This window comes from Pseudomonas acericola (SeqCode), from assembly GCF_053456465.1.
In genome coordinates this window covers 168391-224001 of record NZ_JBRFJB010000006.1, presented here as the reverse complement: position 1 = coordinate 224001, position 55611 = coordinate 168391, and the positions used below count along the sequence as shown (strand labels likewise).

General features: G+C 61.6%; 57 protein-coding genes (1 of these 57 only partly in view). 32 read left to right on the top strand and 25 right to left on the bottom strand.

Going from position 1 to position 55611, the window contains the following annotated elements:
- The 10 genes from ribD to ACU688_RS22265 form a co-directional block, all read left to right on the top strand.
- Positions 1-82: the 3' end of a bifunctional diaminohydroxyphosphoribosylaminopyrimidine deaminase/5-amino-6-(5-phosphoribosylamino)uracil reductase RibD gene (ribD, locus tag ACU688_RS22310; RefSeq protein ID WP_448186422.1), read on the top strand. The gene continues 1055 nt to the left of window position 1, outside the view; the window shows 82 of its 1137 coding nt (coding positions 1056-1137); its start codon lies off the left edge, out of view; its stop codon occupies positions 80-82.
- 48 nt (positions 83-130) lie between these two features.
- The gene (locus tag ACU688_RS22305) at positions 131-793 is read left to right on the top strand and encodes a riboflavin synthase (RefSeq protein WP_017736638.1); all 663 of its coding nucleotides are present in this window, start codon (positions 131-133) and stop codon (positions 791-793) included.
- Positions 794-808: 15 nt separating this feature from the next.
- A complete protein-coding gene (ribBA, locus tag ACU688_RS22300) occupies positions 809-1900 on the top strand; it encodes a bifunctional 3,4-dihydroxy-2-butanone-4-phosphate synthase/GTP cyclohydrolase II (protein ID WP_017736637.1) in 1092 nt (363 codons plus the stop codon).
- An 88-nt stretch (positions 1901-1988) separates the two neighbouring features.
- Complete coding sequence (gene ribH / locus ACU688_RS22295; RefSeq protein WP_003176356.1) at positions 1989-2465, top strand: 6,7-dimethyl-8-ribityllumazine synthase; 477 nt, start codon at positions 1989-1991, stop codon at positions 2463-2465.
- On the top strand, positions 2462-2962 hold the full coding sequence (gene nusB / locus ACU688_RS22290) for a transcription antitermination factor NusB (protein WP_017736636.1): 501 nt from the start codon (positions 2462-2464) through the stop codon (positions 2960-2962). The genes ribH and nusB overlap by 4 nt, the downstream gene beginning before the upstream one ends.
- Positions 2963-2980: 18 nt before the next feature.
- On the top strand, positions 2981-3946 hold the full coding sequence (gene thiL, locus ACU688_RS22285; protein WP_448186421.1) for a thiamine-phosphate kinase: 966 nt from the start codon (positions 2981-2983) through the stop codon (positions 3944-3946).
- Between the two features lie 55 nt (positions 3947-4001).
- Positions 4002-4721, top strand: coding sequence for a substrate-binding periplasmic protein (locus ACU688_RS22280; protein ID WP_448186420.1), 720 nt, complete (start codon positions 4002-4004; stop codon positions 4719-4721).
- 129 nt (positions 4722-4850) lie between these two features.
- Positions 4851-5468 (top strand): GTP cyclohydrolase II, encoded by a 618-nt coding sequence (gene ribA / locus ACU688_RS22275; protein WP_016978544.1) that lies wholly within the window; start codon positions 4851-4853, stop codon positions 5466-5468.
- Entirely contained in the window at positions 5465-5884 is a 420-nt protein-coding gene (locus tag ACU688_RS22270) for a nuclear FMR1 interacting 1 family protein (protein WP_017736633.1), read from the top strand. Before ribA ends, ACU688_RS22270 begins: the two co-directional genes overlap by 4 nt.
- Positions 5881-6669 (top strand): cobalamin-binding protein, encoded by a 789-nt coding sequence (locus ACU688_RS22265; RefSeq protein WP_448186419.1) that lies wholly within the window; start codon positions 5881-5883, stop codon positions 6667-6669. Before ACU688_RS22270 ends, ACU688_RS22265 begins: the two co-directional genes overlap by 4 nt.
- A 107-nt stretch (positions 6670-6776) precedes the next feature.
- On the opposite strand, the gene ACU688_RS22260 is transcribed toward ACU688_RS22265, so the two are convergent.
- The 7 genes from ACU688_RS22260 to ACU688_RS22230 form a co-directional block, all read right to left on the bottom strand.
- A complete protein-coding gene (locus ACU688_RS22260; protein WP_448186418.1) occupies positions 6777-8666 on the bottom strand; it encodes a TonB-dependent receptor domain-containing protein in 1890 nt (629 codons plus the stop codon).
- A 155-nt stretch (positions 8667-8821) separates the two neighbouring features.
- Complete coding sequence (gene dxs, locus ACU688_RS22255; protein WP_448186417.1) at positions 8822-10720, bottom strand: 1-deoxy-D-xylulose-5-phosphate synthase; 1899 nt, start codon at positions 10718-10720, stop codon at positions 8822-8824.
- A 111-nt stretch (positions 10721-10831) separates the two neighbouring features.
- Complete coding sequence (ispA, locus tag ACU688_RS22250; RefSeq protein ID WP_448186416.1) at positions 10832-11719, bottom strand: (2E,6E)-farnesyl diphosphate synthase; 888 nt, start codon at positions 11717-11719, stop codon at positions 10832-10834.
- Positions 11716-11958, bottom strand: a complete 243-nt coding sequence (locus tag ACU688_RS22245) for an exodeoxyribonuclease VII small subunit (protein WP_003176346.1) — start codon at positions 11956-11958, stop codon at positions 11716-11718. The genes ispA and ACU688_RS22245 overlap by 4 nt, the downstream gene beginning before the upstream one ends.
- A gap of 170 nt (positions 11959-12128) precedes the next feature.
- Positions 12129-14558 (bottom strand): TonB-dependent siderophore receptor, encoded by a 2430-nt coding sequence (locus ACU688_RS22240; RefSeq protein WP_448186415.1) that lies wholly within the window; start codon positions 14556-14558, stop codon positions 12129-12131.
- Between the two features lie 103 nt (positions 14559-14661).
- Positions 14662-15594: a FecR family protein gene (locus tag ACU688_RS22235; RefSeq protein ID WP_448186414.1), complete on the bottom strand. Its 933-nt coding sequence runs from the start codon at positions 15592-15594 to the stop codon at positions 14662-14664.
- Complete coding sequence (locus tag ACU688_RS22230; protein ID WP_448186413.1) at positions 15591-16100, bottom strand: RNA polymerase sigma factor; 510 nt, start codon at positions 16098-16100, stop codon at positions 15591-15593. The genes ACU688_RS22235 and ACU688_RS22230 overlap by 4 nt, the downstream gene beginning before the upstream one ends.
- Before the next feature lie 195 nt (positions 16101-16295).
- Between ACU688_RS22230 and ACU688_RS22225 the strand changes: the two genes are divergently transcribed.
- Positions 16296-18212 (top strand): hypothetical protein, encoded by a 1917-nt coding sequence (locus ACU688_RS22225; protein WP_448186412.1) that lies wholly within the window; start codon positions 16296-16298, stop codon positions 18210-18212.
- Here the strand turns inward: ACU688_RS22225 and ACU688_RS22220 are convergent.
- The 12 genes from ACU688_RS22220 to exaC form a co-directional block, all read right to left on the bottom strand.
- Complete coding sequence (locus tag ACU688_RS22220) at positions 18209-18607, bottom strand: MerR family transcriptional regulator (RefSeq protein WP_448186411.1); 399 nt, start codon at positions 18605-18607, stop codon at positions 18209-18211. The two genes, ACU688_RS22225 and ACU688_RS22220, sit on opposite strands and share 4 nt — an antisense overlap.
- The gene (locus ACU688_RS22215) at positions 18546-19190 is read right to left on the bottom strand and encodes an NAD(P)H-dependent oxidoreductase (RefSeq protein ID WP_448186410.1); all 645 of its coding nucleotides are present in this window, start codon (positions 19188-19190) and stop codon (positions 18546-18548) included. Before ACU688_RS22215 ends, ACU688_RS22220 begins: the two co-directional genes overlap by 62 nt.
- Before the next feature lie 297 nt (positions 19191-19487).
- Positions 19488-20120 (bottom strand): isochorismate family cysteine hydrolase YcaC, encoded by a 633-nt coding sequence (ycaC, locus tag ACU688_RS22210; protein WP_236410913.1) that lies wholly within the window; start codon positions 20118-20120, stop codon positions 19488-19490.
- 390 nt (positions 20121-20510) lie between these two features.
- Positions 20511-21284 carry a LexA family transcriptional regulator gene (locus ACU688_RS22205; RefSeq protein ID WP_448186409.1) on the bottom strand — a complete coding sequence of 258 codons (774 nt, stop codon included), beginning with the start codon at positions 21282-21284 and terminating at the stop codon, positions 20511-20513.
- 214 nt (positions 21285-21498) lie between these two features.
- Positions 21499-22026 carry an inorganic diphosphatase gene (gene ppa, locus ACU688_RS22200; protein WP_003176323.1) on the bottom strand — a complete coding sequence of 176 codons (528 nt, stop codon included), beginning with the start codon at positions 22024-22026 and terminating at the stop codon, positions 21499-21501.
- A gap of 109 nt (positions 22027-22135) precedes the next feature.
- A complete protein-coding gene (locus tag ACU688_RS22195; RefSeq protein WP_448186408.1) occupies positions 22136-22951 on the bottom strand; it encodes a M90 family metallopeptidase in 816 nt (271 codons plus the stop codon).
- A 6-nt stretch (positions 22952-22957) separates the two neighbouring features.
- Positions 22958-23614, bottom strand: coding sequence for a DedA family protein (locus tag ACU688_RS22190; protein ID WP_448186407.1), 657 nt, complete (start codon positions 23612-23614; stop codon positions 22958-22960).
- A gap of 307 nt (positions 23615-23921) precedes the next feature.
- Positions 23922-24380: a GNAT family N-acetyltransferase gene (locus ACU688_RS22185; protein WP_017735604.1), complete on the bottom strand. Its 459-nt coding sequence runs from the start codon at positions 24378-24380 to the stop codon at positions 23922-23924.
- A gap of 92 nt (positions 24381-24472) precedes the next feature.
- A complete protein-coding gene (gene eutC, locus ACU688_RS22180; protein WP_448186406.1) occupies positions 24473-25306 on the bottom strand; it encodes an ethanolamine ammonia-lyase subunit EutC in 834 nt (277 codons plus the stop codon).
- Positions 25303-26697, bottom strand: a complete 1395-nt coding sequence (locus ACU688_RS22175) for an ethanolamine ammonia-lyase subunit EutB (protein ID WP_124525118.1) — start codon at positions 26695-26697, stop codon at positions 25303-25305. Before ACU688_RS22175 ends, eutC begins: the two co-directional genes overlap by 4 nt.
- A 52-nt stretch (positions 26698-26749) precedes the next feature.
- The gene (gene eat / locus ACU688_RS22170) at positions 26750-28183 is read right to left on the bottom strand and encodes an ethanolamine permease (RefSeq protein ID WP_017735607.1); all 1434 of its coding nucleotides are present in this window, start codon (positions 28181-28183) and stop codon (positions 26750-26752) included.
- Positions 28184-28401: 218 nt separating this feature from the next.
- On the bottom strand, positions 28402-29922 hold the full coding sequence (exaC, locus tag ACU688_RS22165; protein ID WP_448186405.1) for an acetaldehyde dehydrogenase ExaC: 1521 nt from the start codon (positions 29920-29922) through the stop codon (positions 28402-28404).
- A gap of 270 nt (positions 29923-30192) precedes the next feature.
- Between exaC and ACU688_RS22160 the strand changes: the two genes are divergently transcribed.
- The 5 genes from ACU688_RS22160 (at position 30193) to ACU688_RS22140 (ending at position 35692) form a co-directional block, all read left to right on the top strand.
- The gene (locus ACU688_RS22160; protein WP_448186404.1) at positions 30193-32088 is read left to right on the top strand and encodes a sigma-54-dependent Fis family transcriptional regulator; all 1896 of its coding nucleotides are present in this window, start codon (positions 30193-30195) and stop codon (positions 32086-32088) included.
- Between the two features lie 185 nt (positions 32089-32273).
- Complete coding sequence (locus ACU688_RS22155) at positions 32274-33326, top strand: hypothetical protein (RefSeq protein ID WP_448186403.1); 1053 nt, start codon at positions 32274-32276, stop codon at positions 33324-33326.
- Between the two features lie 113 nt (positions 33327-33439).
- Positions 33440-34789 (top strand): UDP-N-acetylmuramate:L-alanyl-gamma-D-glutamyl-meso-diaminopimelate ligase, encoded by a 1350-nt coding sequence (gene mpl / locus ACU688_RS22150; RefSeq protein WP_448186402.1) that lies wholly within the window; start codon positions 33440-33442, stop codon positions 34787-34789.
- Positions 34786-35415: a flavin prenyltransferase UbiX gene (gene ubiX / locus ACU688_RS22145; RefSeq protein ID WP_017735613.1), complete on the top strand. Its 630-nt coding sequence runs from the start codon at positions 34786-34788 to the stop codon at positions 35413-35415. Before mpl ends, ubiX begins: the two co-directional genes overlap by 4 nt.
- Entirely contained in the window at positions 35408-35692 is a 285-nt protein-coding gene (locus ACU688_RS22140) for a YceK/YidQ family lipoprotein (RefSeq protein WP_017735614.1), read from the top strand. The genes ubiX and ACU688_RS22140 overlap by 8 nt, the downstream gene beginning before the upstream one ends.
- A 123-nt stretch (positions 35693-35815) precedes the next feature.
- On the opposite strand, the gene ACU688_RS22135 is transcribed toward ACU688_RS22140, so the two are convergent.
- The 3 genes from ACU688_RS22135 to ACU688_RS22125 form a co-directional block, all read right to left on the bottom strand.
- Positions 35816-36457, bottom strand: a complete 642-nt coding sequence (locus ACU688_RS22135) for an oxidoreductase (protein ID WP_257782165.1) — start codon at positions 36455-36457, stop codon at positions 35816-35818.
- A 29-nt stretch (positions 36458-36486) separates the two neighbouring features.
- Positions 36487-38205 (bottom strand): C13 family peptidase, encoded by a 1719-nt coding sequence (locus ACU688_RS22130; RefSeq protein WP_448186401.1) that lies wholly within the window; start codon positions 38203-38205, stop codon positions 36487-36489.
- A 105-nt stretch (positions 38206-38310) separates the two neighbouring features.
- Positions 38311-38766: a MaoC family dehydratase gene (locus tag ACU688_RS22125; protein ID WP_003194496.1), complete on the bottom strand. Its 456-nt coding sequence runs from the start codon at positions 38764-38766 to the stop codon at positions 38311-38313.
- 159 nt (positions 38767-38925) lie between these two features.
- Here ACU688_RS22125 and ACU688_RS22120 point away from each other — a divergent pair, with 159 nt between their 5' ends.
- The 3 genes from ACU688_RS22120 to ACU688_RS22110 are packed head-to-tail and all read left to right on the top strand — an operon-like array spanning position 38926 to position 40604.
- Positions 38926-39279: a CidA/LrgA family protein gene (locus ACU688_RS22120; protein WP_017735618.1), complete on the top strand. Its 354-nt coding sequence runs from the start codon at positions 38926-38928 to the stop codon at positions 39277-39279.
- Positions 39276-39992 carry an LrgB family protein gene (locus ACU688_RS22115; RefSeq protein WP_448186400.1) on the top strand — a complete coding sequence of 239 codons (717 nt, stop codon included), beginning with the start codon at positions 39276-39278 and terminating at the stop codon, positions 39990-39992. The genes ACU688_RS22120 and ACU688_RS22115 overlap by 4 nt, the downstream gene beginning before the upstream one ends.
- Positions 39993-40013: 21 nt before the next feature.
- A complete protein-coding gene (locus tag ACU688_RS22110) occupies positions 40014-40604 on the top strand; it encodes an LON peptidase substrate-binding domain-containing protein (protein ID WP_017735620.1) in 591 nt (196 codons plus the stop codon).
- Here the strand turns inward: ACU688_RS22110 and ACU688_RS22105 are convergent.
- On the bottom strand, positions 40601-41917 hold the full coding sequence (locus ACU688_RS22105; protein WP_448186399.1) for a bifunctional DedA family/phosphatase PAP2 family protein: 1317 nt from the start codon (positions 41915-41917) through the stop codon (positions 40601-40603). The two genes, ACU688_RS22110 and ACU688_RS22105, sit on opposite strands and share 4 nt — an antisense overlap.
- 145 nt (positions 41918-42062) lie before the next feature.
- A complete protein-coding gene (locus ACU688_RS22100) occupies positions 42063-42746 on the bottom strand; it encodes a DNA-3-methyladenine glycosylase (protein WP_448186398.1) in 684 nt (227 codons plus the stop codon).
- Between the two features lie 175 nt (positions 42747-42921).
- On the opposite strand from ACU688_RS22100, the gene ACU688_RS22095 reads away from it, so the two are divergent.
- The 13 genes from ACU688_RS22095 (at position 42922) to ACU688_RS22035 (ending at position 55388) form a co-directional block, all read left to right on the top strand.
- Entirely contained in the window at positions 42922-44187 is a 1266-nt protein-coding gene (locus ACU688_RS22095) for a glutamate-5-semialdehyde dehydrogenase (protein WP_448186397.1), read from the top strand.
- Entirely contained in the window at positions 44187-44831 is a 645-nt protein-coding gene (gene nadD, locus ACU688_RS22090; RefSeq protein ID WP_017735624.1) for a nicotinate-nucleotide adenylyltransferase, read from the top strand. Before ACU688_RS22095 ends, nadD begins: the two co-directional genes overlap by 1 nt.
- Before the next feature lie 69 nt (positions 44832-44900).
- The gene (rsfS, locus tag ACU688_RS22085) at positions 44901-45395 is read left to right on the top strand and encodes a ribosome silencing factor (protein ID WP_003176298.1); all 495 of its coding nucleotides are present in this window, start codon (positions 44901-44903) and stop codon (positions 45393-45395) included.
- Between the two features lie 9 nt (positions 45396-45404).
- Positions 45405-45872 carry a 23S rRNA (pseudouridine(1915)-N(3))-methyltransferase RlmH gene (rlmH, locus tag ACU688_RS22080; RefSeq protein WP_003176297.1) on the top strand — a complete coding sequence of 156 codons (468 nt, stop codon included), beginning with the start codon at positions 45405-45407 and terminating at the stop codon, positions 45870-45872.
- Between the two features lie 15 nt (positions 45873-45887).
- Positions 45888-47786: a penicillin-binding protein 2 gene (gene mrdA / locus ACU688_RS22075; protein ID WP_448186396.1), complete on the top strand. Its 1899-nt coding sequence runs from the start codon at positions 45888-45890 to the stop codon at positions 47784-47786.
- A 31-nt stretch (positions 47787-47817) separates the two neighbouring features.
- Positions 47818-48921: a rod shape-determining protein RodA gene (gene rodA, locus ACU688_RS22070; RefSeq protein WP_017735626.1), complete on the top strand. Its 1104-nt coding sequence runs from the start codon at positions 47818-47820 to the stop codon at positions 48919-48921.
- A gap of 17 nt (positions 48922-48938) precedes the next feature.
- Positions 48939-49949: a lytic murein transglycosylase B gene (mltB, locus tag ACU688_RS22065; protein WP_448186395.1), complete on the top strand. Its 1011-nt coding sequence runs from the start codon at positions 48939-48941 to the stop codon at positions 49947-49949.
- Positions 49949-50947 carry a septal ring lytic transglycosylase RlpA family protein gene (locus ACU688_RS22060; RefSeq protein WP_448186394.1) on the top strand — a complete coding sequence of 333 codons (999 nt, stop codon included), beginning with the start codon at positions 49949-49951 and terminating at the stop codon, positions 50945-50947. Before mltB ends, ACU688_RS22060 begins: the two co-directional genes overlap by 1 nt.
- Before the next feature lie 179 nt (positions 50948-51126).
- Positions 51127-52284 carry a D-alanyl-D-alanine carboxypeptidase family protein gene (locus ACU688_RS22055; RefSeq protein WP_124526354.1) on the top strand — a complete coding sequence of 386 codons (1158 nt, stop codon included), beginning with the start codon at positions 51127-51129 and terminating at the stop codon, positions 52282-52284.
- A gap of 85 nt (positions 52285-52369) precedes the next feature.
- The gene (locus ACU688_RS22050; protein ID WP_017735630.1) at positions 52370-52645 is read left to right on the top strand and encodes a DUF493 domain-containing protein; all 276 of its coding nucleotides are present in this window, start codon (positions 52370-52372) and stop codon (positions 52643-52645) included.
- Entirely contained in the window at positions 52645-53292 is a 648-nt protein-coding gene (gene lipB / locus ACU688_RS22045; RefSeq protein ID WP_017735631.1) for a lipoyl(octanoyl) transferase LipB, read from the top strand. The genes ACU688_RS22050 and lipB overlap by 1 nt, the downstream gene beginning before the upstream one ends.
- Positions 53293-53318: 26 nt before the next feature.
- Positions 53319-54320: a lipoyl synthase gene (lipA, locus tag ACU688_RS22040; RefSeq protein WP_448186449.1), complete on the top strand. Its 1002-nt coding sequence runs from the start codon at positions 53319-53321 to the stop codon at positions 54318-54320.
- 150 nt (positions 54321-54470) lie between these two features.
- Complete coding sequence (locus ACU688_RS22035; protein WP_448186393.1) at positions 54471-55388, top strand: S66 peptidase family protein; 918 nt, start codon at positions 54471-54473, stop codon at positions 55386-55388.
- A 125-nt stretch (positions 55389-55513) separates the two neighbouring features.
- On the opposite strand, the gene ACU688_RS22030 is transcribed toward ACU688_RS22035, so the two are convergent.
- The coding region (locus ACU688_RS22030) for a peptidoglycan-binding domain-containing protein (RefSeq protein ID WP_448186448.1) at positions 55514-55611 on the bottom strand (98 nt) is incomplete at its 5' end.

Sequence of the window (55611 nt, the reverse complement as noted above, 5' to 3'; positions counted from 1 at the left end):
CCAACTCAAGATCACTGAAATGCGCGCTGTAGGCGATGACTGGCGAGTCACTGCCATCCCTGTGCCACCAGCGAGCGTATAATTCTGACCGGGCGCTCAAGAGCCCCGCACCGTTTTCCAGGAGAAGGCCATGTTCACCGGCATCATCGAATCCATCGGCAGTATCCGTGCCATGACCCCCAAAGGCGGCGACGTACGCCTGTCGGTTGAAACCGGCAAGCTGGACCTCGGCGACGTCAAATTGGGCGACAGCATCGCCATCAACGGCGTGTGCCTGACCGTCATCGAGTTGCCAGGCAACGGTTTTGCCGCCGATGTCAGCCGGGAAACCCTGGACTGCACCGCGATGAACGACCTCAAGGCCGGCAGCCCGGTGAACCTGGAAAAAGCCCTGACCCCGACCACCCGCCTGGGCGGCCACCTGGTCAGCGGCCACGTGGATGGCGTCGGCGAAGTGGTCGCGCGCAGCGAAAACGCGCGTGCCGTGGAATTCCGCATTCGCGCGCCCAAAGAGTTGGCCAAGTACATCGCCCACAAAGGCTCGATCACCGTCGATGGCACCAGCCTGACCGTGAACGCCGTGAACGGCGCCGAATTCGAACTGACCATCATTCCCCACACCCTCAGCGAAACCATCATGGCGTCTTACCAGCCAGGTCGCCGGGTGAACCTGGAAGTGGACTTGCTTGCCCGTTACCTGGAGCGCCTGCTGTTGGGCGATAAGGCCGCAGAGCCAACCGGAAGTAACATCACCGAAAGTTTTCTGGCCGCTAACGGCTACCTGAAATCCTGACCAAGGGGGTGCCGCGTGGCGCTCAATAGCATCGAAGAACTGGTTGAAGACATCCGCCAAGGCAAGATGGTCATCCTGATGGATGACGAAGACCGCGAGAACGAAGGCGACATCATCATGGCCGCCGAGGCGTGCCAGGCTGAGCACATCAACTTCATGGCCAAGCACGCCCGTGGGTTGATCTGCATGCCCATGAGCCGCGAGCGCTGCGAACTGCTCAAGCTGCCGTTGATGGCGCCGCGCAATGGTTCAGGGTTTGGCACCAAGTTCACCGTGTCCATCGAAGCCACGACGGGTGTTACCACCGGTATCTCCGCCGCTGACCGCGCGCGCACCGTGCAAGCCGCTTCCGCGAAGGACGCCAAGGCTGAAGACATCGTCAGCCCCGGCCACATCTTCCCGCTAATGGCCCAGCCCGGCGGCACCCTGGCCCGCGCCGGCCACACCGAAGCCGCCTGCGACCTGGCGCGCATGGCCGGTTTCGAGCCAAGCGGGGTGATCTGCGAAGTGATGAACGACGACGGCACCATGGCCCGTCGCCCGGAACTGGAAACCTTTGCCGCCGAACACAACCTCAAGATCGGCACCATTGCCGACCTGATCCACTACCGGATGATCCACGAACGTACCGTTCAGCGGATTGCCGAGCAGCCACTGGACAGCGAACTGGGCCAATTCAATTTGGTGACCTACCGTGATTCAGTGGAAGGCGACGTGCACATGGCCCTGACCCTGGGCACCATTTGCGCCGAAGAGCCGACCCTGGTGCGGGTGCACAACATGGACCCGCTGCGCGACCTGCTGATGGTCAAGCAACCGGGCCGCTGGAGCCTGCGCGCCGCCATGGCTGCGGTTTCCGAAGCAGGCAGTGGCGTGGTGCTGCTACTCGGCCACCCGCTGGATGGCGATGTGTTGCTGGCGCATATCCGCGAAACCGCCGACCACGCGCCGGTGAAAAAACCGACCACCTACAGCATTGTCGGTGCCGGCTCGCAGATCCTGCGTGACCTCGGTGTGCGCAAAATGCGCCTGATGAGTGCACCGATGAAATTTAATGCCATATCCGGTTTCGACCTGGAAGTTGTAGAATACGTGCCCTCCGAATAAAGGCCGGCGATTCTTGCCCCTTGTTCGCGGTTAAATCATCACTAAGGGACGCCGTTTGTGCGTCCCGGCTCTTTAAGAGATTTGTCGAATGACCCTGAAGACCATCGAAGGTACCTTCATCGCCCCCAAAGGCCGCTACGCCCTGGTAGTTGGCCGCTTCAACAGCTTCGTGGTTGAAAGCCTGGTAAGCGGTGCCGTGGACGCCCTGGTTCGCCACGGTGTGAGCGAGAGCGACATCACTATCATCCGTGCGCCTGGCGCCTTCGAAATCCCACTGGTTGCGCAAAAAGTTGCGCAGCAGGGTGAATACGCGGCGATCATCGCCCTGGGCGCGGTCATTCGTGGCGGTACTCCGCACTTCGAATACGTGGCTGGCGAATGCACCAAGGGCCTGGCCCAGGTGTCCATGGAGTTCGGCGTGCCGGTCGCGTTCGGCGTGCTGACCGTGGATTCCATCGAGCAAGCCATCGAGCGTTCCGGCACCAAGGCCGGCAACAAAGGCGCTGAAGCTGCCCTGTCCGCCCTGGAAATGGTCAGCCTGCTGTCGCAGTTGGAGGCCAAGTGATTTCCGACGAGAGCGACAACTTCAACCCGCGCGAGCCACGTCCAGCCGATGCCGGTAAGCCGTCCAAGAACGAGAAGCGTCGCGCTGCTCGTCAGTTGGCGACCCAGGCCCTGTATCAGCGCCACCTGGCCGGTACTTCGCTGAACGAAATCGAAGCGCAGTTTCGCGTCGACAACGATTTTACCTTCGCCGACCTGCCGTACTTCCACGACATCCTGCACGGTGTGCATGCGCACCTGACCGAGATCGACACGGCCCTGGCACCTTGCCTGGACCTGACCATCGAAGAGCTGGACCCGGTTGAACTGTGCGTGATGCGCCTGTCTGCCTGGGAACTGCTCTATCGCGTTGACGTGCCGTACCGCGTCGTGATCAACGAAGGTATCGAACTGGCGAAAGTCTACGGTTCGACCGACGGTCACAAGTTCGTCAACGGCGTGCTCGACAAGCTGGCCCCGCGCCTGCGTGAAGCCGAAGTGAAGGCGTACAAGCGCTAACCTGCGCTTGAGTTCGCAATGGGCGAGTTTGAGCTGATCCGCAAATACTTCGCCGCCGCGCCTTGTGCGCAGGGCGGCGAAGGCATTGCCCTGGGGATCGGCGACGACTGCGCCTTGCTGGCGCTCCCCGCCGGGGAGCAGCTGGCAATCTCCACCGATACTTTGGTGGCCGGGGTGCATTTTTCCGACCCCTGCGACCCGTTCCTGCTCGGCCAGCGCTCGCTGGCCGTGGCCGTGAGCGACCTGGCCGCCATGGGCGCCCACCCCCTTGCATTCACCCTTGCCCTCACCACCCCGACGGTCGATGCCGATTGGCTGCAACGCTATGCCCAGGGTTTGAACACCATGGCGCAAAGCTGCGGCGTGCGTCTGGTCGGCGGTGACACCACGCGCGGCCCGCTGAGCCTGACCCTGACCGTGCTTGGCCGGGTGCCCGCCGGGCAAGCGTTGACCCGCAGCGGGGCGCAGCAGGGCGACCTGTTGTGTGTGGGCGGCGAGTTGGGCAATGCCGCTGGCGCCTTGCCACTGGTGTTGGGCCAGCGCAGCGCCGAGGCGGCGATTGCCGAGCCGTTGCTGGCGCACTATTGGTCGCCGCAACCGCAGCTGGCCTTGGGGCTGGCGTTGCGGGGCAAGGCGACCTCGGCAATGGATATCTCCGACGGGTTGCTGGCCGATTGCGGGCATATCGCCAAGGCATCGGCTGTCAGCCTGTTGATCGAACGCCAGCGGTTGCCGTTGTCCCAGGCACTGCTGGCGTTTGTCGGTGACGACGACGCGCGCGTGGCGGCCTTGAGCGGGGGCGACGACTACGTGCTGGCGTTCACCCTGCCGCCTGGCGAACTGGCGCCGCTGCTGGCGAACGGTTGGCCGATCCACGTGATCGGCCGGGTCGAGGCGGGGCAGGGCGTGACGCTGCTGGACGCCAACGGCCAGGACATCACCCCGGCCGTGCGTGGCTATCAGCACTTTCGCGAAGCGCCGTAAGTCGGCGACCTGCGCTAATCTCTACTGGGTCTTTACGGAGTAGGAGCTTGTCACCATGGATGTGCGCCACTGGCTGTTGATCGTGCTGTGCGCTTTCATGCCTTTGGCCTACGCCGATGAGGCTCCCGGCAAAGTCGTGCTGGCCAGTGAAGCCTGGGACGACTACACCAACGCCGATGGCAGCGGCCTGGCGTGGGACGTATTGCGCGAAGTGTTCGAGCCGGCCGGGATCAAGCTGCAAACCCGCACCGTGCCGTATACCCGCTCGGTCGGCCTGGCCCAGCGCGGCGAGGTGGATGGCTGGGTCGGCTCCTACCGGGACGAAGCCACCGGCGTGCTCTACCCCCACTGGAATTTCGACTCCGATCACATCTACGCCCTCGGCCTGGCCGGCACGCCGGCGCCAACCGTGGCCACACTGGGCAATTACCGCCTGGCTTGGGTGCGTGGCTACAAATACGAGGAGTACTTGCCCAACGTGCACCGCTTCAACCAGATCGAGCGCCGCGATGGCATCCTGCCGATGCTGCAACACGGTCGGGCCGACTTCTATATTGATGCGCTGACCGAGGCGAAGTACGTCCTCAGCCAGTCCAGCGATCCTTCGAAGTTCCAGCTCACCCATATCGCCGAGCTGCCGCTGTATATCGGCTTTGCCGATAACGAACGCGGGCGAGCGTTGATGGCCGTGTATGACCAGCGCGTCGCAAACTTGGTGAAAAGCGGCGAACTGAAGGCGATCTTCGCGCGCTGGAACCAGCCGTATCCGTTCTGACCTGCATAGAACCAGGATGAAGGCCAATCGAACCTATTGATCTTTATCAGCGATAATTCAGCTTAAGCGTCTGTAGGAACGTGCTGTTACAATGGCCTCCTTTGTAAAAACTGAAATCAGGAGCACACGGTGCCCGTCGTTTTCGTCGCCGCTTCCAAGCTGCCTACCCCTTTTGCCACGTTCACCATGAACGGCTTTCTCGAAGAAGCCACCGGGCGCGAGCACGTCGTGCTCAGCCTTGGCGATATTGCTGATGGCGCACCGGTGCTGGGCCGCGTGCATTCCGAGTGCCTGACCGGTGACGCACTGTTCAGCCAGCGTTGCGACTGCGGCTCGCAGCTCGAAGCTGCGATGCGCGCCATCGCCCGTGAAGGCCGTGGCGTGCTGCTGTACTTGCGTCAGGAAGGCCGTGGCATTGGCCTGATGAACAAGATCCGCGCCTACGAGCTGCAAGATGGCGGCGCCGATACCGTCGAGGCCAACGAGCGCTTGGGCTTTGCCGCCGACCAGCGCGACTACGCGATCTGCCTGCCGATGCTCGAACACCTGGGGGTCAAATCCCTGCGCCTGATGACCAACAACCCGCGCAAGGTCAAAGCCTTGACCGAGATGGGCATCACCGTCGCCGAGCGCGTGCCGCTGCACACCGGGCACAACCCGCACAACAAACTCTACCTGGCCACCAAGGCCAGCAAGCTCGACCACATGATGGGCAACGAGCATCAGGGCGAGGTTGACCGCGCGTGACCCGTGGCCAGGTGAAACGGCGACTGTCCTTCAACTGGTGGCAGTACCTGGCCCTGGCGCTGCTGCCCTTGTTTGTGATCAACCTGGTGTTCGGCCAAGCCGAATCCCTGCTGCCCGTGCTGGCCATGCCGTTTTTCATCGCCGGCGTGGCTTCGATGTTTCTGAGCCTGCGCTATTTCCATGGCTATAAACACGCGCTGATCGCCACCTCGAAAGCCCTCGACACCCCCGAAGAACCGGCTGCCTGGATCACCCTGGCGGCCCGTCGGCGCACCGCATTGCTGATTGCCGCCGTGCCCGCCTGGATCGGCGCGCTGGCGGTGTTTGTCGGCCTGGAAGCGGTGCCGTTGTTTCTATTGGCGCTATCGACCCTGGTGCTGTTCTACCTCTATCGCATTCCCCGCCAACTGGGATGAGGCGTCACCTGCTGGCGCTCCTGTTGCTGGCCGGCAGCATCCAGGCGCTGGCGGCCGAACGCGTGGTCAGCCTGGCGCCATCCCTCTCTGAAATCGTGGTTGAACTGGGCGCCGCCGACCTGCTGGTGGGCGTGCTCGATGGTGGCGAACGCCCCGCAGCGTTGGCGACGGTGCCGTCGGTCGGGCAGTACGGCCAGTTGAACATCGAGCGCCTGCTCAGCCTCAAGCCCGACCTGATCCTGCTCTGGCCCGGCAGCGTCGGCCCGGCTCAGCGTGAGCAGTTGCAACGCTTGAATATCCCGGTCTACGTCGCCGACCCCCACAACCTTGAACAACTCGCCAGCCAGGTCCAGGCCATCGCGGAGCAGTTGGGCCGTGCGGATGCCGGTCACCAGTTGGCCACGCAGTTGCGCCAGCGCCTGGGCGAACTGCGCCAGCGCTACCATCGGGATGAGCCGCTGCGGGTGTTTTATCAAGTGTGGAACCAGCCGCTGTACACCGTGGGCGGCGGGCAGATCATCAGCGATGCGCTGAGTGTGTGCGGCGCTCGCAATGTGTTCGATGACCTCGCGTTGCCTGCGCCGCAGGTGAGTATCGAGTCGGTGCTGCAGCGTGATCCCGAGGTGATCCTGGTGGGGGATCAAGGGCAGAAGGATGACTGGCGTGTCTGGCCAAACATGGCTGCACGAGTGCGGTTGGTGCCGGATAAAGGGCTGGAGCGGCCCAGTGGGCAGATGGTGGAGGCGGTGGCGCGGTTGTGCCAGGTGATATCGCCAAACCTGTGAGACCGCTATCGCAGGCAAGCCAGCTCCCACAGTTGACCGAGTACCGTTCAAACAACTCGGTCAACTGTGGGAGCTGGCTTGCCTGCGATGGCGCCGGAACAGCCAACTCAGATCTCAGGTGTCCAGGTCACCCCAACCATCCACACCCGACCTTCTTCCCGATAAGCCTGATTGTTCTTGAAGTCCACATCGTCATAGCTATACATCGCCCGCGCAAACGACTTGTCCAACAGGTTATCGACCTTCAGCGACAGCGCCACTTCCCGATTCAACGCCCAACTGCTGCGTAACCCGAGCAATGCATAGCCGTCCAAGCGCTGTGTGTTGTCCTGCGCGTCATAGCTGCTGCTGATCGCCTGCCAGCTGGCGCCTACGCCCAGGCGGTCGAACTGTCGGTCCAGGTCCAGGCTCAACGTACGACGCGCGCGGCGGGCCAGGGTGTGGCCGCTGTCGCGGTCACGCGGGTCGATAAGCGATAGCCCCAGGTTGCCTTGCCAGCCAAACAGCTCTTGCTTGAGCGCGGCCTCAAAGCCATTGATGCGTGCCGACGCGACGTTTTGCGGCTTGCTGGCGCTGTCGAGGATGATCGCATCGCGCAGGTCGGTGCGGTACAGCGAGGCCTCCAGGCGCGTGCTGTCGCTCAATTGGCTACGCCATTGCAGCTCATAGCTCTTTGAGGTTTCGGGCCGAAGGTTGGGGTTGCTGTACTTCGTGTCCGGGTAATACAGGTCGTTGAAAGTGGGCGCGCGAAAGCCCTCGCTGTAGCTCAGCAGAAGGTCGTTATCGGGGTTGAGCGGCAAGGTGAGGGTGCCACTCCAGCTGTTCTGGGCGCCGAACTGTTGGTTCTGGTCGCGACGCAGGCCCAACTCCGTCGAGAACCACGCGCCGTGGAAGCGATGCTGCACAAACGCGGCGCGATTCCAGCGGCTGTTTTCGGTAAAAGTGGTGGAGCCATGGAAACGGTCTTCGTACCAGTCTGCACCGAGTATCAGGCTGTTCTGCTCGTTCAGGGTCAGGTCGTTCTGCCAGTTGATCGAGTCGCGGTAGGTGTTGAACACGCTGAACTCATCGCTGAGGGTATCGCGCTTGGTGTCGCGGTTCTCGCTGTGGCCCAGTTCCAGGCGCGATTGCCAGCGCTCACTGAGGCGCGCATCGACATAGCCGCTGGCGCTGCTCACGGTGTAGTCGGTGTAGGGTTTTTGCCCAACGCTTTGCCCGCTGGCGAAGTCATAGCGGCCAAAGCTGTTGTCGTATTCGGACTTGCCACGGCTATCCAGCAGGTTGAAGCCCGCCGCCAACTCATCGCTGAAGGCGTGACTGAGGTTCAAACTGATGGACTGGTTGCGATAGGCATCATGGTCGCCATCGCTGGGGAATGACGCATGTGTCGAGTTGATGCCCGCCGTTTCATCCAGACTCGCGCCCAGGTTGAAGCGCGTGCGTTCATCACCCCCGGACAGCCCGAGGCTGCGCTCCCAGGTCTTGTTGCTGCCAAAACCCAGTTTCAAGCGCGGCTGTAGACCTTGCTCGGCATTGCGCCGGGTGAAGACCTGGATCACCCCGCCAATCGCGTCGCTGCCGTAGATCACCGAGCGTGAGCCGCGCAGCACTTCCACCCGTTCGATCTGATCGACATTCAGGTATTGCAGGCCGCTGTCGCCGGAGGTGGTGTTGGCGATGCGCTGGCCGTCCACCAGCACCAGGCTCTGGGCGGATTTTGTGCCGCGAATATAAACCCCCGGCAAACTGCCACGCCCGCCGGTGGGGGCGATTTGCACGCCGGGTACACGGCTGAGCAGATCGGTCACGCTCGTGGGCTGCAGGCGGTCGATATCGTCGCGGGTGAATACCGTGTTGGCGGCGCTGCTGTCGTTGCGCGCCTGGACCTGGCGGTTGGCGCTGATGACCACGTCGGGCAGGCTGAGGGCCTGGTCGAGGGTGTCGGCGAGCAGTTCGGGGGCAGGTAGAAGCAGCAGGGCGAGGTGCAGGCGTTTCATGGTCTGTCCATAGCATTTGAAGGCGACACAAAACACATGTGGGAGCGGGCTTGCTCGCGAAGGCGGTGGGTCAGCTACAAATAAGCTGGCTGATCCACCGCATTCGCGAGCAAGCCCGCTCCCACATTCTGATCCGGTTTCGATCGGGGATTGGGTTACAGGCCCAGCAGCGCGATGCGCTCGCGTACCGACGCCTCAATCCCTGCTTCATCCAACCCGCACTCCGCCAGCATTTGCGCCGGCTTGGCGTGTTCGACGTACACATCCGGCAAGCCCAGGTGCAGTACCGACTTGAGGATATTCTCCCGCGCCAGGAACTCGCTGACTGCCGCGCCGGCACCACCCATGATGGCGTTTTCTTCGACCGTCACCAGCAGTTCATGGCTGGCGGCGATGTCGCGTACGAGGGCTTCATCCAGCGGTTTCACGAAGCGCATATCGACCACGGTGGCGTCGAGCTTCTCGGCGACTTTCAAGGCTTCGGCCAGTTGCACGCCAAACACCAGGAATGCAGTCTTGCTGCCTTGGCGGCGCACGATGCCCTTGCCGATCTCGATAGGCGCCAGGTCCTTCTCGATCACCGCGTTCGGGCCGTTGCCGCGTGGGTAGCGCACGGCGGCCGGGCCGTTGTACAGGTGGCCGGTGCTGAGCATCTTGCGCAGTTCGTTTTCGTCGCTCGGCGTCATGACCAGCATGCCGGGGATGCAACGCAGGTAGGACAAATCGAAGCTGCCGGCGTGAGTCGGGCCGTCTTCGCCCACCAGGCCGGCGCGGTCGATGGCGAACAGGACGTCGAGGTTCTGCACCGCGACGTCATGCACCAACTGGTCGTAGCCGCGTTGCAGGAAGGTGGAATAGATCGCTACCACCGGCTTGGCGCCTTCACAGGCCATGCCGGCCGCGAACGTGACGGCGTGCTGTTCGGCAATCGCCACGTCGAAGTAACGCAGCGGGAAACGCTCGCTGAACGCCACCAGGTCGGAGCCTTCCTTCATCGCCGGGGTAATGCCCACCAGGCGCGGGTCGGCGGCGGCCATGTCGCACAGCCATTCGCCGAACACACCGGAGTACTTCGGCCAGCTGGCCTTTTTCGGCGCGGCGGCGGGGGCGTCCACGGGTTCCAGCTTGGTGATGGCGTGGTAGCCGATCGGGTCGACTTCCGCCGGGGCGAAGCCTTTGCCTTTCTTGGTGACGATGTGCAGGAACTGCGGGCCCTTGAGGTCACGCATGTTGCGCAGCGTGGCGATCAGGGTGGGCATGTCGTGGCCGTCGATCGGGCCGATGTAGTTCCAACCCAACTCTTCGAACAGGGTGCCGGGTACCAGCATGCCCTTGGCATATTCTTCGGTACGCCGGGCAATTTCCCACGCGCCGGGCAGACGCGAGAGCACCTTCTTGCTGCCTTCGCGCATGCTGGCGTAGGTGCGGCTGGAGAGGATCTTGGCCAGATAATTGGACAAACCACCGACGTTGCGCGAGATCGACATGTCGTTGTCGTTGAGGATCACCAACATGTTGGCGTCCACTTCCGGCGCATGGTTCAGCGCTTCGAAGGCCATGCCGGCAGTTAGCGCGCCATCACCGATCACCGCAATCGCCTTGCGATCGCTGCCTTGCAGGCGGGCGGCAATGGCCATGCCCAGCGCGGCGCTGATGGAGGTGCTGGAGTGGCCGACGCCAAAGGTGTCGTACTCGCTCTCGGAGCGACGCGGGAAGGCGGCAATGCCGTCCTTCTGGCGCAGGCTGCCCATCTGCTCGCGGCGGCCGGTGAGGATTTTATGCGGATACGCCTGATGGCCCACGTCCCACACCAGCCGGTCGTCCGGGGTGTCGAACACGTAATGCAGGGCGATAGTCAGCTCGATGACGCCCAGGCCGGCACCGAAATGCCCACCGGTCTGGCCGACCGTGTAGAGCAATTCCAGGCGCAACTCATCGGCCAGGGTTTCCAGCTCGGCTTCACCCAGACGACGCAGGCCGGCCGGCGTGGCAGCACGGTCGAGCAGGGGCGTGGACGGGCGCTTGCGGGGAATCTCTTGAAACGTCGTGGGCATCAGGCGAATCGTTATAGGTATAAGAAGAGGCGGCAGTTTACCTCAAGCATCGCAAACTGCCCACGCAGAGCGCCGAACTTGGCCGATATGCGGCCGCAAAGGCCGCCCTGATCAGTGCCGGCGTTCGACGATATACCGCGCCAGGTCGCGCAGCGGCTCGGCTGCCGCGTCGAAAGGTCGCAGGGCGGCCAGGGCCTGGTCGCGCAGTTCCAGGGCATAAGCCTTGGCGGCTTCAAGCCCAAGCAGTGCAGGATAAGTCGGCTTGTCCCGTGCGATGTCGGCGCCCTGGCGTTTGCCCAGGGTGGCGGTGTCACTTTCGACGTCGAGGATGTCGTCCTGCACCTGGAACGCCAGGCCGATGGCGCGGGAATAGGTCTTCAACGCCGCCAGTTGTTCGGCTTCAGCGCGGCCACTGGCCAGGGCGCCGAGGTGCACGGCGGCCTCGATCAGCGCACCGGTCTTGTGGCGGTGCATGTATTCCAGGGCCTGTTGATCCAGCTTCTGGCCCACCGAACCGAGGTCGATGGCTTGACCGCCGACCATCCCGGCGGGGCCAGCGGCGACGGCCAGGGCGGTGACCATGCGCAAGCGGATTTCGGTGTTGGCGCTGCTCAGCGTCGGGTCCAGCAGGGCGCTGAACGCCAGGCTTTGCAGGCCGTCGCCGGCGAGAATCGCACAGGCTTCGTCAAAGGCTTTGTGGGTGGTCGGCTGGCCGCGACGCAGATCGTCATCGTCCATGGCCGGCAAATCGTCATGTACCAGGGAATAGGCGTGGATCAGCTCAACAGCACAGGCTGCGCCGTTGGCTTCTTCGGCTGGCGCGCCGAGAGCTTCGCACGCGGCATACGCCAGCAACGGGCGCACACGCTTGCCGCCATTCATCACGCTGTAGCGCATGGCTTCGTAAAGACGCTTGAGTTCGGGGCTTGGCGCAACAAACAAGGGCTCCAGCGCCGCATTGACCCGGGCTTGGCTACTGGCCTGATACGCGTCGATCATTCCGGCTGTTCCGCATCGAAAGGTTCTTCGGCCAACTCCCCATCACGCTCCAGCAGCACCTGCACCTTCTGCTCTGCCTGCGCCAGGGCGCTCTGGCAGTCGCGGGTCAGGCCGATGCCTTGCTCAAACGCTGTCAACGAGTCTTCCAGCGACAACTCGCCGTTCTCCAGACGCTCGACCAGGGTTTGCAGGTCGGCGAGGGATTGTTCGAAATCGAGTGCAACTTTTTTGCGGGCCATGGCGGCTATTCCGGTAGACGGTAAACCGGCGCGACACTAGCAGACATGGGGATTTGGGGCAAATGAGCGGGGAGCCAGGGCTGGAGCGTGAGCCGAATAAAAGGGTTATTCGGCTCACAAAATGAGCCGAATAATTCCTCTATTCGGCTCACGACTCTTTCAGGCCCATGTCAGAAATCGTACTTGAACCCCGTCATCACATTCCGCGGCGCCCCATAAACCCCGGCGCTGGTGGTGGTGAAGTACTCCTTGTCGAACACGTTGTTGAGGTTCACCGATGCCGACAGGTTTGGCGTGATTTCGTAACGGGCCATCAGGTTGGCCACGGCGTAGCTTTCCTGGGTGTAGTAGCTCAGGTCGAAGCCGGTTTTGCTCTGCCAGTTGAAGCCGCCGCCGACGGTCAGTTTGTCCAGCGGGCCGGACAGGCGGTAGGTGGTGAACAGTTTCATGCTGTGGCGGGGGATTTGCGTGGCGATGCGTTGGTCATCGGCGTCGGTGCTGACGCTGTAGGTGTAGCCGCCGGCGGCGTTCCAGCCCGGGGCCAGTTCGCCGTTGAGTTCCAGCTCCACGCCCTGGGTGGTGGTGCCTTGCACGGCTTTGTAGGCCTGGAACAGTGTGGGCGTCAGCTTGTTGCCGTCGGGCTGTGAGAGGTTGTCCTGCTCCAGGCGGAACAACGCCAGGCTGGTGTTCAGCGTGTCGTCATTGAAGCTGCCTTTGATGCCCAACTCATAGCCGGTGCCTTCCAGCGGCGCCAGGTAGGAGCCGCTGACGGTCTGGTCGCTTTGCGGGCTGAAGATCTTGGTGTAGCTGCCGTACACCGACCAGCGGTCGCTGAGGTCGTAGACCAGGCCGCCATAGGGGATGAATACGCCGTTTTCTTCGCGGTCGAGGTGGATGTCGTCGTAGCCTGCGGCGGTGTAGGTAACGTCGTCAGTCTGCTTCCAGTTGATCAGGCGCCCGCCGAGGATCAGGCTGGTGGCGTCATTGAGGTGCCAGCGCGAGGTGAGGTAGGCCGAGTATTGGTTTTCCTTGAAGTCCTCTTTGCCCTTTTTTTCGAAGTCGGGTTTGGGCGCGCTGCCATCCCAGTCGTAGATCGGCCCGATGGCGCCGTCGTAGCCCGTCCAGGCGCGCATCCAGCCGCCGTAGTCCGGCGCGTTGGTATTGCGGATTTGCGACAGCTGCATCCCGGCGATCAATTCATGCTCGCGCCCGAGGAATTCGAACGGGCCGGTGACATAGGCGTCAATCGCGTTCTGCTTGGGGTTGCCCTGGAATTTGTTGGGAATCACCACGCCACCCAGGCCGGTGACCGGGTCGGGGTTGCCGGAGAGAAAGTCGATGGCCGAATCGTATTTGTTCTCGGTGCGGGTGAAGTCGAGCTTGGCGCTCCAACCGTTATCGAACTGCTGCTCCAGGGACGCGAAGTAGCTGGTCTGGGCGTGATCGTAGAACGACCAATCGGTGGCGGTGTTGTAGGAACGCTTGAAATCCGTACGCCCGCCAGCGCTGTCGAACAGTGGGAAACCGCTACGCGGCGGCGCGTTGGTGTGCACGGTCTGGTAGCTGAAGCCGACGGTCAGCAGGGTGCTGTCGCTGAGGTCGAATTCGCTGATGCCGTAGACGAGGTTGGTGTCCTGCTTGTAACGGTCGACCCAGGAGTGTTGGTTCTTGTAGTCCAGCACCATGCGGCCACGGATGTTGCCGGCGTCGGTGAGCGGCCCGGAGACGTCCACCGACGTGCCGTAGCGGTCCCAACTGCCGGCTTCGCCGCTGATGCTGGCCTGGGGCGTGGCGGTGGGGCGCTTGCGGATCAGGTTGATGGTGGCGGACGGTTGGCCCATGCCGCTGATCAGGCCGGTGGCACCGCGCACCACTTCGACGCGGTCGTACATGGCGGTGTTCTGGGTGTAGTTGTCCATGCGCGACGAGGTCGGCACGCCGTCGATCTCAAAGTTGCTGATGGCGAAACCGCGCGAGTAATAGGCGTCGGAGTCTGCGCCCTGGCCCTCACGCACGACGGTGATGCCGGAAGTGGCCTCCATGGCGTCCGTCAGGTTCGACAGTTTCTGGTCGGCGATGCGCTGTTGGGTAATCACCGTAACGGACTGCGGTGTTTCCTTGAGCGCGATGTTCAGGCGGTTGGAGCTGCTGGACGACTGCGTGGTGTAGGAACCGGTACCTTCGGTGGTGGAGCCGGGCGCCTTGCCGGAAATGCTCACCGGCGCCAATTGCAGGGTGTCGCTCGCACTGGCCGGGATATCGATTACAAAACTGCTGGCGTTCGGCTGGCTGTAGCGGGCGTGGGTGCCGCCGGTGAGGATGGCCAGCGCTTGCTGCGGCGTATGGTCGCCGTGCAGTTCAGCGGAACGCAGGCCATTGGCTTGGGCCGCGTCGTACAGCACTTGGTAGCCGCTTTGCTGGGCGAACTGGTCCAGCGCGTCGGTGAGCGCTTGCGCGGCGATATTGAAATTCAAACGTTGGCTGCTCGCCGCGTTTGTCGTCGGCGTGGCCGCCTGGACGTAGGACAGTGGCAAGCCGGCCGCCATCAACGCGACCGCCAGCGGTAAGTAGTTGAACCCCTTGACCTGTGAATACGGCATACATCCTCCCCGGACTACAAATGATAATGCTTCCTAAGTGCGGGGTAAGACGCAGCAGGCAGCCGAATTACCGTGGGAGGTGAAAATAATTTTTTGCGGGACATCAACCGCGCACGATCAGCACGCGACGGGTCAGCGCGGTGGTGCGCAATTTTTGGGTGCTGATCAACGCGTCGAGGGCGCTGTCGATCTGTTTCAAGTTGAAGCTGGCACTGATGGGCCGCTGCCCGACCTGCTCGTCGAGCCAGATCACCCGGCCGCCCTGGTAGCGCATCAACTCCTCCAGCACTTCGCGCAACGGTGCATTGCGCACGCGCAGTTGGCCGTCGCGCCAGGCCAGCAGGCGCTCGGCATCGACGGCTTGCGGCGCTTGCACCTGGCCCTCGATGACCTTGAGTTGTTCGCCCGGTTGCAGCATTTGATGTTGCCCGCCGCCCATCACTTCGACACGGCCGCGCAGCAGCGTGACTTCGTCTTGGGTCGCGCCATGGCTGACGGCAAACGCCGTGCCCAGCACGCGCACCCGTGTGTTGCCGGTTTGCACCACGAACGGGCGGCCATCGTGGCTCACGTCGAAGAACGCCCGCCCGCGCAACAGGTGCACGCGGCGTTCATCGTTGTTGAGGGTGATATCGACGGCGCTGTCGCTGTCCAGGTGCACCTGCGAACCGTCGGCCAGGGCGATGTCCTGCTGCTGCCCGGTGGCCGTGGCGTAATCGCTGCCCCAGGTGTTTAGCGGCGGTGTCGCCAGCATCAGCGTGGCAAAGGCCAGCAATACGCAGGCTGCGGCGGCATACAGCGTACGTCGTGGCAGCGGCCGGCGTCGTTCGCTGCGGCGTACTGCGTGGGCCGGTTGCTCCAGCAGGCGCCAGAGCATTTCCACATTCTGGTAGGCATTGGCATTCAGCGGATCTGCACGCCACAACGCGTACTCATTGCGCTGCTCGGCGCTGACGTCTGCGCTGCGCAGGCACGTCCACCAATCCAGCGCTTGCTGATCACGTTCGGACGGCGAGGGTGCAGGGTGATTATTCATCGGGACTCGTTGCCTTGCAGGACCGCCGCGCAATGGGCCATGGCCTTGTTCAAATGCCGCTCGACCGCACGGGCATCCAGGCCCAGGCGAATGGCGATTTCCTTGTAGCTCAGTTGCTCGACCCGGGCCAGCAGAAACACTTCACGGGTGGGCGAGGGTAGCCCATCGATCAGGCGCTGCAAATGCTCCAGGGTATTTCCGGCGATCGCACTGCCTTGCGGGTCGGCGTCGCTGGCCAGGTCCTGCAAGTCCTGTTCGTCGCGAATGCCGCGTACGCGGTTGCGACGGGCGTGGTCGATGCTCAGGTTGTTGGCGATGCGGTAGAGGAAGGCGCGCACGTTGCCGATCTTGGCGACTTCGCTGTTCATCAGGCGGATAAACGCGTCTTGCAGCAGGTCGTTGGCGGTTTCGCGGCAGTTCACCCGGCGGGTGAGGTAGGCCAGCAGTTCGCTGCGGTGACGGCGATAGAGCGGGCCGAGGTTGCGGTTGCCGGGGTCGTCGGACATGGCAGGGAGCGCCGCTCTGGGGTTGGGGAGGGGATGGTAGTGCTAATGAGAAATTGTCGCAAGAACGCCTGTTCGCCTTCGCATCGTGTGGCGGAGGCGGTTATCACAGTAATGGCCTAGTGCTATTCTGCGCCACGACCTGCAGCCACCCGTGGACAGTGCAGGCAAAAAAAGCGCGTTTGAGGAGATAGGGATATGTCGTTGTTGGCGTTCTTGCAGGCCAAAAAGTACTCAAGCTCGGGGCGCGTGCATGTCGCGCCGAATATTCCCAAGAAGCTGCTGAGCAATGCCCTGGCGGCTTACGATTTGACGCTGGACCCCAGCGACGTGGTGGTGTTGATCGACGACACCATGTTCGGCAGCGGCAAGGACGGTTGCCTGATCGGGCATGACTGCCTGGCGATCCGCGAAACCTTCAGCGACGCTGTCAGCTATGCCTACAGCGAAGTGCAGTCCCTGGAGATTCAGGGCAGCAAACTCTTCCTCAACAAGCGTCAGGCAATTGCCTTCAACATGCCGGACAAGGCCGACCTCAACCAGTGCTTTACGTTGGTGCTGGAGTGGATGCGCAGTCAGTCCGCCGATCAGCCCAGCGCCAAGCGTGCGGAAGTGAAAGCGGCGGCCGGCAGTCAGGAATTGAGCGCTGCACAAGTCGACGCCGTGGTGCAAATGACGGTCAACCTGGCGGAGCGCCTGGGCCTGGAGCGCGTCTACGTGCGCCCGCATATCCCGCAGAAAAAGCTGCAAGCGGCGCTGGAATCCTACGGCGCCAATATGCGTGAAGATGAAGTGCTGGTGCTGATCGACGACACCCTGTTCGGCGGCGCCAAGGAAGGCGTGCTGATGGGCGAGAGCAAGCTGGCGCTGAAAATGGTGTTTGAAGCGCCACGCCTGTTTTTCTGGCGTCACCTGGAAGGGGTGTCGGTGGAGAAGCGCGACCTTTACATCAATGCGCGCAAGGTCGGTTCCTTCACCCAGGTCGGCGAAAAGGAGTTGGGCGAGTTTTTCTCGCTGATCGACCAAGCGTTGGTGGATGCGCGCCAAGCCTCGGTCGATGGCATTGCGCTGCCCGAAAGTGCGGCGCCTGAGCCTGCGCAAACCGAAGAAATCTTCGCCCTGGCGGTCATCGACGACGCCGAAGCAAGCAGCCCCGCCGAGCAACAGAAAAAAGCCGGCGCCAAGGACAAACTGCTGGGCTACGTCGCCGTGGCCATCGAGCAAAACAAACCGAAGATCTTGCCGTTCCTCAAGGAAAAAACCGGCGAGGCGTCGCTGGCAGCGTTGCGTGATGACGCTAACGTGGAAAAGCTTGGCGGCTTTATCTACGCCTTCCTGCCGGGTGTGGTGCGCCTGGCGCTCAAGGAAGAAACCTTCGTGCGCTTCGTGCTGGAAAACCGCAACAAGCTCCTCGACAAACTGCTGGTCGGTGAAGCCGAACGCGTCGCCGCGCTGCCCGACATCACACCGGTGAACCGTGGCTACCATGCCGACCTCGACGACCTGTTGATGGACGATGAGCCAGGGGTGCGTCCGGGGCAGCAACCGATTGAGACCCTGCGCGTCATTTTGCAGGAGCTCAAGCAAGAGCTGCACGACGATCCGGAGGCAGAGTTCATCTGGCAGTTGCCCATCGGATTCCTTGAAGCGCTACTGCCTAAAGCCGAAAAACTGATCGGTTTCCCCGACAAGAAAGTCGAGGATCAGGTCTTTTTTGTGCTGGCCCTGATGTACGGTTTTTCCTTCCACAAGGTGCCCGAGGCGGTGCGCAGCCAAGAGAAGATTCTGGAAAGCTTCCTCAACGGTTTTGGCGTCATTTTGAGTTGTTACGAAGAACACAACGCCTTCAGCACCTTCAATGTCGATGAGGACGTGATGCCCATGTTGCTGATCATGACCAAAGTGGCGAGCAAGCAGCAGCTCAATGAACTGGTCAGGAAAATGCTCGACGAGTACACCAACGCCACTGAGCCAGGCGACTTCGAGATGGACGACATCATGTCGCTGCTGCGCGAAGCCAACAACGGCGCAGTGGCCTGGGTGGACGCGCTGACCCGCATCAGCGTGGCCCGTGAACATGAAGTGCAACGCAAATGGGGCGACGTGCTCAACTAAGACCGTGACGGGCGGCCAGTTTCAACCAGGCGTTCGAACTGGCACTGCCCTTGCGCACCGTCCAGGCTGGCCTCAAAGGCCAGCAGGCCGGCAAGCACCTTTTGCTGGGCTGCAATCTGCGTGACCAACTCCTGCTTCTTCTGCGCAATCGCCTGCGTCGCACGTTGCTGCGCCAACGCATTGCCGGGGTCGCCGTGGAGGATTTCCTGCAACTCCTTGAGCTTGAATCCCAACTGTTGTGCGCACTTGATAAACATCAGCAGCTCGACACTCTGCTCGCAATAGACCCGGTACTGGCCTTCCCGTTGCGGTGCTGGCAACAAGCCAATCGCCTCATAGTGACGAATCGCCTTGATGGTCGTGCCTGACAGTTGCGCGGCTTTGCCGATGTACATGAAAACTCCCTTTTCCCACGAGTGCGCCGGCCTGTTGCAGCCATTTTTCCCGTTTTGTCGGTGTCGATCCCAACACCGGCCCGAACAGCAACGTCTGGGTCGGCTTGATGCCGCAAAACGCCAGGGTGGTCTTGCGCATCTGATGCACGCCCGGCATGCGGTAGAACCAGCGGTAATACCATGGCGGCGTGTCCAGGGCCACCAACAAATGTGCTGTCCTGCCAGCTAATAGCTTGTCGGGGAACGCCTTGCCCGCGCGGTATTTGAAGGCAAAGCCTGGTAGGAAAATGCGGTCGATAAAGCCTTTCAACAACGCCGGGATGCCGCCCCACCAGATCGGGAACACGAAGGTCAGGTGAGTGGCCCAGAGGATGTCGGCCTGGGCGCTGAGCAGGTCGGGTTCCAGGCCTTGGATCTGGGTGTAGCCGTTGTGCAGGATCGGGTCGAAATCCAGTTCGCCCAGGCGTAGGACGCGCACCTCATGGCCGGCGCTTTTTGCGCTGCGGGTGTAGGTATCGGCGAGGGCGGCGCAGAAACTGGTGGTGGCGGGGTGGCCGAGGATGACCAGGATGCGGTGGGGCATGGTGGGGTGTCCTGAAAGGGGGGATTCAGGGTAGGGGGTGCTGTATGGGGGAGAGTCAAGGGCGGCATTTGTGCAAGCACCTCTTGCACAAATAACGGAGCGCGTTATTCCTGCACGTTTGCGCTGACGATAGGTTGATATCTATCAGCTTTCTAGTTGTGCAGCAGCCTGCTGCACGATTGATCCACTCAAATATGGTCTACGAATGGCGGCGGCGATAGAACCGTTTTGCACCGTTGGCCCACCAACAACCAAAGCCTGCTTTCTAGGGCAGGCCTGGCGGTTCAATCGTTTGGTTTAGTCCTTGCGCGCCGTCAGCGCCGAGTAACCATTCATCAAGTTGCGGTAGTTCGGAATGCGCTGGGACAACAGGTTGCCCAGGCCTTCGATATCGTTGCGCCAGTCGCGGTGCAGCTCACAGGCCACCGAGAACCAGTTCATCATCTGCGCGCCGGCCTGGGTCATGCGGCTCCATGCGGCCTGCTGCACGGTGGTGTTGAATGTGCCCGATGCATCCGTGACCACAAACACATCAAAGCCCTCCGCCAGTGCCGACAGGGTCGGGAAGGCGACGCACACATCGGTGACCACACCGGCAATGATGATCTGCTTGCGGCCGGTGGCCTTGATCGCCTTGACGAAGTCTTCGTTGTCCCAGGCGTTGATCTGGCCAGGGCGGGCGATGTACGGCGCGTCCGGGAACATCTCTTTCAACTCCGGCACCAGCGGACCGTTGGGGCCTTGCTCGAAGCTGGTGGTGAGGATGGTCGGCAGGTCGAAGAACTTGGCCAGGTCCGCCAGGGCGAGCACGTTGTTCTTGAACTCGTTGGGCGAGAAGTCCTGCACCAGGGAAATCAGGCCGGTTTGGTGATCAACCAGCAGTACGATGGCGTCGTCTTTGTTCAAGCGGTTGTAGGTTGGCGTGCTCATGGTTGAATCCTTTTTTGTTTAGGTTGGTTGGGCGTTGCGTTCAACATGGGCACAGATTAATGGGTGGGCCGCAGGTGATAAATCGGCTGGCGCGTGTCTTACCGTCAACTCAAAGGAGACAATGTGAGGGAGGCTTTGGTTCGTTCGGCGTTGTCGCGAAGGTCACTATGACTTTCTTGCGGGCATTAAAAAGCCGGCTTGTGGCCGGCTTCTCGCTGACTGCTTCAGCTTGTTTTTGACAAACCTCAACAGCCTTCAAATCGCTCAGCCAACATTGCGTCTGGCTGAATAGTAGGGGCATCCGCGGGAACTCCTCCGCATCGCCGAGCAGGGTGAATAGCCTTAAGCCATCCCCTGCCAAATGTGCGGCGCATGATACCCACATTCACCTCAAATGCCCACCTCCGGTTCCGATTTAGAGCCTTCCCAGCCCAACAGGTGTTCATCCAGCGGCACGGGTGGGCGGCGGTTGTTGAGGGTGGACCACCAGAACACCCAGCCAACAATTTGCACGCTCTGTTCGAAGCGTTCCTCGTAGGTGAGGTATTCGTCGGGATGTTCGCTGGTGTTGTGGCTGCGCATGCGCAGGCCGCCGCCGGGGCGGTTGTAGAGGTATTTGATGCGCAGCATGCCGTCGTGTTCAACGGCGTAGATTTCGCCGTCGACGATTTGCGTGCGGCCGCTGTCGATGGCGAGGGTTGAACCCTGTTGGATGATGTCGATCATGCTGTTGTCGGCCATGTAGGCGCCGACAGCGCGATCGGGGTTTACGCTGAGGGCTTCGAGGGTGTGCAGGGAGACGCGGATGCGCTCGGTGGAGGTGAAAGTGGGGTGGAGGGGGATCTCCACGTCGATTTTTTCCGGGGCGCAGGCCGGGCCTGTGAGGTATTTGCCGCTGTCTTCGCGGGTGGGCAATGCATTCCTTGCAGTGGGGCCGTCCAATAGAAAGTTGGCCGGCGGGTGTTTGGGGCCAAGGCCGGTGTTCAGCCAGCGACTGGAGACGCACAGCAGTTCTGCGATCTCGTTGAGTCGGCCCATGGGGACGCCGCGCTTGAACCAGTTGTTCACGTGTTGAGGCGTGACGCCACGGTTCTTGGCGAAGTCGGAGGCGGAAAGATGAACTTCCCGTAACAGCGCTTTTAAACGATCACCTGATGTATTCATAAACGCAGAGTTTACTGGCGAGGAAAACAAATCAAATAAACCATGCGTTGAATTGCGCGTGTAGGTTTTTGCTTAGTTGTGGTTTTGTTTTTCAGAATTCTTGTATTGTTAAACGTTAGTTGCTCTTTGTTGAACTTGGCGTTTAATGCCGTGCACAAAAAAACCCCGAAAAATCGGGGCTTTCTTTTATGGCTTTCGCCATGAGGCGCGGTGATCAGCCTTTGTAGGCGGCAACCGACTTCATGATCTCGGCGCGGGCGGCGTCTGCGTTGCCCCAACCGTCGATCTTCACCCATTTGCCTTTTTCGAGGTCTTTGTAGTTCTCGAAGAAGTGCTTGATCTGTTCCAGCAGCAGTGGCGGCAGGTCGGTGTATTCCTTCACGTCCACGTACAGCTGGGACAGCTTGTCGTGGGGTACCGCGATAACTTTGGCATCGCCGCCGCCGTCGTCGGTCATGTTCAGGATGCCAACTGGACGCGCGCGGATAACCGAGCCTGGGGTAACCGGGTAAGGGGTTACGACCAGCACGTCGAGGGGGTCACCGTCGTCAGCCAGGGTGTTAGGGATGAAACCGTAGTTGGCCGGGTAGAACATCGGGGTGGCCATGAAACGGTCAACGAACAGGCAGTCGCTGTCTTTGTCGATTTCGTATTTGATCGGCGCGTGGTTGGCCGGAATCTCGATGGCGACGTAGATGTCGTTCGGCAGGTCTTTGCCAGCCGGAATCTTGCTGTAGCTCATTGGGCGTTGCCCCCGTTAATTGGCCAAGAAACTTGGCCGGATTGGCCTAAAAGTGGCGGCGATTATAGGCACATTCTGGCGCCGATGCCATGCGCCAGACGTCGTACGGTCATTCGCCTTGCGGCTGATAACGCGGGTCGCCGGCTTGCAGTTGGTGCAGGCGGGCCAGGGGATCCTGGCGATAAAAGCGGCTGAGTTGGGTGTACACCTGTGGATAACTATTGACCAGTAAATCCGGGGCGCTGAAAAAGTATTCGCTGGTGACGGCAAAGAACTCCGCCGGGTTTTCGGCAGCGTAGGGGTCGATCTCCGTTTCGGCATCCGGGTTGGCGTCCAGTTGACGATTGAGGTCGTCGTAGGCGCCTTGCATCACGCTGGCCCACTCTTGCACGCGCATGTCGTGGTGCAGCGGCGGCAGGCCGTTGGCGTCGCCGTTGAGCATATCGAGTTTGTGTGCCAGTTCGTGGATGACCAGGTTGTAGCCTTCCCAGTTGCCGCTGGCCAACACGCCGGGCCAAGCGAGGATCACCGGGCCCTGTTGCCAGGCTTCTCCGCTGTGTTCGCCGTCCCATTCGTGTTCGATGCCGCTGCTGTCGCGATGGCGCTGGGGGCTGAGGAAGTCGTCGGGGTACAGCACGATTTCGTGGAAGCCCTGGTACCAGTCGAGGTCGCCCAGGTTCATCAACGGCAGTTGCGCCTGGGCGGCGAGCAGCAGGCGTTGTTCCTGGTGCAGCTCGACGCCGGGGAGGGCGGTGAGGTGTTTTTCGGCGAGGAAGATCACGCAGGCTTCGCGCAGCCATTGATCCTGCTCGGCGCTGATGCCGTCGAGAAAGGTCAGGTGCTGGCGCACCCGTTGCCAGGTGTCATCGGCAATCGGGTGCTTGGCCAGCAGGCGCCGGCGACGCCAGGCGCTGAGGGACCACACCGCCGGTTACTGCGGCTTGGCTTCGGAGGACGTGCGGCCAAAGCGGCTGCGGAACACGCCAATGATCATCGGCACCAGCGACAGCAGGATGATAAACACCACCAGCAGCGAGAGGTTCTTCTTGATAAACGGCACGTTGCCGAAGAAGTAGCCCAGGGTTACGAGGCCGCCGACCCAGAGGATGGTGCCCAGCACGCTGAAACCAAAGAAGCGCGGGTAAGGCATGCGGGCGATGCCGGCGACGAACGGCGCAAACGTGCGCAGGATCGGCAGGAAGCGCGCCAGGGTCACGGTTTTGCCGCCGTGCTTGCCGTAGAAGTCGTGGGTTTTTTGCAGGTAGTCGCGACGGAAGATTTTCGAGTTCGGGTTGCTGAACAAGCGTTCTCCGGCTGTTCGCCCGATCACATAGTTGGTGCTGTCGCCGAGTATCGCCGCCAGCATCAACAGGCCGCCGAGCAAGACCGGGTCCATGCCGCCGCCGGCTGCCACCGCGCCAGCAATGAACAGCAGCGAATCACCCGGCAGGAACGGCATGACCACCAGGCCGGTTTCGCAAAAGATGACAAGGAACAGAATGGCGTAGATCCACGGACCGTAGTTGGTTACCAGCATGTCGAGGTAAACGTCGAGATGCAGGATAAGGTCGAGCGGGTTGAAATCCATGGATGGCACCTGTGTGAATGGCTCGGCTCAGCAGGCCAGTGCGGAAGCTTGGGTAAGTATGGCTACAAGTATTTGTCGCGATTCTTACATCCTTGAAAGGCTCGCATTATACGGATCGAGAGGTGAAAAGCCTGTTGGTTTTGTAGCGGGGGATGTCGCGATTTGTAAGGATATACACCGATCCAAAATGTGGGAGCGGGCTTGCTCGCGAATGCGGTGTGTCAGTCAAAGATGCTCTAACTGAACCACCGCGTTCGCGAGCAAGCCCGCTCCCACAGGGGATTTGTGGTGCTTGTGGGATCTATGGTCAGTCCTCGCTGATCGGCAGCACGTAGTTCTTGAACTCCGTATCTTCACGGAACCCGATCGACTCGTACGTCTTCTGCGCCACTTCATTGTCACTGCTGGTGGACACCCGCAGCCGCACGGCATGGGTTTCCTTGGCCATTTTTTTCGCCGTGCGCATCAGGTTGTCCGCCACCAATTGCCGGCGGGCGTCTTCGGCCACGTAGATGTCGTTGAGAATCCACACGCGCTTGAGCGACAACGACGAAAAGCTCGGATACAGCTGACAAAACCCCAGCAGCTTCTTGTCATCATCATCGGCCAGGGCCAGGTAAATCACCGATTCCTTGCGCCGCAGGCGCTTTTCCAGGAAGGCCCGCGACGAATCCGGGAAGGGCAACGCCCCGTAGAATTCGCGGTATTTGACGAACAACGGGGTCAACAGGTCCAGGTGTTCCAGGGTCGCTTGAGTAATCCGCATGTCAGGCCTCAACTTCCAAATGGGGTATGACCACACAAGCGGCCGTGACTCGATGCTGCCTAATGGCGTGAAAAAGCGCAATCGTGCAGCGATCAGTCATCCGGTGAACTGAGCAGGAAATTACCTTTCATCAGGTCGGGATCATCCGATTCGATGGTCTGCACCTGCGCCTCATCCTTGAGATTGACCCCCGACAGCTGTCGGCGACACGCCTCTCGCATCAAGTAAAGCAGGCGATGGGCGGCCATGCCGTAGCTAAGGCCTTCCAGGCGCACGTTGGAGATGCAATTGCGATACGCATCGGTAAGGCCGACCTTGGGGTTGTAGGTGAAATACAGCCCCAGGCTGTCCGGCGAGCTGAGCCCCGGCCGCTCGCCGATCAGGATCACCACCATCTTCGCGCCGAGCAGTTGGCCAATCTCATCGGCCACGGCCACGCGGCCTTGTTCTACCAGGATCACGGGCGACAAGGACCAGCCTTCGGCGTGGGTCTGTTCTTCCATGCGTGTCAGAAACGGCAACGTGTGTTTATGCACGGCCAGTGCGGACAGGCCATCGGCTACTACCACCGCCAGGTCCACGCCGCCAGGATTGGCCTCCGCATGGTCACGCAGCGCCTGTGCCGATTCATCGCTCAAGCGTCGCCCCAGGTCCGGGCGTTGCAGGTAGCTGTGCCGGTCCGTCGCGGCGCTGTGCAGCAGCAGGCTGTCACGGCCGCGCTCGGCCAACTGGCCACTGAGGCCGGCGTGGTCGAAAGGCAGGTGCACCGCGTCCCGCGCCTGAGCGTGGGCGAACTGGAAGTCCAGCTGGGCATTGGTGGGAATGCTGGTGCCGGTACGGCCCAGGGCAATGCGCGCCGGGGTCAGGCGGCGCAGTTCCAGCCACGGGTTCTCTGGTAGGTCGAGTTGCACGGGCGGCTCCTTCATCCCAATTGCGCCAAGGCTTGGCGAAATGCCGGTGGCAGGCTGTTGCCGAAGCGCACCTTGCCGTCGGCTTGCGTGAAGATGCCCATTTTCGCCAGCCACTGTTCAAATTCCGGCGCCGGCTTTAAACCCAAGGTTTGCCGGGCATACAACGCGTCGTGGAACGAGGTGGTCTGGTAGTTGAGCATGATGTCGTCGGAGCCGGGGATGCCCATGATGAAGTTGATCCCGGCCACGCCGAGCAGGGTCAGCAGGGTGTCCATGTCGTCCTGGTCGGCTTCGGCGTGGTTGGTGTAGCAGATGTCGCAACCCATCGGCACGCCCAGCAACTTGCCGCAGAAGTGGTCTTCGAGGCCGGCGCGGATGATCTGTTTGCCGTTGTACAGGTACTCGGGGCCGATAAAACCGACCACGGTATTCACCAAAAACGGCTTGAAGTGCCGCGCCACCGCATACGCGCGGGTTTCGCAGGTTTGCTGGTCCACGCCAAAGTGCGCATTGGCCGACAAGGCGCTGCCCTGGCCGGTTTCGAAATACATCAAGTTCTGGCCCAGGGTGCCGCGATTCAGGCTCAGGCCCGCGTCGTAACCTTCCTGCAGCACGTTGAGGTTGATGCCGAAACTGGCGTTGGCCGCCTCGGTGCCGGCAATCGACTGAAACACCAGGTCCAGCGGCACGCCACGGTTGATCGCTTCGATCGAGGTGGTGACGTGGGTCAGCACGCAGGCCTGGGTCGGGATCTCGTAGCGTTGGATGATCGCGTCGAGCATCTCCAGCATCGCGCAGATCGAAGCGATGCTGTCGGTGGCCGGGTTGATGCCGATCATGGCGTCGCCGTTGCCGTAGAGCAGGCCGTCGAGAATGCTCGCGGCGATGCCTGCCGGTTCGTCTGTAGGATGGTTCGGTTGCAGGCGTGTGGATAAACGCCCGCGCAGGCCCATGGTGCCGCGGAACTGGGTGACCACGCGGATCTTCTGCGCCACCAGCACCAGGTCCTGCACGCGCATGATCTTGGAGACGGCGGCGGCCATCTCCGGTGTCAGCCCCGGCGCCAGCGCGCGTAGGCTGTGTTCGTCGGCGGCGTCGCTGAGCAGCCAGTCGCGCAGGCCGCCGACGGTCAGGTGGCTGACCACGGCAAATGCTTGTTTATCGTGGGTGTCGATGATCAGCCGGGTGACTTCATCGCTTTCATATGGAATCAGCGCTTCTTCGAGGAAGTGTTTCAGCGGGATATTGGCCAGCGCCATTTGCGCCGCGACCCGCTCGCCGTCGTTCTGCGCGGCCACGCCGGCGAGGAAATCCCCGGAACGTGCGGGGCTGGCCTTCGCCATCACGTCTTTCAGGCTGTCGAAGCGGTAGGTTTGTGTACCCACCGCGTGGGAAAAGCTTGCCATACAGTGTCTCCTTGACGACGCGGGCAGACGCCCGCGTCGAGGTTTACGGCAGTTAGTGCAAGGCGGCTTCTGCGGCCTGGATCGCCGCGAATTCCTCTTCGGGCGTGCCTGCTACCAAGTGATGCCGGCTGTAGAAAGCAAAGTAAGCAATTAATACTCCATAGATGATCGCGGCGCCAATCACCACGCGCGGATCCACCAGGAAGCCCGCCACCACGGCCACGCAGGCCAGGACCAAGGCGACGCCGGAGGTGAAGATGCCACCGGGTGTGCGGTACGGACGGTCCATTTTGGGGCGACGGATGCGCAGGGTGATGTGCGCGGCCATCATCAGCACGTAGGAAATGGTCGCGCCAAACACCGCCACTAGGATCAGCAAGTCACCCTGGCCGGTCAGCGACAGGCCAAAACCGATGATGCCGGGGATCACCAGCGCCAGCACCGGCGCCTTGCTCTTGTTGGTCTGCGACAGTTTGCGCGGCAGGTAACCGGCCCGGGAAAGCGCGAAGATCTGCCGCGAATAGGCGTAGATAATCGAGAAAAAGCTGGCGATCAAGCCGGCCAGGCCGACCAGGTTGACGAAACTGCCCATCCAGGTGGAACCGCCGTAGGACAGGGCCAACGCTTCAACCAGCGGGTTGCCGGATTTGACCAGCGCGTAGGTGCCCGCGCCGCCCGGTGCGATCACCAGGATCAGCAGGGCGAAACTGGTCAGCACCACAATGGCGCCAATCAAACCGCGCGGCAGGTCGCGTTTTGGGTTCTTGGTTTCTTCAGCCGCCAACGGCACGCCTTCTACGGCGAGGAAAAACCAGATGGCATAAGGAATCGCCGCCCACACACCCACGTAGCCAAAGGGTAGGAAGGTGCTGGCGCCCTTGGCTTCCGTCACCGGAATATCCAACAGGTTAGCGACATTGAAGTGCGGCACCATCGCCACCAGGAACACGCCCAAGGCAATCGCGGCGACGGCGGTAATCACAAACATCAGCTTCAAGGCTTCGCCGACGCCAAAGATGTGGATGCCGATAAAGATGATGTAGAACGCCAGGTAAATCATCCAGCCGCCAATGCCGAACAGCGACTCGCAATACGCACCGATAAACACCGCGATGGCGGCGGGGGCGATGGCGTATTCAATCAGGATTGCGGTGCCGGTGAGGAACCCGCCCCAGGGCCCGAATGCACTGCGGGCAAAGCCGTAGCCACCGCCGGCGGTAGGAATCATGGAGGACAACTCGGCCAGGGAAAAACACATGCACAGGTACATGGTGGCCATCAGCAATGTGGCGAGGAACATGCCGCCCCAGCCGCCTTGGGCCAGGCCGAAGTTCCAGCCGGCGTAGTCGCCGGAGATGACGTAGGCAACACCAAGGCCCACTAATAGCACCCAGCCGGCGGCGCCTTTTTTCAGTTCGCGTTGTTGGAAGTATTGGGAATCGACTTTTTCGAAGTCGACGGAAGATCCAGTCGGTTCGCTAGGCATGGGGAAGTACCTTTCATTGTTATTGTTTTTAACTCGGCATCTGTGCGCCGAATGCATGTAAGCAAGTACTTATGAAGATCCAAGTGTGGGAGCGGGCTTGCCTGCGATGAGGCCGGCACAGCCAATATCTCTGTTGAATGACACACCGCTATCGCAGGCAAGCCAGCTCCCACACTTGATTGCATTGCAAATGTGGGAACAGGCTGTTTGTCCGTTAGTTAGAAGAAACCCAACGGATTAATGTCGTAGCTCACCAGCAAGTTCTTGGTCTGCTGGTAATGATCCAACATCATCTTGTGCGTCTCACGGCCCACACCGGATTTCTTGTAACCGCCAAACGCGGCATGCGCCGGGTACAGGTGGTAGCAGTTGGTCCACACGCGGCCCGCCTTGATCGCCCGGCCCATGCGGTACGCACGATTGATATCACGGGTCCACAGGCCGGCACCCAGGCCGAACTCGGTGTCGTTGGCAATCGCCAGGGCTTCGGCTTCGTCCTTGAACGTGGTGATGCTCACCACCGGGCCGAAGATTTCTTCCTGGAACACGCGCATTTCATTGGTGCCCTTGAGCAGGGTCGGCTGGATGTAATAGCCGCCGGCCATATCGCCGCTGAGCTTCTCGACCTTGCCGCCCGTGAGCAATTGCGCGCCTTCGCCCTTGGCGATTTCCAGGTAGGACAGGATCTTGTCGAACTGCTGCTCGGACGCCTGGGCGCCGACCATGGTGTCGGTGTCCAGCGGGTCGCCGCGTTTGATTGCCACGATCTTCTTCATCACTACTTTCATGAAGTCGTCGTAGATCGACTCTTGCACCAGCGCACGGGACGGGCAGGTGCACACTTCACCCTGGTTGAAGAACGCCAGCACCAGGCCTTCGGCAGCCTTCTCAATAAAGGACGGCTCGGCCTTCATGATGTCTTCGAAGAAGATGTTTGGCGACTTGCCACCCAGCTCAACGGTGGACGGAATGATGTTGGTGGCCGCAGCATGCATGATGTGCGAACCCACCGGCGTGGAGCCGGTGAACGCAATCTTGGCGATGCGCTTGCTGGTGGCCAGCGCTTCACCGGCTTCTTTACCGAAGCCGTGCACCACGTTGAGCACGCCCGGTGGCAGCAGGTCGCCGATCACTTCCAGCAGCACGTTGATGCCCAGCGGCGTTTGTTCGGCCGGCTTGAGCACCACGCAGTTGCCGGCGGCCAGGGCCGGGGCGAGTTTCCAGGCGGCCATCAGCAGCGGGAAGTTCCACGGGATGATCTGGCCCACCACGCCCAGCGGCTCGTGGAAGTGGTAGGCGGCGGTGTGTTCGTTGATTTCGGCGCTGCTTCCTTCCTGGGCGCGAATGCAGCCGGCGTAGTAGCGGAAGTGGTCGGCGGCCAGCGGGATGTCGGCGTTGAGGGTTTCACGCACGGCTTTGCCGTTGTCCCAGGTTTCGGTGATGGCCAGCAGTTCGAGGTTCTGTTCGATGCGGTCGGCGATTTTCAGCAGCACCAGCGAGCGGTCCTGCACCGAAGTCTTGCCCCAGGCGTCCGCAGCGGCGTGGGCGGCGTCGAGCGCCTTGTCGATGTCTTTGGCAGTGGAGCGCGGGAATTCGGCGATAGGCTTGCCGTTGACCGGCGAGGTGTTGGTGAAATAGTTGCCATCGACCGGCGCAACGAATTCGCCACCGATGTAATTGCCGTATTTGGCCTTGAACGAAACGATGGCGCCTTCAGTACCGGGGTGTGCGTAACGCATGGTGGGTATCTCCTGGCTTTTATGTTTATTGGAGTGCAGCGCTGCTGCGCTTGTTAAGCGTAGAGCAAAGGTTGGGCCACTGCGTTGTGGGCCAGTGAAATCAGGGGGTTGAGGTGTGTTGCAGCGCGTTGCTGTAGCAGGGTTGGTACAGGCAACGTGACACTTTGTGCCATAAACGGTACAGCCTGTGACCGGCGGGTCGGCCCGGGATTGCATTGGTCGGATGGCTGGGGGATGCTGGGCGTTCTCACGCAGGGAGAATAATAAGAAATGCACAACGATCATTTCAGCCGCCATGCCCAGCAAGTGTTAACGGTCACCCGTGGCCAAGAGCGCTCCCAAGGCCCCGCCAGCGATCCCTCCATCGCCCGCTCCTGGTTGCGTTGCCTGGAGGACTACCATCTCGACCCTGCGCAGACCCTCGCGCCCACGGTGCTTGAGCACGGTCGCTTGCTGGAAAGCCGTGAGCGCCTGCAACAAGTGCTGCACATCGCCGGCAGCGAGATGAACAGCTTGCACCAGCAGCTCTCAGGCGCCGGTCATGCGGTGCTGCTCACGGATGCGCGCGGCGTGATCCTCAACTGCGTCACCGCGCCGTCCGAGCGCAAGATTTTCGAGCGCGCCGGGCTGTGGCTCGGCGCGGATTGGAGCGAAGCCTGCGAGGGCACCAATGGCATCGGCACCTGCCTGGTGGAGCGGCAGTCCCTGACGATTCATCGCGATGAACACTTTCGTGGCCGGCATACCGGGCTGACCTGCTCGGCGAGCCCGGTCTTCGACCCTCACGGTGACTTGCTCGCGGTACTGGATGTGTCTTCGGCGCGCGAAGCGGTATCGCGCCAGAGCCAGTTTCACACCATGGCGCTGGTGAATCTGTCAGCGAAGATGATCGAGAGTTGTTACTTCCTGCGTCATTTTGAAAACCATTGGTTGTTGCGGTTTCACTTGCAGGCGGAGTCGGTCGGGTTGTTCAGCGAGGGGCTGCTGGCATTCGACGGCGACGGGCGGATTTGTGCGGTCAACCAGAGCGCGTTGAACCTGCTGGGGCAGGCCCGCGCCGGCTTGCTGGGGCGCACGGTGGATACATTTTTCGACTGTTCCCTGGACCAATTGCTTGGCCGCGCCAGCGCCAATGCCACCGCCAGTTGGCCGCTGCGTACCCGTGATGGCCGGCACTTGTTCGCGGCGTTGCGTGGCCAGTCGCGCAGCCCTTTGGCGCCTGTGGTCAAGCCCGCACCTGCGCGTCTGCCGGGGATCTGCCTGGGCGATCCGGCCCTGCAAAACGATTTTCGCAAGGCGCTGCGGGTATTCGAACGCGATGTCCCCTTGCTGATCAATGGCGAAACCGGCTCCGGCAAGGAGGCCTTCGCCAAGGCTGTGCATCACGCCAGCCTGCGTGAGGGCAAAGCGTTTGTTGCACTCAACTGTGCGGCTATCCCCGAAAGCCTGATCGAAAGCGAACTGTTCGGCTATCGCGGCGGCAGTTTCACCGGCGCGCTTAAGGATGGCATGCGCGGCAAGCTGCAACAGGCCGACGGCGGCACGCTGTTCCTCGACGAAATCGGTGACATGCCCCTGGCGTTGCAGACGCGTTTGTTGCGGGTGTTGGAAGACCGCCAGGTGGTGCCCATCGGCGGCGAACCTGAGGCGGTGAATGTCAGAATCATCAGTGCCACGCACCGCAATCTGCTGGCACGCGTGCAGGACGGCAGCTTTCGCGAGGACTTGTATTACCGTCTCAATGGCCTGGAAGTGGCGCTGCCGGCGTTGCGCGAGCGCAGCGACAAAGCGCAGTTGCTCGACTTCCTGCTGGCCGAGGAGGCGCGTGGCCAGTCGATCAGCCTTGAGCCCGCGGCGCGGCAAGCGTTGTTGGCCTATGCCTGGCCAGGCAATGTGCGGCAGCTGCGTACGGTCTTGCGCACGTTGGTGGCGTTGTGTGATGACGGGCGAATCGGGCTGGCCGACTTGCCTGCGCTGCTGCACCAGGCCCCGTTGAACAAGGTCAGCGAGTTGCCGCTCGATGATGCCGAACGCCAGACCTTGCTCGCGGCGCTGGAGCGCCAACATTGGCGCATGACGCAAACCGCAGAGCACCTCGGTGTCAGTCGCAATACGTTGTATCGTAAGTTGCGCAAACATGGGATTACCCGTTTTACGCCGACATAACCAAGGGTTGTAGGAGGATGTTCTTTTCAGGGTTCGGCTTAGTTGATTTTTTATTGTTAAGTGGAAAGTTCCACACGCATTGAGTTGGCATGTTCCCACAGGAACTGTTCAGCGCTGGTTGCTCACTCAATTAGGGCAACTGCTCAAGGTGTTTTCATTCAATAAAAATCACTCGGGTGAACACGATGATCATTACAACGCCAACAGTTCCATTTGTTTCCCTGCCACCGGCGACTGTCGATAAACCTGTTGTGCCGACGGTTCCAAGCAGCAGCGATATCCATGAACAGCCTTTGGCTCGCAGCAAGCGCGGCATAAAGGACAAAGGCTTTTTTTCGTGGTTTGGCAGCAAGCCACCGGCGGTGCCTCCTGTCGTTGTGCCAGTCAAGCCGCCTATCGCCCCCAAGCCGGTTGTGCCGCCAATACCCAAGCCGAGGACACCAGGCAAACCGTCTGGCTCTGTACAACCTTCCCCGATCAACCGCTTTCAGAATCTGGGCGATGCGGTTATCCATGCCAACAAAGTCAAAAAAAATGACGCGTTGCTGTTAGCCGATCTGGCCAAGCAATCGCCGAAAATGAGCGTTGCCGAGGCTGCCAAGCGGCTTATCGACGCCGATAGCCTGGTCAAGGCTGGCGTCATTTCTTCGGCCCCCAAAGCCGGCCAGGTTGCGCGGGACGCCTTTATCAGCGCTGGCATTACCGGCATGGTCAGCGCACCGATCAACGTCGGGGCCTATGCCGGCTCCGTGGCCACCGGGGAGGCGATCAAGGCGAATTACGCACCGGGCGTGTTGCCACCACCGTTTTTACCGACCGCTACCAGTCAGCCCAAGAGCGTGACGCCTGCGGTGCAATCCGAAACGGCCCTTGGCCCGCAACTGGATGATGCAGAGACCCAGCTATTAGGGATGGCCTCTACGGTGATGTTTATTCTTGGGAATACTCAGAGTGTGTTCACCAAAAACGACAGTTGGCCGAAAGATGACGCGGGGCGTCTCAGCAACCTGGAGAAGTTGCTTGATGTATCAGAGCAGCAGCTAAAAAAGGCCACTCGCCAGAACGGGATTATCTTCAAACCTTATAAGCCGGGCACCACGGTGCCTGCCGATGCCAAGGCACGCCTGGAGGTGATTGAAAAACGCTTCGAACGGATGGCCGAGTCGTATGAGAAGGTGCGTGTCATCGCCGCAATCAAGCAGAGTGAAAACGAAGAGCAGGCACTTGCCAGGGCTTGAAACGCCGGTTGCCGGGCGAAGTGCGGGTTGCACTTCGCTTGGCCGCTGGCCGCATAAAGAGTGCCATTTCCCCCTCCCTGCGCTAACCTGCCTCGATGTTTACGAGGTCGACTATGCACATTCATATTCTTGGTATTTGCGGCACTTTCATGGGTTCGATGGCGGTCCTTGCCAAGGAACTGGGCCATCACGTTACTGGCTCCGACGCCAACGTTTACCCACCCATGAGCACGCAACTGCAAGCTCAAGGCATTGAGCTGACCCAGGGTTACGACCCGGCGCAATTCGACCCGGTCCCGGACCTGGTAGTGATCGGCAACGCCATGGTGCGTGGCAACCCGGCGGTCGAATACGTCCTCAATAAAGGTTTGCCATATGTCTCCGGCCCACAGTGGCTGGCGGACCATGTGCTGCAAGGCCGCTGGGTACTGGCTGTCGCGGGCACCCACGGCAAGACCACCACCAGCAGCATGCTCGCCTGGGTGCTGGAACATGCTGGCATGAGCCCGGGTTTCCTGATTGGCGGTGTGCCGCAGAACTTCTCGGTGTCGGCGCGCCTGGGCGATACGCCGTTCTTCGTGATTGAAGCGGATGAATACGACAGCGCCTTCTTCGACAAGCGCTCCAAGTTCGTGCACTACCGCCCACGCACGGCGATCCTGAACAACCTTGAGTTCGATCACGCGGACATCTTCCCGGATCTGGCGGCCATCGAGCGGCAGTTCCACCATTTGGTGCGCACCATTCCGAGCGAAGGCCTGGTGATCCACCCAACCACCGAACCGGCCTTGCAGCGTGTGATCGACATGGGCTGCTGGACCCCGGTGCAAACCACCGGCGTGGGCGGCCAATGGCAGGTCAAGTTGCTCAGCGAAGACGGCTCCCGCTTTGAAGTGCTGTTTGAAGGCGAGGCCCAAGGCACCGTCGATTGGGACATGACCGGCCAGCACAACGTGGCCAATGCCCTGGTGACCTTGGCCGCCGCACGTCATGTGGGCGTGGTGCCATCCATGGGCATCGCTGCATTGAGCGCGTTCAAGAGCGTGAAACGCCGCATGGAAAAAGTCGCCGACGTGAATGGGATTACCATCTACGACGACTTTGCCCACCACCCGACGGCGATTGCGACCACGCTGGACGGCCTGCGCAAACGCGTGGGCGACGCGCCGATCATTGCGATTGTCGAGCCGCGTTCCAACTCCATGAAACTCGGCGCGCACCGCGATGGCCTGCCGGAAAGCGTCAACGACGCCGACCAGGTGGTCTGGTACGCGCCGGCCAACCTGGGCTGGGACCTGCCGGCGATTGCCGGGCTGTGCACCGTGCCATCAACGGTCTGCGATTCCATCGAGGGCATCATTGAACACGTCAAGCAACTCGCCAAGCCCGGCACCCATGTGGTGGTGATGAGCAACGGCGGCTTCGGCGGCCTGCACGGCAAACTCGCCGAGGCGCTGAAGTGAGCGGCCCGGAACGCGTGACCCTGGCGATGACCGGCGCTTCCGGCGCGCCCTATGGCCTGCGCTTGCTGGATTGCCTGGTGCGCGAAGACCGCGAGGTGCACTTCCTGATTTCCAAGGCCGCGCAGTTGGTGATGGCTACCGAGACCGACGTCGCCCTGCCGCCCAAGGTGCAGATGATGCAGGCGTTCCTTACCGAATACACCGGCGCGGCGGCGGGCCAGATCAAGGTCTACGGCAAGGAAGACTGGATGTCACCGGTGGCTTCCGGCTCCGGCGCACCGGCAGCAATGGTGGTGGTGCCGTGTTCCACCGGCACCTTGTCGGCGATTGCCACGGGCGCGTGCAACAACCTGATCGAGCGCGCGGCGGATGTGACCTTGAAGGAGCGCCGCCAGTTGATCCTGGTGCCGCGTGAAGCGCCGTACTCAAGCATTCACCTGGAGCACATGCTCAAGTTGTCGAACATGGGCGTGACCATCTTGCCGGCGTCGCCGGGTTTCTATCACCAGCCGCAGACCATCGATGATTTGGTGGATTTTGTGGTGGCGCGCATCCTGAACCTGCTGAATATTCCCCAGGACATGCTGCCGCGTTGGGGTGAGCACCATTTGAGCAGCGATGAATAAGGCGCTGCTGCTGGTACTGGTGCTGCAACTGACCGGCTGCGCCACTGCGCGCACGCTGGATGCGGCGCAACCTGGCGCGCCGGTGGTGTATGCCGGTACGCGGTTGGATTTGTATGCAATGAATGGCGGCTGCTGCGCCAAGGACCGGTTTGGGGCTGAGGCGCCGAGTTATCCGGGGGTGGACCTGCCGGCGAGTGCGTTGCTCGATACCTTGTTGTTGCCGTTGTCGGTGTTGACGGTGTTGGGGGTGGGATTTAACGCCACAGGCGGACTTTAAGATAAGTAGGTGCCTGTGCTGGCCTCTTCGCGGGCAAGCCCGCTCCCACATTTGAACTGTGTGAACCCGATCCAGTGTGGGAGCGGGCTTGCCCGCGAAGAGGCCGGCCCAGGCACCGCAAAATCACTTGCCTAGCTTGCGCAGCTCATCGGACTCCACCACCCGCACCCCATCCTGCTCTTCCAGCGCCAGGCGCCACATGGCCCGGGCCAGTTCGCAGACCTCGATGCCGCGGTATTTGCCCGGAATCAGCTTCGACAGTGGCCCGGCCAGTTGCTCGGCCAGACGCGGTTCCAGGCGCTCGCCCAGCAACAGCGACGGCCGCACGATGGTCAGTTGCGGCCAGCCCTGGGCTTTGAGCGCTTGTTCCATTTCGCCTTTGACACGGTTGTAGAAGATCGACGATTTCGGGTCGGCGCCAATCGCGCTGATCACGATCAGGTGCCGTGCGCCCATCTCCCGCGCGCGCTTGGCGAAGGCCACCACCATGTCCAGGTCGACCGCGCGGAACGCTGCTTCCGATCCGGCCTGCTTGATGGTGGTGCCCAGGCAGCAGAAGGCGATATCCACGCGGCCGCTCAGTTGCGGCAGGAACACCGCCGGGTCACCTACCGGGTTCTCCAGGTGCGGATGTTCGGCCAGTGGCTTGCGGCTGGGCGCCAGCACGCGGGTTACGGTGGGTTCGTTGAGCAGGCGGTCAAGCAGATGCTCGCCGGTGAGGCCGGAGGCTCCGGCGAGCAAGATATGCTGAGGCGTCAGGTACATGGTGTTTCCCCCTTGTTACACGTTACAGCTTAGTTGCCTTTGGCTTCCTTGCTATTCATTGAGACGCTTTCGAGCGCCTTTCGTGCCTGCTGCTTGCGTAAAAGTTGCCAGTGGGCGAGCACCCCTTTCGGGGCCCAGATCTGCGGTTCGGAGGCTTCGAAGTTATCGGCCTGCTCCCGTTCGGTTACGTGCAGTTGCGCCAGCTTGAAGGCTTGTTGCAGGTCGTCGGTCTGGTTGAAGGCTTGGGCGAAGAGGGCGTCGCCGAAGTAGGTGAAGTCGGCCTCTTCGGAGCAGCCGAAGGACACGCGGTCGGCGCGCGAGGCAGTCATGATCAGGGTGCGCTCGTCTTTCAGCGCCGGGATGAATCCCCCGGAATAACAGGCGGAAATCACGATGATCTTGTCGCGGTCTTTCAGCGGTGCGAGCACGGCGGCCAACTCATCAGCCGGCAGGTCGGCCAGCTCCATGCGCGGTTGGTCCAGTACCAGCTCATGCTCGTGGGTGCCGTGGCTGGTCAGGTAAATGAATACCAGGTCTTCCGGCCCTGTGCGTTCGGCCAAGGTCAGCACGGCGCGGCGCAGGCTTTCGCGGGTGGCCAGGGGGCGGTCGGCGATGTGGTCGCGGTGGTTGACCAGGCGGATCTGCCCGCGCGCGCCGAAACGGGTGGCGAGCATGTTGCTGACGTAGTCGGCCTCGCGCAGGAACACGCTTTGTTTGCCATCACCGGCCAGCACCAGGCTGTACAGCTCGACGGCGGGGGTCGAGGCGGGCACGGCAGCGAGGGCGGCATCGAGCAAGTGGCCTTGGGCCAATACGCCGGTTTCCAGCGGGTCGGGCAGCAGCTTGCCGTCGGCGTCGCGTACGCGCATGCCGTTGACCCAGGTGCCGGCCTGTACGGTGCCATCGGTGAGGACGAGGGTGCCACGGCCCTGGTAGCTGTCGCTGTCGAAACCGCCGATATAGAAGCTGCCATCGGTGAGGTTCAGGCGCCCTTCACCGGTAAAGCGCCAATCGCTGATCTGGCCAACATAGTGGCTGCCGTCCACGCCGATCAACTCGCCTTTGCCGCTCAGTGCGCCTTCCTTGAACTGGCCGATCCACACGTCGCCGTCGGCGTTTTCATAGCGGCCTTTGCCGTTGAGCTGGTTCTGTTTGAACTGGCCGACATAGATGTCGCCGTCGGCGCTGTTGAAGGTGCCGTTGCCTTCGAGCTGGCCATCGACGAAGTGGCCGCTGAACTGGTTGCCGCTGTCGTCGTTGCGCTGGCCTTCGCCATTCGGCTTGCCGTGGGCGAACTGGCCCTGGTATTGGCTGCCGTCCGCCAGTTCCAGGCGACCGAGGCCGGAATACTGGTCGGCATTGAATTCGCCGCGATAGGTCATCTGCCCCTCTTTGAGGGTGCCTTCGCCGTTGCGTCGGCCGCGCTTGAAGCCGCCGACGTAGCTGCTGCCCGGCGTGGTCAGGCTGCCCTGGCCATCGAACAGGCCTTGCTGGAACTCGCCTTTATAGATTTCGCCGTTGCTGCCATGCCATTCGCCCTGGCCGTGCCACTGGCCCTTGTCGAACTGGCCGGCGTACCAACTGCCGTTGGGGTAGTCCACACGGCCTTGGCCTTGCAGCAAGCCATTGACCACATCACCCCGGTAGCGGCCGCCATCGGGCAGGCGCGCATCGGGCGGCAACAGCGATTCGCCGTCTCCGCAAGCGGTGAGCAACAGGGCAAGGGCAAGGGGAGCAAGTGGGCGCATAGCGGGATCCGGGTAATTGAGCGCCGAGTATGCCGCAGCCGCGAGGTTCATACATAAATTTACATACCCTGTGGTGAGTTTCAGTGCCTCACCACAGGGCCGGGCTTACACGAAGCAGAGTGACAGCGACTCGGCGATGTAGGCGGGTTTTTCCTGGCCTTCGATTTCCAGGGTAGCGGTGGCCTTGAACAGCCATTGCCCGGGTTTTTTCTCGGTGACGTCGGTCAGTGTCACGTTCAGGCGCACCTTGGAGTTGACCTTGACCGGCTGGATAAACCGCACGCTGTCCAGGCCGTAGTTGACGGCCATCTTCAGGCCCTCAGGCATGATCAGGATGTCTTCCATCAACTTGGGCATCAGCGACAACGACAGGAAGCCGTGGGCAATCGTGCTGCCAAACGGGGTTTGCGCGGCCTTGACCGGATCGACGTGGATGAACTGATGATCGCCAGTGGCCTCGGCGAACAGGTTGATCCGCGCCTGGTCGATGGTGAGCCATTCGGAACGTCCCAGTTCCTTGCCGACATAATCTTTGAGCTGCGCTACAGGTACATAGGGCATTGCGTCTCTCCTTGGTTCATCGGTTTTTATAGGTGTGCGAAATCCATCTTAGATCATCATGGGCAACAGGCTCGGTCAACCCACCATGCTTTTGGCGAATGCCGAAGCATAGGGCTGGCGTGCTTATAATGCGGGCGAGTTTTGACGGGGGGAGAACGGATGCTGTTACGCGGACTGACATGGCTGGTGCTGTTCCAATTGATCGGCACGGCGCTCAACCATTTGCTGCTGCCGATATTGCCGGGGCCGATCATCGGCTTGCTGCTGATGCTCGGTTTTCTGATCTGGAATGGCGAGGTCGGCGAGCCCCTGAGCCTGGCGGCCAGCAGCCTGTTGCGCTACCTGCCATTGCTGCTGGTGCCACCCGCCGTCGGGGTGATGGTGTACGCCAAGGACATCGCGGCGGACTTCTGGGCCATCGTCGGTGCGCTGGTGCTGTCGCTGGTGATTGCCATGGGCTTTGTCGGCGTGTTGATGCAGCAGATGGTCAAGCGCAAGGAGAAGGACCAATGATCTTCGACTGGCACGGCGCGTGGACCGCGGTGATTCATCACCCCTTGTTCGGCATCGGCATCACCCTGGGCGCCTATCAGTTGGTGCTGGCTGGTTTCGAGAAAACCCGCTGGATTTTCCTACAGCCAGTGCTGGTGTCGATGCTGCTGGTGATCGGCGTCTTGCTCACCTGCGGCTTGAGCTACGCCGAGTACCGCAAGAGCACGGAGATCATGGGCATCCTCCTGGGCCCTGCGACCGTCGCGTTGGCGGTGCCGCTTTATTTGAACCTGCGGCGCATTCGCCAATTGTTCTGGCCGATTTTTACTACGCTGGTGATAGGCGGGGTGTTGGCCACCGGTCTGTGTGTGCTGCTGGGGTGGTGGTTTGGCGCCGAACACATGATGCTGATGACCATGGCGCCCAAGTCGGTGACGTCGCCAATCGCCATGCTGGTGGCCGAACAGATCGGTGGCGTGGCAGCCTTGGCGGCGGTGTTTGTGCTGATCACCGGGGTGATCGGCGCGATGATCGGCCCGGCTTACCTGTCGCGCCTCGGCGTGCACAGCCCCGAAGCGCGCGGCATGGCGCTGGGCATGACGGCCCACGCCGTCGGTACTTCGGTGGCGTTGCAGGAAAGCGAAGAGTGCGGCGCCTTTGCGGCACTGGCCATGAGTCTGATGGGCGTGGCCACGGCAGTGTTCCTGCCGCTGGCTGTGTCGGTGATCGTTTAAACCGGGGTTAAGGAAACCTTTATGAGTCTGGCGCTGTTTCCGCTCAATACCGTGCTGTTCCCTGGCTGCACCCTCGACCTGCAACTGTTCGAGGCGCGCTACCTGGACATGATCAGCCGCTGCATGAAGAAGGGCGAAAGCTTTGGCGTGGTGTGCATCCTCGACGGCAGCGAGGTGGGCATGGCCCCGGATGGCTACGCACTGATCGGTTGTGAAGCGCTGATCCGCGACTTCAAGCAGCAGGACAATGGCCTGTTGGGCATTCGCGTCGAAGGCGGGCGCCGTTTCCGTGTGCGCGACGCCGGGGTGCAGAAGGACAATTTGCTCGTAGCCGACGTGCAATGGCTGGAAGAGCTGCCAGATCAGGCGCTGGAAGAAGAGGACGCCGACCTGCTGGCGTTGCTCCAGGCCCTGGCCGAGCACCCGATGGTGGCCTCGCTGGACATGGGCACCCAGGCCGAGGGCCAGCAATCCTTGGGCAACCAGCTCGCCTACTTGTTGCCCTTTACCGAGGCCGACAAGATCGACCTGCTGCAACTCGACGATCCGCAGCAGCGGCTGGATGCGATCCAGATGCTGCTCGACGAGTTGCAGGGTGAACTCTTCACTTAATAGGCGTAGCGCAGCAGGGCGTGGGACGTGCCGGTGAGGGCGATGAAGCTCAGCACCGCAACGATTGCCGGCAGCAGCAACCACCAGGTTTTTTGCGGCATGGCCGGCAGTGGGCTGCGGTACTGGCTGAGGGTCAGGCTGAACGCGCAAACCGCCATCGCCAGCAGGGTGCCGGCCAAGATGTCAGTCGGCCAGTGCGCCCCCAGGTACACCCGCGACAAGGCAATGAACGCCGCCGGAATGCAGCCCAGTAGCAGCCAAGTCATACGCAGGCGTGTCGGTTGCCCCAGGCCGGCCAGCACGGCCAGCGCCAGGAAAAACGCGAACGAGCCGGACGCATGCCCGCTGGGCATACTGAAACTGGTCAGCGGGTCTGTAAGAATTTCCGGGCGGCCACGGGCGAAAAACAGCTTGGTACCGGTGTTGATCACGGCGGCGCCGGCCAGCGTGGCGCCGACAAATACCGCCTGGCGCCATTGTCGCGCCAGCAACAACAGGCCTGTGAACACGGCGCTGGCGACGAACATCTTCTTGAACTCGCCCAGTTGGGTGATGCGCACCATCACTTCGTCCAGCCACGGGCTGCGATGTTCTTGCACCAAGGCGATCAGGCCATGGTCGAAGTTATCCAGATGGTGATAGCCGATAAACAGTGCGATCAACAAAGTCAGGCTCGCGCAACCGATCCACAACGTGGCGCGGCGATGGCCGCGCAGGCTGCTGTTCAAGCTCAAGCCCAGCAACACGGCGATAGCGGCTGTGACCACTCCGGCCTCCGGCCAGAAGCCTTCCGGCAACGGCAGGCGGAACGCCGCGCCGGTCGCCCAGCCGGGCAGCAGATAGGCCACCGACCAGCCGGCGCCCGCCAGCAGGCTCACGGCGGCGAAGCGCGGGAACGGCATGTCGCACATACCCGCGACCATTGGCAACATGGGGCGCAAAGGGCCGATGAAACGTCCGACCAGCAGGCTGGCAATGCCGTACTTGTGGAAGTAGGTTTCGGCGCCGTTCATCCATTCTGGATGGTGGCGCAGGCCGGGCAGGCGGCGGATGTTCTGGTGGAAGTGTCGGCCGAGGAAGTAGGAAATCCCATCGCCGAGTAAACCGCCGAGAAAGCCCAGCAACAGGGTTTCACTTAACGACAGGGCGCCGCTGCCGGCCAGTGCGGCAATCGCAAACAGCAACACCGTGCCCGGCACGATCAGTCCCGCGATGGCCAGGCATTCCACGCACGCGACGATAAACACCGCCACCGCGAGCCATTCGGGGTTGAGGGTCAGCCAGCCGGTGATGCTATCGAGCCATTGGCCCATACAAATCCACTCCATCTATGCAATACAGAACCTGAAACAGTGAAGATCAATGGTGGGAGCTGGCTTGCCTGCGATGGCGTGAGCCACCGCTATCGCAGGCAAGCCAGCTCCCACAGGGGATCAGCTGTGTTGCAGGTCTCAATGTTCAAATCAAAAAATAGTCGCGGCCTTCGACCTGGCCCCGCCGCAGCGGGTTCCGTGTGCAATAAGGCGCGTAGCCAGCATCGACGAAGCGATACATCAAATGTTCATCTCGCCCGCTGGGGATACCCAAACGAGTGGTCTGGATGATGTTTGTTGGCACCTGGCCCACGTCTTCAACAAAGAGCCGCTGCGGGTCGAAGCGCTTGGCATCCCACATCGGCACCTTCAATCCCAGCGCCTTGCACAGCAACGTCTGGCCAGCGCAGAGCTTTTGCGACGGGCGAGGGTGGCCGTTGGCGCCCGGGTTGTTCAACAGCATCTGCGCCAGGCTGGCCGGGCCGGACAGTTCATCGACCCACGGATAAGCCGATTTGATCAGCACGGCATTGCCCGGGCCCTGGGCGCTGAAGTTCAGCGAATCACCGCCACGGGCGTAGTACATGTAGATATGCCCACCGTCCAGAAACAAAGCCTTACGCTTTTCTGTGTAGCCGAGTGAAGCGTGGCTGCCTTTTTCCGCCACGTAATAGGCTTCGGTTTCGATAATTCGCGCCGAAAGCCAGATATCGCCGACGCGATGGCGTATGACTTTTCCGAGCAGATCTCGCGCAAGAATCTGTGCGTCACGGTCGAAGAAGCCGTCGGGCAGGGCGCTGGCGGGGTGTTGGGGCGAAACGCTGGGCATGGTGGCCTGGGGTTAATACGGCTAAATGTGACCGAATAATAACAACTCCCACCTTAATTACCGCTGAACCCCAGGTTTTTACAGTTCATTTCGACCATCCGCCCCACACCGCTGTCAGTCGAGCGGCGTCACAGCTATAATCTGCCGCTTTCCTCCCTGCCAAGACTCCCTGACCATGACTGAGTCCGTTCTTGACTACATGACCCGCCTGGGTCGCGCTGCCCGTCAGGCCTCGCGGTTGATCGCCCGTGCGAGCACTGCGCAGAAGAATCGCGCCCTGCTGGCGGCCGCCGACGCTCTGGATGCTTCGCGCTCCGAGCTCACCGCCGCCAACGAGCTGGACCTGGCCAACGGCCGCGCCAATGGCCTGGAGCCGGCGCTGCTGGACCGCCTGGCGCTGACCCCGGCACGTATCGACGACATGATCGAAGGCCTGCGTCAGGTGGCCAAGCTGCCTGACCCCATCGGTGAAATCCGCGACATGCGCTACCTGCCGTCCGGTATCCAGGTCGGCAAGATGCGCGTGCCCCTGGGCGTGATCGGCATCATTTATGAGTCGCGTCCGAACGTGACCATCGACGCCGCGAGCCTGTGCCTCAAGTCGGGTAACGCCACCATCCTGCGTGGCGGTTCCGAAGCCATCAATTCCAATCGCGCCATTGCGACCTGCATCCAGCAAGGCCTGGCCGTGGCTGAGTTGCCAGCCGAAGTGGTGCAAGTGGTGGAAACCACCGACCGCGCCGCCGTTGGCGCGCTGATCACCATGCCGGAATTCGTCGACGTGATCGTGCCGCGCGGTGGCAAGAGCCTGATCGAACGCGTCAGCCGCGACGCCAAGGTGCCGGTAATCAAGCACCTGGACGGCGTGTGCCACGTGTACATCGACATCGCTGCCGACATCGACAAGGCGATTCGCATCGCCGACAACGCCAAGACCCACCGCTACGCGCCGTGCAACACCATGGAAACCCTGCTGGTGCACGTCGGCATTGCCGAGCGCGTGCTGCCGCCGCTGGCTGCCATTTATCGCGACAAAGGTGTGGAACTGCGCGGTTGCGAGCGTACCCGTGCGCTGCTGGGCGCGGACGTGATCGAAGCCACCGAGCTGGATTGGTACACCGAATATACGGCGCCAATCCTGTCGATCAAGATCGTCGATGACCTGGATGAGGCCATCGAACACATCAACAAGTACGGCTCCAAGCACACCGACGCCATTGTCTCCGAGCATTTCAGCGATGCGCGGCGTTTCCTCAACGAAGTGGATTCCGCTTCGGTGATGATCAACGCTTCGACGCGGTTTGCCGACGGCTTCGAGTATGGCCTCGGGGCGGAAATCGGTATTTCCACCGACAAGCTGCACGCCCGCGGCCCGGTTGGCCTGGAAGGCCTGACCAGTGAGAAGTACGTGGTGTTCGGCGACGGTCATGTGCGCACTTGATGGGTAAACGCATCGGGCTGCTCGGCGGTACCTTCGACCCCGTGCACATTGGCCATTTGCGCAGTGCCCTGGAAGTCGCAGATGCCCTCGCGCTGGATGAATTGCGCGTGATGCCCAACGCCCGGCCGCCCCATCGCGATACGCCGCAAGTGTCGCCACGGCAGCGCCTGGAAATGGTGCGCCTGGCGGTAGAAGGCATTGCCCCCCTGGTGGTGGACGACCGCGAGCTCAAGCGCGATAAACCGTCCTACACTGTTGACACCCTGGAGCTGATGCGCGCCGAGTTGGCCGCTGATGACCAGTTGTTTCTGCTTTTGGGCTGGGACGCATTTTGCGGCCTGCCCTCTTGGCATCGCTGGGAGGAACTCCTCCAGCACTGCCACATCCTGGTTTTGCAACGCCCGGATGCCGACAGCGAACCGCCGGATGCCTTGCGCAACCTGCTGGCCGCGCGGTCGGTAAGTGACCCCTTGGCCCTGACCGGGCCGAACGGGAATATTGCATTCGTCTGGCAGACCCCGCTTGCGGTGTCCGCCACCCAGATCCGTCAACTGCTGGCCAGCGGTAAGTCGGTACGTTTCCTGGTGCCTGACGCGGTCCTGGCCTACATCGATGCGCACGGGCTTTACCGTGCGTCGAACTGAAAAGGCGCGCTTGAACGTACGAACATTCGTACAGCGAGCGCCCGAACATACGAGCAAAACGAGTTTTATATGACGAACAAAGACGTAAGCAAAGTTAAGCGCAAAGGCACCTTCAAAAGCGCGCCGCTGCCAGTTGAAGCCCACGTTGGCCCGGAACTGGCTGGCGAAGAGCTGGTAAAAGTCGCCGTGGCGGCCCTGGAAGACGTCAAGGCCCAGGACATCCAGGTGCTGGACGTACGTGACAAGCAAAGCATCACCGACTTCATGATCATCGCTACCGGTACCTCGAACCGTCAGATCGGCGCGATGCTGGATAAAGTCCGTGAAGCCGTCAAAGCCCAAGGCGTGAAGCCGCTGGGTGAAGAAGGCAAGGGCGACAGCGACTGGGTGCTGCTGGACATGGACGACGTGATCGTTCACATGATGACCTCCAACGCCCGCCAGTTCTACGACCTGGAGCGTCTGTGGAAAGGTGCCGAGCAGAGCCGTGCGGCTGATGGCAAGCACCACAGCCCGGAAGTGGGCCACGCGCACTTCGACAAGCTCAACAAAGACCAGGAATAAGGAACGGCTGTGCGCCTGCGTCTGATTGCTGTCGGTTCACGCATGCCCAAGTGGGTGGAAGAAGGCTGGCACGAGTATGCCAAGCGTCTGCCCGCTGAGCTGTCGCTGGAACTGGTAGAGATACCGCTCAACACCCGGGGCAAGAATGCCGACGTGGCACGCTTTATCCGTCAGGAAGGCGAAGCCATGTTGGCCAAGGTCGGCCCCAACGAGCGCATCGTCACTCTGGAAGTGCACGGCAAACCCTGGAGCACCGAGCAGTTGGCGGTGGAACTGGATCGCTGGCGCCTGGATTCGCGCACGGTCAACTTCATGGTCGGCGGCCCCGAAGGGCTGGCGCCGGAAGTCTGTGCGCGGGCCGACCAGCGCTGGTCGCTGTCGGCGCTCACGTTGCCGCACCCGTTGGTAAGGATTCTGATCGGTGAACAGCTGTATCGCGCCTGGACAGTCCTGTCCGGGCACCCTTACCACAAATAGTCTGCGCCCCTCCCGATGACCCAGCCGATCCGCATCAAGGACCACGAGAAAGACGCACGTCTGGTACGCGCGCGGGTCGTGTTCGGCGCTTTTCTGGTGGTGGGGTTGATCGGGGTGTTGATCGCTCGTCTGTATTTCCTACAGGTGATCCAGTACGACTATCACTCCACATTGTCGGAAAACAACCGGGTGCATGTGCAGCCGATTCCGCCGACCCGTGGCCTGATTTTCGACCGCAATGGTGTAGTGGTTGCGGACAACCGGCCCAGCTTCAGCCTGAGCATGACCCGCGAACGTTCCGGCGACTGGCAGCAGATCCTCGATGTGATCGTCGAGGTGTTGCAGTTGACCCCGGAAGATCGGGTGATCTTCGAAAAGCGCATGAAGCAGGGGCGTCGGCCATTTGAGCCGGTGCCGATCCTGTTTGAGCTGACCGAAGAGCAGATCGCGCGGATCGCCGTGAACCAGTTCCGTTTGCCGGGTGTGGAAGTGGTGGCGCAGTTGGTGCGGCATTACCCGCAAGGGCCGCACTTTGCCCACTCCGTCGGCTATATGGGGCGGATCAACGAGAAAGAGCTGAAGACCCTTGATCCGGTGAACTACAGCGGCACCCACCATATCGGCAAAACGGGCGTGGAGCGTTTCTACGAGCCCGAGTTGCATGGCCAGGTGGGTTACGAAGAGGTCGAGACCAACGCCCGTGGCCGTGTGCTGCGGGTGCTCAAGCGCACCGACCCGGTGCCGGGCAAGGACATCGTGCTGAGCCTGGACATCAAATTGCAGGAAGCTGCCGAGATGGCCCTGGGCGGGCGCCGTGGCGCCGTCGTGGCACTGGACCCGAGCACGGGCGAAGTGCTGGCGATGGTCAGCCAGCCGAGTTTCGACCCTAACCTGTTCGTCACGGGCATCAGCTTCAAGGCCTACGCCGAGTTGCGCGATTCCATCGACCGGCCGCTGTTCAACCGCGTGCTGCGTGGCCTGTATCCGCCGGGCTCGACGATCAAGCCGGCGGTGGCGATTGCCGGGTTGGACGCGGGCGTGGTCACGGCCTCCAGCCGGGTGTATGACCCGGGCTACTACATGCTGCCCAACTACGATCACAAATACCGTAACTGGAACCGCACCGGTGACGGCTATGTCGATTTGGACACCGCGATCATGCGCTCCAACGACACCTATTTTTACGACCTGGCCCACAAGCTGGGGATCGACCGCTTGTCTGCCTACATGGGCAAGTTCGGCCTCGGTCAGAAAGTCTCCCTCGACATGTTCGAAGAATCCCCGGGCTTGATGCCGTCGCGGGAGTGGAAGCGCGCGACCCGTCGCCAGGCGTGGTTCCCGGGTGAAACCCTGATCCTCGGGATCGGCCAGGGCTACATGCAGGCGACGCCTTTGCAGTTGGCCCAGGCCACGGCGCTGGTGGCCAACAAGGGCATCTGGAACCGTCCGCACCTGGCCAAGACCATCGAAGGCGAAAAGCCGGTGGATGACAACCCGATCCCCGACATCGTGCTGCGCGACCCGTCGGACTGGACCAAGGTCAACCACGGCATGCAGCAAGTGATGCACGGCGCCCGAGGCACCGCGCGCAAGGCGGCGATTGGCGCGCAGTACCGCATTGCCGGCAAGAGCGGTACCGCCCAGGTGGTGGCGATCAAGCAGGGCGAGAAATACGACCGCACCAAGGTTCAGGAACGCCACCGTGACCACGCCTTGTTTGTCGGCTTTGCGCCGGCGGATGACCCGAAAATCGTGGTGGCGGTGATGGTCGAGAACGGCGAGTCCGGCTCCGGCGTCGCGGCCCCGGTGGTGCGCCAGATCATGGACGCCTGGCTGTTGGCCGACGACGGCCGACTCAAGTCCGAATATGGCGGCCCCCCTTCAAGCACCGAGGTTACGGCCAGTGAAGAGTAATTTTGACCGCATCCTCTCCAGCGAGGATGTGATGCGTCGCCGTGCGACGCTGCTGCAACGCATGCACATCGACGGTCCGCTGCTGATCCTGCTGCTGACCCTGGCGGCCGGTAGCCTGTTCGTCCTCTATTCCGCCAGCGGCAAGAACTGGGACCTGCTGATCAAGCAGGCTTCGTCGTTTGGCCTGGGCCTGTTGTCGATGGTGGTGATCGCCCAACTGGAACCGCGTTTCATGGCGCGCTGGGTGCCCCTCGGCTACGTCGCCGGCGTGTTGTTGCTGGTGGTGGTGGACGTGATGGGCCACAACGCCATGGGCGCGACCCGCTGGATCAACATTCCGGGGGTGATCCGCTTCCAGCCGTCGGAATTCATGAAGATCCTGATGCCGGCGACCATCGCCTGGTACCTGTCCAAGCGCACCTTGCCGCCACAGCTCAAGCATGTGGGCGTGAGCCTGATCCTGATCGGCATACCGTTCATCCTGATCGTGCGCCAACCGGATCTCGGCACGTCGTTGCTGATCCTCGCGGGCGGCGCGTTCGTGCTGTTCATGGGCGGCTTGCGCTGGCGTTGGATCCTCAGCGTGCTCGCCGCCGCCGTGCCGGTGGCTGTGGCCATGTGGTTCTTCTTTATGCACGACTACCAGAAGCAGCGGATCCTCACGTTCCTCGACCCGGAAAGCGACCCGCTGGGCACCGGCTGGAACATTATCCAGTCGAAAGCCGCCATCGGTTCCGGCGGTGTATTTGGCAAGGGCTGGCTGCTGGGCACCCAGTCGCACCTGGACTTCCTGCCCGAGAGCCACACCGACTTCATTATTGCGGTGATGGGCGAAGAGTTCGGCCTGGTGGGCATTTGCGCGCTGTTGCTGATTTATCTGTTGTTGATTGGTCGCGGGCTGGTGATCACCGCCCAGGCGCAGACGCTGTTCGGCAAATTGCTCGCCGGCGCCTTGACCATGACTTTTTTTGTTTACGTTTTCGTCAACATCGGTATGGTCAGTGGCCTGCTGCCGGTGGTTGGGGTGCCGTTGCCATTCATTAGCTACGGCGGAACTTCGCTGGTGACATTGCTGTCAGCGTTTGGGGTTTTGATGTCGATTCATACGCATCGCAAATGGATCGCACAGGTTTGAATAAGGTGAAGATGTCAATGCAAGTAATGCGCGGCTGGGCGACTCGGCACGCGTCCTGGATGGGTCTGATTGGCCTGCTGGGCGCAACGCAAGAGGCGCGGGCCGGTGACTACGATGGTTCACCCCAGGTCGCCGAATTTGTCGGTGAAATGACCCGCGACTACGGTTTCGCCGGTGAACAGCTGATGGGCGTGTTCCGCGAGGCGCAGAAAAAGCAGGCGATCCTCGACGCCATCTCCCGCCCGGCTGAACGGGTTAAGCAATGGAAGGAATATCGCCCGATGTTCCTCACCGACGCCCGCGTGGCGCGCGGCGTGGATTTCTGGCGCCAGCACGAGGCCGTACTGGCCCGCGCCGAGCAGGAATACGGGGTGCCGGCCCAGGTCATCGTCGCGATCATTGGCATTGAAACCTTTTACGGGCGCAATACCGGCAGTTACCGGGTGATCGACGCCTTGTCGACCCTGGGCTTCGATTACCCGCCGCGCGCCGAGTTCTTCCGCAAGGAGCTGCGCGAATTCCTCTTGCTGGCCCGCGAAGAGCAGGTCGACCCGTTGACCCTCAAGGGTTCCTACGCCGGTGCGATGGGCTTGCCGCAGTTCATGCCGAGCAGCTTCCGCGCCTACGCGGTGGACTTTGACGGCGACGGCCATATCAATATCTGGAGCAACCCTGACGACGCCATCGGCAGTGTGGCCAGCTACTTCAAGCGCCACGGCTGGGTTGCGGGCGAATCGGTGGTGATCCGCGCCGATGTGGCCGGGGATCGCGCCGATGAAGGTCTCACCCAGGGCATCGAACCGGTCAAGACGGTCGGGGAGTTGCGGGCGCTGGGGTGGTCGAGTCAGAATGCGCCACGCGATGACATGCCGGTGACGGCGTTCCGTCTCGAAGGCGAAAACGGCCCTGAATACTGGATGGGCCTGAAGAATTTCTACGCAATTACGCGTTATAACCGCAGTGTGATGTACGCCATGGCCGTGCATCAGCTGTCAGATATGCTGGTCCAAGCACGGGGCAACAAGTAATGCGGGTATCGCCGATCAAAAAACCGCTCAAGCTGGTGGCGTTTGCCGCGTTGTCCTTGTTGGTAGTCAGTTGCTCCACCAGCCGTGGTCCGGCGCAGAAGTCCGGGGGGGCGGTGGTCCGTTCCCAGCCGGGCCTGGACATCAACCGTGCGCACAAAGATGGCGCGCCGTGGTGGGATGTCGATGTGTCGAAGATCCCGGATGCCACGCCGACCCTGCACACCGGGCCGTACAAGGCCAACCCGTATACCGTGCTGGGCAAGAATTACTTCCCGCTGCAAGAATCCAAGACCTACGTGCAATCGGGCACGGCGTCCTGGTACGGCACCAAATTCCACGGCCAGAACACCGCCAACGGCGAAGTGTATGACCTGTACGGCATGAGCGCGGCGCACAAGACCCTGCCGCTGCCCAGCTACGTACGGGTGACCAACCTGGACAACAATCGCACGGTGATCCTGCGGGTCAATGACCGTGGGCCGTTCTATTCCGATCGCATCATCGACTTGTCCTACGCTGCCGCCAAGAAACTCGGCTACGCCGAAACCGGTACGGCGCGGGTGAAGGTCGAAGGTATCGACCCGGCGCAATACTGGGCCCAGCGCGGCAAACCGGCACCGTTGATGCTCAACGAGCCGACCAGCCAGCAGCCGCAGGTGAACGCGTCGGCCGGCAAGATCGAACAGTGGACGCCGCCGCCGCAGCAGCATGCACCGGATACCGTCGTGGTGCCGCGCGCCGCGCCGGGCGCCTCGATGGCGGGCGGGCAATACCTGCAGGTCGGCGCTTTCGCCAACCCGGATGCGGCAGAGCTGCTAAGGTCGAAACTCAGCGGCATGGTCAGCGCGCCGGTCTTTATCAGCTCCATCGTGCGTAACCAGCAGACCCTGCACCGTGTACGCATGGGGCCGATCGGCACGCCGGGTGAAGTCGCACAAGTGCAGAACAGCGTGCGCATGGCCAACCTGGGGCAACCCAGCGTGGTCACCGCCGAATAACAAAAGATTGAAGGTCCGGGCCCGAATGTGGGCCTGAACCCTGGTTGTTGGCTCGTTGAACAATAAAACCCAGGGGCAAGGGGTGAGCGGGCAACCGAACACGCGACAGTCTGGCAACGGCCTGTCTGAATAAGTTTTGCCCGCGAGGGCAAGTTTCCATAAGCAATTTCGAGAGACGGATGAACATCACCTCCTTAGCCAAACGCACGTGCCTGCTCCTTTCGCTGATCATCACCCCGGCCGCCTGGGCGGTTGAAATGGTGCCGGCTTCCCCGCAACTGGCCGCCAAGGCCTGGGTCCTCATGGATGCCGCCAGCGGCAACGTGCTGGTCGAGAGCAATGGTGACCAGCGTCTGCCTCCAGCCAGCTTGACCAAGCTGATGACCGCCTACATCGCGACCCTGGAAATCCGTCGCGGCCAGATCGGCGAAAACGATCCAGTGACCGTCAGCGAAAACGCCTGGCGCACCGGCGGTTCGCGGATGTTCATCAAGGTCGGTTCGCAAGTGACCGTGAGCGACCTGCTGCACGGCATCATCATCCAGTCCGGCAACGACGCCAGCGTGGCGCTGTCCGAGCACATCGCCGGCAGCGAAGACGCCTTCGCCGACATGATGAACAAAACCGTCGCTGACCTGGGCATGACCAACAGCCACTTCATGAACCCGACCGGCCTGCCAAACCCTGAGCACTATTCGTCGGCTCACGACATGGCAATCCTGGCGCGCGCGATCATCCGTGTCGACCCAGTGCACTACGCGATCTACTCCCAGAAAGAATTCTTCTGGAACAACATCAAGCAGCCTAACCGCAACCTGTTGCTGTGGCGTGACAAGACCGTCGATGGCCTGAAAACCGGCCACACCGACGAAGCCGGCTACTGCATGGTGTCGTCCGCCGTACGTGATGGCCAACGCCTGATCGCCGTGGTCTTCGGCACCAACAGCGAGCAGGCCCGTGCGGCCGAGACGCAAAAACTGCTGACCTACGGTTTCCGCTTCTTCGAAACCCAGACCTTCTACCAGAAGGGTGCTGAGCTGGCGACCGCGCCGGTGTGGAAAGGCGCGACCTCGCAAGTCAAGGCCGGCCTGGCTGAAGACCTGACCCTGACCATGCCTAAAGGCCAGCTGAAAAAGCTCGCTGCCAGCATGACCATGAACCCGCAATTGGTTGCACCGATTGCCAAGGGTGACGTTATCGGCAAGGTCGAAGTGAAACTGGACGACAAGGTGGTGCACAGCGCCGACCTGATCGCGCTGGACGCCGTCGACGAAGGTGGTATCTTCCGCCGCGTGTGGGATAGCATCCGTCTATTCTTCTACAGCTTGTTCAACTGATAAGTGTGCACCTGCACAGCCCCGCGTTGATCCGACGCGGGGCTTTGCCCGTCGCCACGGCTTACGCTTACGAGGCCGTTACGCCATGACCGATACCGAAGTAAAGGCGCCAAAGATCGAATTCCCAGTGACGGATTATCCCGTCAAAGTGATCAGCGATACCGGCGTGGGCAACAAAGACAAAATCATCGATATCGTGCGCAAACACGCGACGATCAACGATAACCGGGTGGACGAGCGTTCGAGCACCAACGGTAAATACACCACGATCCAGTTGCACATCGTTGCGACCGGTCAAGACCAGCTCTACGACATCAACAGCGAACTGCGGGCCACCGGCTTCGTGCACATGGTGCTGTGATGTCAGGCGTCCTGGGCTTTCGCGAGCTCGGCCAGATGGCCTACGAGCCGGTTTGGCATGCCATGCAGCGGTTCACCAACGAGCGCGGTACTTCGGCCCCGGACGAGATCTGGCTGGTGGAGCACCCGCCGGTGTTCACCCAGGGCCAGGCCGGCAAGGCTGAGCATCTGCTGTTGCCGGGGGATATTCCGGTGGTGCAGGTCGACCGAGGTGGCCAAGTGACTTACCATGGCCCGGGACAACTTGTCGCATACCTGTTGCTGGATGTGCGCAAGCTGGGGTTTGGCGTACGTGACTTGGTCAGCCGCATGGAGACATGCCTGATCGAGCTGCTGGCCAGCTACGGCGTGACCGCCGCGGCCAAGCCCGATGCGCCTGGCGTGTACGTGGATGGCGCGAAAATCGCCTCCCTGGGCCTGCGCATTCGCCACGGTTGTTCCTTTCACGGCCTGGCCCTGAACGTGGACATGGACCTGGCGCCGTTTCGTCGGATCAACCCGTGCGGCTATGCCGGGCTGGCGATGACCCAACTGAGCGACCACGCCACACCGATTAAATTTGCCGAGGTTAGTGCCCGGCTGCGTGCGCAGCTCGTCAAACACCTCGACTATGCTGAGCAGACGACCCTTACGGGCGGAATCGACTGATTATGACTACTGATGCAGTGCAAACCATGATCCCGACGGTGGACGTTACTGACCGTCCGGCCCCGGCCCCGCGTGCCAAGGTGGAAGCCGGCGTCAAGCTGCGCGGCGCCGAGAAGGTTGCACGCATCCCGGTGAAGATCATTCCGACCACCGAACTGCCGAAGAAACCTGACTGGATCCGCGTGCGCATCCCGGTTTCGCCGGAAGTCGACCGTATCAAGGCCCTGCTGCGCAAGCACAAGCTGCACAGCGTGTGCGAAGAAGCTTCCTGCCCGAACCTGGGTGAATGCTTCTCCGGCGGCACCGCCACCTTCATGATCATGGGTGACATCTGCACCCGTCGTTGCCCGTTCTGCGACGTGGGCCACGGCCGACCGAAGCCACTGGACGTCAACGAACCGGAAAGCCTGGCCATCGCCATCGCCGACCTGCGCCTCAAGTACGTGGTGATCACCTCGGTAGACCGCGACGACCTGCGTGACGGCGGTGCCCAGCACTTTGCCAACTGCATCCGCGAGATCCGCAAGCTGTCGCCGAACGTGATGCTCGAAACCCTGGTGCCGGATTACCGTGGCCGCATGGACGTCGCGCTGGAAATCACCGCCGCCGAGCCGCCAGATGTGTTCAACCACAACCTGGAAACCGTGCCACGCCTGTACAAGGCCGCGCGTCCGGGTTCGGACTACCAGTGGTCGCTGACCCTGCTGCAGAAATTCAAGCAGATGATGCCGCACATCCCGACCAAATCCGGCCTGATGCTGGGCCTGGGCGAGACCGACGAAGAAGTCATCGAAGTCATGAAGCGCATGCGCGAACACGACATCGACATGCTGACCCTGGGCCAGTACCTGCAACCGTCCCGCAGCCACTTGCCGGTGCAGCGTTTCGTGCACCCGGACACCTTCGCCTGGTTCGCCGAAGAAGGTTACAAGATGGGCTTCAAGAACGTCGCGTCGGGCCCGCTGGTGCGTTCGTCGTACCACGCTGACGAGCAGGCCAAGCTGGTCAAGGCGAGCCTGGTTTCGTAAATACCGCTGCTCGAATCTGGGAGCGGACTTATGTGGGAGCTGGCTTGCCTGCGATAGCATCACCTCGGTGCGACTGATGCACCGAGGTGCCTGCATCGCAGGCAAGCCAGCTCCCACATTTCGTTTTGCGTTAGTTAGGGAGAGATGTGCATGAGCATTGCCGTACCTGCATTGCGCCCCGAAGGCACCATCGGCCTGATTGCCCCTGCTGGCCCGGCCACCCTGGATGTGGAAAAAGCCGGCCAATGGATGCGTGCTCGCGGCTACGACCTGCGAATCTTCCCCGGTGTCTACGAACGCGACGGCTACCTCGCCGGCAGCGACGACACTCGCCTCAACGATCTCCACGCCGCTTTTGCCGACCCTGACATCGACGCCATCTTCTGCCTGCGCGGCGGCTACGGCACACCGCGCCTGCTCGATCGCTTGGATTTTGACCTGCTACGGCACAACCCCAAGCCGTTCGTCGGCTACAGCGACCTCACCGCCGTGCATCTGGCTATCAGCCGCTACGCCGGTTTTGTGACCTTCCACGGGCCGATGTTCAATATCGACCTGTTGGGTGGCAAACAACAACCCACCGAGTCCGCGCTGTTCAGCATGCTGCGCGGCGATCTCGGCGCCGGCAGCGTGCTGGCGCACCCGGTGGCCTACCCGTTGACCACGATTGCCCCAGGCATCGCTTGTGGGCGCTTGCTGGGCGGCAACCTGTCGATGATCGCGGCGGTGATGGGCACGCCTTTTGAGATTGATGCCGAGGGCATCATCCTGCTGATCGAAGACGTCAACGAACCGATCTACCGCATCGACCGCCTGCTCACGCATCTGCGCCTGGCGGGCAAGCTGGCGCAGGTTGCCGGCGTGCTGGTGGGGGATGTGGCGGGGGTGGACAAGGCTGCGTTGGAGCGCTTGCTCAAGCAGACCTTCGAGCCGTTGTGCATTCCGGTGCTGGCGGGGTGGCGCAGTGGGCATTGTGATCCGAACCTGACACTGCCGATGGGCGCGTTGGTGCGGTTGGATGCGGGGGAGCAGTGTTTGGTGCTGGAGCAGGATGTGGTCTTTAAATAGTCGGTGCCTGTGATGCTGTCATCGCAGGCAAGCCAGCTCCCACATTTAACCGTGTACATCCTTTGGAATGCGGTCAAATGTGGGAGCTGGCTTGCCTGCGATAGCGGCAGTAGCCATCAGCAGATCTAGCGGTTCTGCAAAGATTCCAGCAACTTCACCGTCGGATACCCATCCGCCGGCCACCCCAACGACTGCTGCGCCGCTCGAATCGCCTTGCGTGTAT

Excerpts from the sequence above, each read along its gene's own strand:
- ACU688_RS22305 (WP_017736638.1), top strand. The coding sequence starts at position 131 with ATGTTCACCGGCATCATCGAATCCATCGGCAGTATCCGTGCCATGACC.
- ribH (WP_003176356.1), top strand. The coding sequence starts at position 1,989 with ATGACCCTGAAGACCATCGAAGGTACCTTCATCGCCCCCAAAGGCCGC.
- thiL (WP_448186421.1), top strand. The coding sequence starts at position 2,981 with ATGGGCGAGTTTGAGCTGATCCGCAAATACTTCGCCGCCGCGCCTTGT.
- ACU688_RS22280 (WP_448186420.1), top strand. The coding sequence starts at position 4,002 with ATGGATGTGCGCCACTGGCTGTTGATCGTGCTGTGCGCTTTCATGCCT.
- ACU688_RS22265 (WP_448186419.1), top strand. The coding sequence starts at position 5,881 with ATGAGGCGTCACCTGCTGGCGCTCCTGTTGCTGGCCGGCAGCATCCAG.
- ACU688_RS22260 (WP_448186418.1), bottom strand. The coding sequence starts at position 8,666 with ATGAAACGCCTGCACCTCGCCCTGCTGCTTCTACCTGCCCCCGAACTG.
- dxs (WP_448186417.1), bottom strand. The coding sequence starts at position 10,720 with ATGCCCACGACGTTTCAAGAGATTCCCCGCAAGCGCCCGTCCACGCCC.
- ispA (WP_448186416.1), bottom strand. The coding sequence starts at position 11,719 with ATGATCGACGCGTATCAGGCCAGTAGCCAAGCCCGGGTCAATGCGGCG.
- ACU688_RS22245 (WP_003176346.1), bottom strand. The coding sequence starts at position 11,958 with ATGGCCCGCAAAAAAGTTGCACTCGATTTCGAACAATCCCTCGCCGAC.
- ACU688_RS22240 (WP_448186415.1), bottom strand. The coding sequence starts at position 14,558 with ATGCCGTATTCACAGGTCAAGGGGTTCAACTACTTACCGCTGGCGGTC.
- ACU688_RS22235 (WP_448186414.1), bottom strand. The coding sequence starts at position 15,594 with ATGAATAATCACCCTGCACCCTCGCCGTCCGAACGTGATCAGCAAGCG.
- ACU688_RS22230 (WP_448186413.1), bottom strand. The coding sequence starts at position 16,100 with ATGTCCGACGACCCCGGCAACCGCAACCTCGGCCCGCTCTATCGCCGT.
- ACU688_RS22225 (WP_448186412.1), top strand. The coding sequence starts at position 16,296 with ATGTCGTTGTTGGCGTTCTTGCAGGCCAAAAAGTACTCAAGCTCGGGG.
- ACU688_RS22220 (WP_448186411.1), bottom strand. The coding sequence starts at position 18,607 with ATGTACATCGGCAAAGCCGCGCAACTGTCAGGCACGACCATCAAGGCG.
- ACU688_RS22215 (WP_448186410.1), bottom strand. The coding sequence starts at position 19,190 with ATGCCCCACCGCATCCTGGTCATCCTCGGCCACCCCGCCACCACCAGT.
- ycaC (WP_236410913.1), bottom strand. The coding sequence starts at position 20,120 with ATGAGCACGCCAACCTACAACCGCTTGAACAAAGACGACGCCATCGTA.
- ACU688_RS22205 (WP_448186409.1), bottom strand. The coding sequence starts at position 21,284 with ATGAATACATCAGGTGATCGTTTAAAAGCGCTGTTACGGGAAGTTCAT.
- ppa (WP_003176323.1), bottom strand. The coding sequence starts at position 22,026 with ATGAGCTACAGCAAGATTCCGGCTGGCAAAGACCTGCCGAACGACATC.
- ACU688_RS22190 (WP_448186407.1), bottom strand. The coding sequence starts at position 23,614 with ATGGATTTCAACCCGCTCGACCTTATCCTGCATCTCGACGTTTACCTC.
- ACU688_RS22185 (WP_017735604.1), bottom strand. The coding sequence starts at position 24,380 with ATGCGGATTACTCAAGCGACCCTGGAACACCTGGACCTGTTGACCCCG.
- eutC (WP_448186406.1), bottom strand. The coding sequence starts at position 25,306 with ATGAAGGAGCCGCCCGTGCAACTCGACCTACCAGAGAACCCGTGGCTG.
- ACU688_RS22175 (WP_124525118.1), bottom strand. The coding sequence starts at position 26,697 with ATGGCAAGCTTTTCCCACGCGGTGGGTACACAAACCTACCGCTTCGAC.
- eat (WP_017735607.1), bottom strand. The coding sequence starts at position 28,183 with ATGCCTAGCGAACCGACTGGATCTTCCGTCGACTTCGAAAAAGTCGAT.
- exaC (WP_448186405.1), bottom strand. The coding sequence starts at position 29,922 with ATGCGTTACGCACACCCCGGTACTGAAGGCGCCATCGTTTCGTTCAAG.
- ACU688_RS22160 (WP_448186404.1), top strand. The coding sequence starts at position 30,193 with ATGCACAACGATCATTTCAGCCGCCATGCCCAGCAAGTGTTAACGGTC.
- ACU688_RS22155 (WP_448186403.1), top strand. The coding sequence starts at position 32,274 with ATGATCATTACAACGCCAACAGTTCCATTTGTTTCCCTGCCACCGGCG.
- mpl (WP_448186402.1), top strand. The coding sequence starts at position 33,440 with ATGCACATTCATATTCTTGGTATTTGCGGCACTTTCATGGGTTCGATG.
- ACU688_RS22140 (WP_017735614.1), top strand. The coding sequence starts at position 35,408 with ATGAATAAGGCGCTGCTGCTGGTACTGGTGCTGCAACTGACCGGCTGC.
- ACU688_RS22135 (WP_257782165.1), bottom strand. The coding sequence starts at position 36,457 with ATGTACCTGACGCCTCAGCATATCTTGCTCGCCGGAGCCTCCGGCCTC.
- ACU688_RS22130 (WP_448186401.1), bottom strand. The coding sequence starts at position 38,205 with ATGCGCCCACTTGCTCCCCTTGCCCTTGCCCTGTTGCTCACCGCTTGC.
- ACU688_RS22125 (WP_003194496.1), bottom strand. The coding sequence starts at position 38,766 with ATGCCCTATGTACCTGTAGCGCAGCTCAAAGATTATGTCGGCAAGGAA.
- ACU688_RS22120 (WP_017735618.1), top strand. The coding sequence starts at position 38,926 with ATGCTGTTACGCGGACTGACATGGCTGGTGCTGTTCCAATTGATCGGC.
- ACU688_RS22115 (WP_448186400.1), top strand. The coding sequence starts at position 39,276 with ATGATCTTCGACTGGCACGGCGCGTGGACCGCGGTGATTCATCACCCC.
- ACU688_RS22110 (WP_017735620.1), top strand. The coding sequence starts at position 40,014 with ATGAGTCTGGCGCTGTTTCCGCTCAATACCGTGCTGTTCCCTGGCTGC.
- ACU688_RS22105 (WP_448186399.1), bottom strand. The coding sequence starts at position 41,917 with ATGGGCCAATGGCTCGATAGCATCACCGGCTGGCTGACCCTCAACCCC.
- ACU688_RS22100 (WP_448186398.1), bottom strand. The coding sequence starts at position 42,746 with ATGCCCAGCGTTTCGCCCCAACACCCCGCCAGCGCCCTGCCCGACGGC.
- ACU688_RS22095 (WP_448186397.1), top strand. The coding sequence starts at position 42,922 with ATGACTGAGTCCGTTCTTGACTACATGACCCGCCTGGGTCGCGCTGCC.
- nadD (WP_017735624.1), top strand. The coding sequence starts at position 44,187 with ATGGGTAAACGCATCGGGCTGCTCGGCGGTACCTTCGACCCCGTGCAC.
- rsfS (WP_003176298.1), top strand. The coding sequence starts at position 44,901 with ATGACGAACAAAGACGTAAGCAAAGTTAAGCGCAAAGGCACCTTCAAA.
- mrdA (WP_448186396.1), top strand. The coding sequence starts at position 45,888 with ATGACCCAGCCGATCCGCATCAAGGACCACGAGAAAGACGCACGTCTG.
- rodA (WP_017735626.1), top strand. The coding sequence starts at position 47,818 with ATGCGTCGCCGTGCGACGCTGCTGCAACGCATGCACATCGACGGTCCG.
- mltB (WP_448186395.1), top strand. The coding sequence starts at position 48,939 with ATGCAAGTAATGCGCGGCTGGGCGACTCGGCACGCGTCCTGGATGGGT.
- ACU688_RS22060 (WP_448186394.1), top strand. The coding sequence starts at position 49,949 with ATGCGGGTATCGCCGATCAAAAAACCGCTCAAGCTGGTGGCGTTTGCC.
- ACU688_RS22055 (WP_124526354.1), top strand. The coding sequence starts at position 51,127 with ATGAACATCACCTCCTTAGCCAAACGCACGTGCCTGCTCCTTTCGCTG.
- ACU688_RS22050 (WP_017735630.1), top strand. The coding sequence starts at position 52,370 with ATGACCGATACCGAAGTAAAGGCGCCAAAGATCGAATTCCCAGTGACG.
- lipB (WP_017735631.1), top strand. The coding sequence starts at position 52,645 with ATGTCAGGCGTCCTGGGCTTTCGCGAGCTCGGCCAGATGGCCTACGAG.
- lipA (WP_448186449.1), top strand. The coding sequence starts at position 53,319 with ATGATCCCGACGGTGGACGTTACTGACCGTCCGGCCCCGGCCCCGCGT.
- ACU688_RS22035 (WP_448186393.1), top strand. The coding sequence starts at position 54,471 with ATGAGCATTGCCGTACCTGCATTGCGCCCCGAAGGCACCATCGGCCTG.